46 protein-coding genes (1 of these 46 running past the window's edge) are annotated in these 57,671 nt (G+C 60.4%); 26 read left to right on the forward strand and 20 right to left on the reverse strand.

Features of this window, described 5'->3' with window-relative positions; all coding sequences use genetic code 11:
* The 6 genes from JNK74_11415 to JNK74_11440 all read right to left on the reverse strand — a co-directional run.
* A partial coding sequence (locus tag JNK74_11415; GenBank protein ID MBL7646787.1) for a hypothetical protein occupies nucleotides 1–1,706 on the reverse strand: 1,706 nt, incomplete at its 3' end.
* A gap of 196 nt (nucleotides 1,707–1,902) precedes the next feature.
* Nucleotides 1,903–3,564 (reverse strand): hypothetical protein, encoded by a 1,662-nt coding sequence (locus tag JNK74_11420; GenBank protein ID MBL7646788.1) that lies wholly within the window; start codon nucleotides 3,562–3,564, stop codon nucleotides 1,903–1,905.
* Nucleotides 3,554–5,308, reverse strand: coding sequence for a VWA domain-containing protein (locus JNK74_11425; GenBank protein MBL7646789.1), 1,755 nt, complete (start codon nucleotides 5,306–5,308; stop codon nucleotides 3,554–3,556). The genes JNK74_11420 and JNK74_11425 overlap by 11 nt, the downstream gene beginning before the upstream one ends.
* The gene (locus tag JNK74_11430) at nucleotides 5,308–7,653 is read right to left on the reverse strand and encodes a tetratricopeptide repeat protein (protein MBL7646790.1); all 2,346 of its coding nucleotides are present in this window, start codon (nucleotides 7,651–7,653) and stop codon (nucleotides 5,308–5,310) included. The genes JNK74_11425 and JNK74_11430 overlap by 1 nt, the downstream gene beginning before the upstream one ends.
* Before the next feature lies 1 nt (nucleotide 7,654).
* Nucleotides 7,655–8,107: a biopolymer transporter ExbD gene (locus JNK74_11435; protein MBL7646791.1), complete on the reverse strand. Its 453-nt coding sequence runs from the start codon at nucleotides 8,105–8,107 to the stop codon at nucleotides 7,655–7,657.
* Nucleotides 8,104–8,919: a MotA/TolQ/ExbB proton channel family protein gene (locus JNK74_11440; protein MBL7646792.1), complete on the reverse strand. Its 816-nt coding sequence runs from the start codon at nucleotides 8,917–8,919 to the stop codon at nucleotides 8,104–8,106. Before JNK74_11440 ends, JNK74_11435 begins: the two co-directional genes overlap by 4 nt.
* Nucleotides 8,920–9,462: 543 nt before the next feature.
* Between JNK74_11440 and sufB the strand changes: the two genes are divergently transcribed.
* The 11 genes from sufB to JNK74_11495 all read left to right on the forward strand — a co-directional run bounded on the left by sufB (nucleotide 9,463) and on the right by JNK74_11495 (nucleotide 19,013).
* Entirely contained in the window at nucleotides 9,463–10,959 is a 1,497-nt protein-coding gene (gene sufB, locus JNK74_11445; protein ID MBL7646793.1) for a Fe-S cluster assembly protein SufB, read from the forward strand.
* A 1-nt stretch (nucleotide 10,960) separates the two neighbouring features.
* Entirely contained in the window at nucleotides 10,961–11,722 is a 762-nt protein-coding gene (sufC, locus tag JNK74_11450; GenBank protein ID MBL7646794.1) for a Fe-S cluster assembly ATPase SufC, read from the forward strand.
* Nucleotides 11,723–11,743: 21 nt separating this feature from the next.
* Nucleotides 11,744–13,048 (forward strand): Fe-S cluster assembly protein SufD, encoded by a 1,305-nt coding sequence (gene sufD / locus JNK74_11455; protein ID MBL7646795.1) that lies wholly within the window; start codon nucleotides 11,744–11,746, stop codon nucleotides 13,046–13,048.
* 65 nt (nucleotides 13,049–13,113) lie between these two features.
* Nucleotides 13,114–14,328: a cysteine desulfurase gene (locus JNK74_11460; GenBank protein MBL7646796.1), complete on the forward strand. Its 1,215-nt coding sequence runs from the start codon at nucleotides 13,114–13,116 to the stop codon at nucleotides 14,326–14,328.
* Entirely contained in the window at nucleotides 14,328–14,786 is a 459-nt protein-coding gene (locus JNK74_11465) for an SUF system NifU family Fe-S cluster assembly protein (protein MBL7646797.1), read from the forward strand. Before JNK74_11460 ends, JNK74_11465 begins: the two co-directional genes overlap by 1 nt.
* A 268-nt stretch (nucleotides 14,787–15,054) precedes the next feature.
* Nucleotides 15,055–16,128, forward strand: coding sequence for a quinolinate synthase NadA (gene nadA, locus JNK74_11470; GenBank protein MBL7646798.1), 1,074 nt, complete (start codon nucleotides 15,055–15,057; stop codon nucleotides 16,126–16,128).
* Nucleotides 16,129–16,262: 134 nt separating this feature from the next.
* Nucleotides 16,263–16,484 carry a hypothetical protein gene (locus JNK74_11475; protein ID MBL7646799.1) on the forward strand — a complete coding sequence of 74 codons (222 nt, stop codon included), beginning with the start codon at nucleotides 16,263–16,265 and terminating at the stop codon, nucleotides 16,482–16,484.
* A complete protein-coding gene (locus JNK74_11480) occupies nucleotides 16,484–16,882 on the forward strand; it encodes a type II toxin-antitoxin system VapC family toxin (protein ID MBL7646800.1) in 399 nt (132 codons plus the stop codon). Before JNK74_11475 ends, JNK74_11480 begins: the two co-directional genes overlap by 1 nt.
* Before the next feature lie 98 nt (nucleotides 16,883–16,980).
* Nucleotides 16,981–17,385 (forward strand): type II toxin-antitoxin system ParD family antitoxin, encoded by a 405-nt coding sequence (locus JNK74_11485; protein ID MBL7646801.1) that lies wholly within the window; start codon nucleotides 16,981–16,983, stop codon nucleotides 17,383–17,385.
* A complete protein-coding gene (locus JNK74_11490) occupies nucleotides 17,385–17,783 on the forward strand; it encodes a type II toxin-antitoxin system VapC family toxin (GenBank protein ID MBL7646802.1) in 399 nt (132 codons plus the stop codon). The genes JNK74_11485 and JNK74_11490 overlap by 1 nt, the downstream gene beginning before the upstream one ends.
* Before the next feature lie 291 nt (nucleotides 17,784–18,074).
* Nucleotides 18,075–19,013: a hypothetical protein gene (locus tag JNK74_11495; protein ID MBL7646803.1), complete on the forward strand. Its 939-nt coding sequence runs from the start codon at nucleotides 18,075–18,077 to the stop codon at nucleotides 19,011–19,013.
* A 148-nt stretch (nucleotides 19,014–19,161) separates the two neighbouring features.
* Here JNK74_11495 and JNK74_11500 read toward each other — a convergent pair whose 3' ends face one another.
* The gene (locus tag JNK74_11500; protein MBL7646804.1) at nucleotides 19,162–20,508 is read right to left on the reverse strand and encodes a pectate lyase; all 1,347 of its coding nucleotides are present in this window, start codon (nucleotides 20,506–20,508) and stop codon (nucleotides 19,162–19,164) included.
* Between the two features lie 221 nt (nucleotides 20,509–20,729).
* Here JNK74_11500 and JNK74_11505 point away from each other — a divergent pair, with 221 nt between their 5' ends.
* Nucleotides 20,730–22,889, forward strand: a complete 2,160-nt coding sequence (locus JNK74_11505) for a hypothetical protein (protein MBL7646805.1) — start codon at nucleotides 20,730–20,732, stop codon at nucleotides 22,887–22,889.
* 118 nt (nucleotides 22,890–23,007) lie between these two features.
* Here the strand turns inward: JNK74_11505 and carB are convergent, their stop codons facing one another.
* Together carB and greA are read right to left on the reverse strand one after the other, a co-directional pair.
* Nucleotides 23,008–26,247, reverse strand: a complete 3,240-nt coding sequence (gene carB, locus JNK74_11510; protein MBL7646806.1) for a carbamoyl-phosphate synthase large subunit — start codon at nucleotides 26,245–26,247, stop codon at nucleotides 23,008–23,010.
* Nucleotides 26,248–26,327: 80 nt separating this feature from the next.
* Complete coding sequence (greA, locus tag JNK74_11515) at nucleotides 26,328–26,795, reverse strand: transcription elongation factor GreA (protein ID MBL7646807.1); 468 nt, start codon at nucleotides 26,793–26,795, stop codon at nucleotides 26,328–26,330.
* Nucleotides 26,796–27,116: 321 nt separating this feature from the next.
* Between greA and guaB the strand changes: the two genes are divergently transcribed.
* The 6 genes from guaB (at nucleotide 27,117) to JNK74_11545 (ending at nucleotide 34,575) form a co-directional block, all read left to right on the forward strand.
* Nucleotides 27,117–28,589: an IMP dehydrogenase gene (guaB, locus tag JNK74_11520; GenBank protein MBL7646808.1), complete on the forward strand. Its 1,473-nt coding sequence runs from the start codon at nucleotides 27,117–27,119 to the stop codon at nucleotides 28,587–28,589.
* A 34-nt stretch (nucleotides 28,590–28,623) separates the two neighbouring features.
* Nucleotides 28,624–30,171, forward strand: coding sequence for a glutamine-hydrolyzing GMP synthase (gene guaA / locus JNK74_11525; GenBank protein ID MBL7646809.1), 1,548 nt, complete (start codon nucleotides 28,624–28,626; stop codon nucleotides 30,169–30,171).
* A 99-nt stretch (nucleotides 30,172–30,270) separates the two neighbouring features.
* Nucleotides 30,271–31,536, forward strand: coding sequence for a sulfatase (locus JNK74_11530; protein MBL7646810.1), 1,266 nt, complete (start codon nucleotides 30,271–30,273; stop codon nucleotides 31,534–31,536).
* A gap of 69 nt (nucleotides 31,537–31,605) precedes the next feature.
* Entirely contained in the window at nucleotides 31,606–32,043 is a 438-nt protein-coding gene (locus tag JNK74_11535; protein ID MBL7646811.1) for a group III truncated hemoglobin, read from the forward strand.
* 99 nt (nucleotides 32,044–32,142) lie between these two features.
* Entirely contained in the window at nucleotides 32,143–33,441 is a 1,299-nt protein-coding gene (locus tag JNK74_11540; protein ID MBL7646812.1) for a Gfo/Idh/MocA family oxidoreductase, read from the forward strand.
* Between the two features lie 186 nt (nucleotides 33,442–33,627).
* Nucleotides 33,628–34,575, forward strand: a complete 948-nt coding sequence (locus JNK74_11545) for a tetratricopeptide repeat protein (GenBank protein MBL7646813.1) — start codon at nucleotides 33,628–33,630, stop codon at nucleotides 34,573–34,575.
* Nucleotides 34,576–34,610: 35 nt separating this feature from the next.
* Here JNK74_11545 and JNK74_11550 read toward each other — a convergent pair whose 3' ends face one another.
* Both JNK74_11550 and JNK74_11555 read right to left on the reverse strand, forming a co-directional pair.
* On the reverse strand, nucleotides 34,611–35,003 hold the full coding sequence (locus tag JNK74_11550; GenBank protein ID MBL7646814.1) for a type II toxin-antitoxin system RelE/ParE family toxin: 393 nt from the start codon (nucleotides 35,001–35,003) through the stop codon (nucleotides 34,611–34,613).
* Nucleotides 34,981–35,253 (reverse strand): type II toxin-antitoxin system ParD family antitoxin, encoded by a 273-nt coding sequence (locus tag JNK74_11555; GenBank protein MBL7646815.1) that lies wholly within the window; start codon nucleotides 35,251–35,253, stop codon nucleotides 34,981–34,983. Before JNK74_11555 ends, JNK74_11550 begins: the two co-directional genes overlap by 23 nt.
* 450 nt (nucleotides 35,254–35,703) lie before the next feature.
* Here JNK74_11555 and JNK74_11560 point away from each other — a divergent pair, with 450 nt between their 5' ends.
* A complete protein-coding gene (locus JNK74_11560; protein MBL7646816.1) occupies nucleotides 35,704–37,230 on the forward strand; it encodes a hypothetical protein in 1,527 nt (508 codons plus the stop codon).
* 158 nt (nucleotides 37,231–37,388) lie between these two features.
* Nucleotides 37,389–38,117: a hypothetical protein gene (locus JNK74_11565; GenBank protein ID MBL7646817.1), complete on the forward strand. Its 729-nt coding sequence runs from the start codon at nucleotides 37,389–37,391 to the stop codon at nucleotides 38,115–38,117.
* Between the two features lie 21 nt (nucleotides 38,118–38,138).
* Here the strand turns inward: JNK74_11565 and JNK74_11570 are convergent, their stop codons facing one another.
* From JNK74_11570 to JNK74_11610, 9 genes are all read right to left on the reverse strand, one after another.
* Nucleotides 38,139–38,774 (reverse strand): hypothetical protein, encoded by a 636-nt coding sequence (locus JNK74_11570; GenBank protein ID MBL7646818.1) that lies wholly within the window; start codon nucleotides 38,772–38,774, stop codon nucleotides 38,139–38,141.
* 92 nt (nucleotides 38,775–38,866) lie between these two features.
* Nucleotides 38,867–39,463 carry a 3-isopropylmalate dehydratase small subunit gene (leuD, locus tag JNK74_11575; protein ID MBL7646819.1) on the reverse strand — a complete coding sequence of 199 codons (597 nt, stop codon included), beginning with the start codon at nucleotides 39,461–39,463 and terminating at the stop codon, nucleotides 38,867–38,869.
* A 29-nt stretch (nucleotides 39,464–39,492) separates the two neighbouring features.
* On the reverse strand, nucleotides 39,493–40,899 hold the full coding sequence (leuC, locus tag JNK74_11580) for a 3-isopropylmalate dehydratase large subunit (GenBank protein ID MBL7646820.1): 1,407 nt from the start codon (nucleotides 40,897–40,899) through the stop codon (nucleotides 39,493–39,495).
* 209 nt (nucleotides 40,900–41,108) lie between these two features.
* On the reverse strand, nucleotides 41,109–41,687 hold the full coding sequence (locus JNK74_11585) for a DNA-3-methyladenine glycosylase I (protein ID MBL7646821.1): 579 nt from the start codon (nucleotides 41,685–41,687) through the stop codon (nucleotides 41,109–41,111).
* A gap of 14 nt (nucleotides 41,688–41,701) precedes the next feature.
* On the reverse strand, nucleotides 41,702–42,352 hold the full coding sequence (locus JNK74_11590; GenBank protein MBL7646822.1) for a GGDEF domain-containing protein: 651 nt from the start codon (nucleotides 42,350–42,352) through the stop codon (nucleotides 41,702–41,704).
* Between the two features lie 161 nt (nucleotides 42,353–42,513).
* The gene (locus JNK74_11595) at nucleotides 42,514–42,984 is read right to left on the reverse strand and encodes an ester cyclase (GenBank protein ID MBL7646823.1); all 471 of its coding nucleotides are present in this window, start codon (nucleotides 42,982–42,984) and stop codon (nucleotides 42,514–42,516) included.
* A gap of 148 nt (nucleotides 42,985–43,132) precedes the next feature.
* Entirely contained in the window at nucleotides 43,133–44,071 is a 939-nt protein-coding gene (locus JNK74_11600; GenBank protein MBL7646824.1) for an ABC transporter permease, read from the reverse strand.
* 13 nt (nucleotides 44,072–44,084) lie between these two features.
* Nucleotides 44,085–45,053: a sugar ABC transporter substrate-binding protein gene (locus JNK74_11605; protein MBL7646825.1), complete on the reverse strand. Its 969-nt coding sequence runs from the start codon at nucleotides 45,051–45,053 to the stop codon at nucleotides 44,085–44,087.
* A gap of 103 nt (nucleotides 45,054–45,156) precedes the next feature.
* The gene (locus tag JNK74_11610) at nucleotides 45,157–46,497 is read right to left on the reverse strand and encodes a hypothetical protein (protein MBL7646826.1); all 1,341 of its coding nucleotides are present in this window, start codon (nucleotides 46,495–46,497) and stop codon (nucleotides 45,157–45,159) included.
* A 164-nt stretch (nucleotides 46,498–46,661) separates the two neighbouring features.
* On the opposite strand from JNK74_11610, the gene JNK74_11615 reads away from it, so the two are divergent.
* The 6 genes from JNK74_11615 to JNK74_11640 all read left to right on the forward strand — a co-directional run.
* A complete protein-coding gene (locus JNK74_11615; protein MBL7646827.1) occupies nucleotides 46,662–47,774 on the forward strand; it encodes a hypothetical protein in 1,113 nt (370 codons plus the stop codon).
* A 101-nt stretch (nucleotides 47,775–47,875) separates the two neighbouring features.
* Nucleotides 47,876–49,291 (forward strand): sulfatase, encoded by a 1,416-nt coding sequence (locus JNK74_11620; GenBank protein ID MBL7646828.1) that lies wholly within the window; start codon nucleotides 47,876–47,878, stop codon nucleotides 49,289–49,291.
* A 35-nt stretch (nucleotides 49,292–49,326) separates the two neighbouring features.
* Complete coding sequence (locus JNK74_11625; protein ID MBL7646829.1) at nucleotides 49,327–52,083, forward strand: bifunctional YncE family protein/alkaline phosphatase family protein; 2,757 nt, start codon at nucleotides 49,327–49,329, stop codon at nucleotides 52,081–52,083.
* Nucleotides 52,084–52,443: 360 nt separating this feature from the next.
* Nucleotides 52,444–53,646, forward strand: a complete 1,203-nt coding sequence (locus tag JNK74_11630) for a PD40 domain-containing protein (protein MBL7646830.1) — start codon at nucleotides 52,444–52,446, stop codon at nucleotides 53,644–53,646.
* Nucleotides 53,647–53,885: 239 nt separating this feature from the next.
* Nucleotides 53,886–55,196: a M48 family metallopeptidase gene (locus JNK74_11635; protein ID MBL7646831.1), complete on the forward strand. Its 1,311-nt coding sequence runs from the start codon at nucleotides 53,886–53,888 to the stop codon at nucleotides 55,194–55,196.
* Between the two features lie 337 nt (nucleotides 55,197–55,533).
* Nucleotides 55,534–57,671, forward strand: partial view of an ATP-binding protein gene (locus tag JNK74_11640; protein MBL7646832.1) — the 5' portion only. The gene runs 985 nt beyond the window's last position; the window shows 2,138 of its 3,123 coding nt (coding positions 1–2,138); its start codon is at nucleotides 55,534–55,536; the stop codon falls past the right edge of the window.

Here is a 57,671-nt window from a genome sequence, read left to right on the forward strand (position 1 = left end):
TCGCCTTCGCCTTCGCCTTCGCCTTCGCCTTCGCCTTCGCCCTCGCCTTCGCCTTCGCCTTCGCCTTCGCCTTCACCGCCTGCAACGACGAAGACGGGCACATCGGTCTGCCACACGCGCTCTCTGAAAAAGATCACATCCCGTACATCATCCGAACCATGGGTAACGAACACCCTGATGGAATGGACCGCTTTCTCTCCGCTTTCTTTGGTGCTCGCGGGATAGACTCGGAGGGTATCGGCAGTCTGATCGGGAACGCCGACGTTGTCGATGAACCACTCAAAGCGTATATTGGGCAGATTCAGCGCGCTCACGCGCAGTTCGAGTCCCTCCTCGGTTACAGTCACGGTGCCGGGTGTCGGGCTTGCCGTATCCACGAGATTTACGAGACTCATGATGTCGTCAATATGCGCTTCTTTGCATATGCGGCAGAACTGCTGGCCCAGGCTGCGCATGGCACAGTTGCGCTCCGGCCTGAAAATCCCGCTTGTGAGGTAGCGGGCTCCTTCGAAGGCGCCTACAACACCCTCGTAGGTAAAGGTATCCGGTGTCGGCAGGGGCGTGCTTTCGTCTATCCACTTGTTCCACTTGATGTTATCGAAATCGGAATCAAAATCCACATTTCGCTCGGAGTCGCCCGCCGGATAACCGGGGTACGGTGAGTCATACTCGTCGGCGAGTCCCGGAAAGGTGTGGCCGAATTCGTGGATGCTGACCTCGCTTGCGAACTCGTTCACGGACGCCACGGGGATGGAACCTCCGCCGCCGCCATACTTGGTGGAATTGACAATGAGGAAGACATAATCCCACACGCCGGGCCCTACAAGATCGTCGGCGGCGTCGAAGGCGCGCATCTGCCCGGTGCCATCCGCATAAAGCAGGCGCTCGATACTGCTTGTCCAGAAGGCGGTATTGAAGTAGGTATCCCGCTGGGTTCCGTTCTCACCGTCCTCGTTGTCCGCGCCCTGGTCATTGCTCTCCACGTCGACGCGATAGACGTTGGTAACGTTGAAGTAGACATCCCAGGGAGATGCGGCGGCGAATGCATCCAGGAGGTTGCTGGTATGGACCGCAAAGTCGCCATCGCTCAGGTTCTGAGCGGTATAGCCGTCGCCGAGCACGACCATGACAAATCGATTGGCGTCGTCGCCGGTGTCGCGCACCTTGGTGGCGCTTTGCGGCCCGGCGGTCTTGGTTGTCGCGGGAACCAGCTCCTCGATGGGCATGCTGTCGACACCGACGCTGGCTGCGAGTTTGATAGCTGCCGGCACGCTTTTCCCGCGGGCCGGCGCGGCTTGGCGCATGCGCAGGGCCGCCGGCAAGGTCTTAAAGGCGGGCCCTGGGACGCGGATGACCGCGACGCCCGTTTCGGGGATCATGGGGATGCAGGGCTCGGCATCCTGGGGAACGACGCGCTGCCCGAGGGGAATCTCCACCGGAGCGGTGTGGAGCACTTTCCGATCGGCGTCGAGCCATTCGAGGTCGCAGTCGATGGTCCCGGGCGCGCCCGCGAGGCCGGGGGTGCGCACTTCCTTGGCCATTTCGGGAATCTCAGCGGCCTTGACAACGCGCCAGCCGGCTTCATCATAGGAAAGGGTAATCTGCCAGTATGGGTCGCTCTCCGCGCCCCGCGCGACGCCCGCCCAAAGCAAGAGCGGGAGGAGCAGGGCCCCCGACAACACAATTCTCGCACTCCGTTTCAGCATTTCGTATCCCCTCATGCCCGGTTGTGTCCTGACAGATTTCGGACCGGGGTTTGCCGGCCATTTCCCAATCGATCCACTGCGCGCGAAAGTCGAGTCCCCGGATCAGGGCCCGTGCCGCTTCGAAGAAGTATAGCAGTTCGCATGCGAACCCGAAAGTACTTGTCGGTCTGCCCGGAGGCGAATCGGAATTACCTGCTCAAAGGGGCATGATTTCTCCCGCGCCAGCGCAGGCGCGGTTCTCCACGACCGCCCCATCGCGCTGAACGTTAACGCGCGACACGGTCATTGCGGCCAAATGGGCGTAGTTCTCGCCCGCCATCTCGGCCCCTACGGCGGCGGCGACGTCCCGCGCATCCTCCGCGCGGCAGAGGGCGAGGACGGTGCCGGCGATACCGGCTCCCGTGAGGGATGCGCCAAGTGCGCCATGCCTCAGGGCTGCGTCCACGAGCGTGTCGAGGGCGGCGCTGCTCGCGCCATAGACGCCGGGACACTCCTCGACAGGCAGGACGCGTTCGGCACATTCCAGTAGCCAGGCGTCGTCGGAGCGCTGCTGTATGGCGTTGCCAGCGCGGTCGATGCGGCGATCACCTTCGTGGCCGATGGTCATGAGGCGACCGGCGCGCCCGTAGTCGCCCGACTCCAGGGCGGCGGCAAAATGCCGGGCGCGTTCGCTCTCGGCAATGCCAAAGAGCAGCGGGCCGCGCAGACCGATCTCCCGGGGCTGCATATTGGAGGGCACATCGCCGAAGTAGCGCTGGTATTCACGGTCGAGTTCGGGCAGCACATAGCGGTCACGAAGATCGGCGAGAGAGATGTACTCCGGTATCTTGCGCAGCACGGCGTAGAGCGCGGGGTGGCCGCCGAGGGCCTCGGGGGTGATGTTGGAGAGGCGTCCGCAGGCGGCGACGGTTTCGTCCGGGTATCCGGCTTCGCGCAGGGCCTGCTGGAAGATTTCCATGGCCATGGAGTAGGCGAAGCGATTGAGGGTGTAGGCGACCTTTTCCGCGCCGCTGATGCTGCGCTTTGTAAAACTGTTGATCACGAGAACGCGCAGGGTCTCCGGCAGGGCAATGGTACGGGCGCCGGCGGTTCCGAAGTCCTTCGGGTAAAGGGAGGCGTGGACGATGACGCCGGGCCTACCCAGAATGATGGCGGCCTGATCGCAGGTGCCGCATCGGGACCCGGTGTACCACTCCGCGTCCTGCGCGGCGAGGATGAGGGCGTCGTCGTCGAGTTGGATTTCATTCCATCCGAACCAGGCGTGGAGCAGGGCGATGCACAAGGCGGCGGAGGAACTGAGGGCCGCGCCCTGGGGCAGATTGCTGTCCACGACCATCCGCAGTCCGCCGATATCGCTTTCGGGCGCAGCATGGCGCGCGCGGAGCCAGGCGCCTTCCACGTAGTTGCGCCAGTGACCGGGGACGGCGGCGATCCGCGCGGCCACATCGGCCGATGCGATGAATTCGGGCCAATCGCGACCTTCGGGTCCGGGTAGCGCATCAAGGCCGATATGGAGGGGCGTGAAGGTTTCGCTGGTATTCACCACGTGGGTGAAGCCCTCGGGCGAGGGCGCGGCTACGACAATCACCTCGCGCTGGTGAGTCATGAGGTTGAGCCAGCCGCCGTGGGTGTCCACGTGCATGCCCCGCAGGTTGATGCGACCCGGCGCGCGAAAAATGCGGACGGGTTCATCGCCAAAAGTCTCCAGATAGCGGTTCAGGACCGCACACAGGCGTTGACGTCGCTCTTCGATGAGCGCCGGGTCTCTGTAGATTTCGGTGAGTCGGGGCCGGTCGATCCCATCGGTTGCGCCGAGGGCGGCGAGCCAGGCGGAGGCGCGGGGCGCGTCAGTCGTCATAGCTGGTGCGAACCCCGTAATCGGTGCGCAGTTGCTTCAGTTCACCGAGGAGCGCGGGGCTTTCCCCTTCGCGCGAAATCCGCCCGATGATGTGGTAGGCCTTCTGGAAGGCCCAGTTCCGGGCGATATCCCGTGTTCCCTCTTCGGCCTCGTCGAAATTGGTGCGAAAGATAATCTCTTTCTTCTCCGAGCCCGCCTTGCCCGCGAGTCGCAGGGCGAATGTCCGGCTGGATTCGGGATTGAATCGCCCGTAGAGCGCCACCGCCTGGCCCTGGAAGAAATCGGGCATGGACTGTGGATACACCTTTCCGGTGTCGATGCGCCCAAAATCCGCGCTCAAATCGACCAGGATGGGGTCGCGCAATGTGAGAAAGAACTGGGGCAGTCCTTTCTCGATGTCTTCAATGTCCGATGTGACCTGAGCCGCGCCCTTGTTGCGGTAGGCAAGCAAATCCAGCAGATAGCGGTTGACGGTCTTGCCGCCGCCGAAGGCGTAGACGCCGTTACCCTGGCTGTTGTCCGAGGTCAGACTATTGATGATGGCGCGGCTGTCCTGAAGGCCGGCGGTGGGGCGTCCGTCGCTCACGACGACCACGACGCCGGGGTTGCCTTCGCGCCGCGGCTGCTGGACCATGGGCTGGAGGGCCTTGAAGACGTCGGTCTGTCCGGACGACGCGAGATTGTCGATAAACTTGCCCGCGGCCTGAAGATTCTCCCTGGTGGCGGGCACGGCGGCGGGCTGGAAGTACTGGGGCGCGTCGCGAAACACCACGAGATTAAAGCGGTCCTCGGGTTTGAGTTGCTTGAGTGCGGTGCGGAGCCCCTTCACGGTAATATTGAGTTTGTGCTGGGGAATGCTGCTGGAGGCATCCACCACAAAGGACACATCCTTGGGCAGCACGGGGATCGACTCGCCTTTCCTGGGTGTGATCCGAAGCTCGAAATAGCCTTCCGGATCGCCGGGATTGCGCCAGGTGCGCAATTTCATATCGAGGAGTCCATCGAGGAAGTCGTAGTTCCGTTCCTCTTTGGCCGAAGCCATGGCCTGGCGCACGGGTTCCCGCAGAGGCTCCGCCTCGGGCTCCAGGGTGGGCATGGTGGTGGGCAGTTCGAGCTGCACCGGGGGCTGACTCAGATCGGGTCCGCCACCGGAACTCCCCGCGCCCGACAACGCGGCGGGCCCCTGGGCCAATAGGCTGGGCAGCCCCGAGGGCGGGAGGGTCAATGCGGGCCCCTCCCCCGCATCTTCGGCAGGCTTCAAGTCGGGAAAGGCCTCAACGCCGGGAAGCGCCGTCGTGCCGGGTCGCACGAGGCGGCGGGGCACTTCGAGATCGCGCCGTGCGGCCTCGCGGGTAATTTCGAGGACCTTGGCCTCCAGACGGTGGAGGGAGTCGTCCATGGGCGCGGGCGCGGGCGGGAGGGCGTCGCTGGCGACGCGCCGGGCAAAATCCGGAATCTCCACCTCGGGCTTGTCAAAGGCGGTGTTGTCCGCGGGGATTTCGTCCATTTTGAGCAGATCGCGCACCGAACCGGGGCGGGCACTGAAGGCCTGGCGATCGGCCTGGGTATCGGGCTGGAACAGGGTGGCCGGATCGCGCAGATAGACGTTGAGCCGGGCGAGCATTTTTTCGGGACGGGCGCCGGCCTGGAGCATGCGGATACTCGGCGCCGCGAAGAGAAGGGCGGCGTAGAACGCCGCGGCCATCGCCACGCTGAGGCCGAAAAGCACACGCCGGCTCAGCATCACGCGCTCCCGAGGGCCTTGAGGGCCTCCCCGGCTTTCTGCGTAAAGGCGCTCTCGGGAAAGTCCTCCACGAGTTCCGCATAGGCCTTGCGCGCTTTCTCCGCCTGGCCCGCCTTCTCATAGCACTGGCCCGCGCGCCACAGCGCCTCGGGCGACATCTCCTCGTGCAGAAACAGGATGGCGACGCCCATGAAACTGCGGGCGGCCTTCTCCCAGTCTTCCTGCTTCTCGTGGAGCGCGCCGAGTTGGAATCGTGCGCGCGCCGCGATATCGCCGCTGTTGGAGTTGGCGGCGGCCTCGTACCATTCAAAGGCTTTTTCCAGCTCGCCTTTCGCCTCGTAGATCTTGGCCATGTGCCAGCGCGCCTCGGTGGAGATCGCGGTGGTGGTGGAGCCTTCCGCGACGGCCTGGTATTGTTCCAGCGCCTTCTCCTGATCGCCAGCCTGTTCGCTGCACTCGGCGATCTTCAGCCGCACCTGATCGGCATAGGGATAGGCGGGCACCGCTTTCAACAGCGCTTCGAAGGCCCGGGCGGCCTCTTTCCATTTCTTGTTGTCGAAGAACCACTGGCCGGTCCAGTTGTAGGTCTCTTCATTGAGGCCCGCGCCTTCACGCTCCTCCATGATTTTCAGGAAGAGATCGGCGGCCTCGTCGTAGTCCTTGTGCTCGTAGCGGGCCAGGGCCATGCCGAGGAGGGCCTTGCCCGCGTAGGGTCCTTCGGGTGCGGCGTCGATAAGGGCCTGGTAGAGTTCCACGGCCTTCACGGCTTCTTTCGCCACTTTCAGGGTATGCTCCGCCACGCGAAAAAGGGCCTCTTCACGGTGCGCGGTCTGGGGATACTTCTCGAGGAGGGTGGCGAAGGTGGCGATACCGCCGTCGAAGTCTTTCAGATTGTTTTTGGTAAGCGCGAGGCGATAAAGGGCCTGTTCTTCGACCAGGGGCTGGGGCGTACCTTCGAGGATACGGGCATAGTGGCCGGCGGCCACATCGAAAGCGCCCGATGCGAAGCGGGCGTCGCCCGCGCGAAGCAGGGCCTGGCCCAGCAGCGGGTGCTCAGGAAACTGGGCGGCGAACTGTTCGTAGGTCTGGGCCGCTTCGCCGGACATGGCAAGCTGCTCCAGGCACTCGGCCGACTTGAAGAGGGCTTCGGCGCCAAACTCGCTCTGGGGATATTGCTCGGCCACGAGGCGAAACTCCTGGTGGGCCGCCTCAAGATTGCCCTGGACCACCAGAATGGTGCCCAGCAGAAAGGCGCCCTCGCCGCTGAGGTCGGAATTCTTGTAGTCCTGGAGAAACTGCGTGACCAGCGTCTGGGCGCGGGCGGTGTCCCCCTTCTGAAACTGGATCCAGGCCATCTTGTAGAGGGCGCGGCCCGCGAAGTCGGTGTCGGGGAATTCCTCCCGTATTTTCGTGAAGGCTTCCATGGCGCGGTCGTTCTCGCCCTCGCGCTGGAGGCAGTTGGCGCGCACGTAATCCAGTTCCACCCTGTGCTTCGACTCGGGAAAGCGCTCCAGGTGCTGCTTGATCAGGGTCAGGGCATCGGGACATTTGCCCTCGTGGTAGAGTGCCCAGATGTGGCCCACCTCCGCCCGCTCCCTGAAGGGCGAATCGGGGAAGTCTTTCTGAAGTTGCTCATAGGCCCCGAGGGCGGCGCTGTACCACCCGATTTGATCGTAGGTCTGGGCGGCGCGATAGCGGCTTTCCATGCGCAGGGTTTCATCGGCCTTCGAGCCCGCGACGGCGGAGTAGTGGATGGCGGCGTTCTCGAAGTCCTTCTGGGCCGTGTAGGCATAGGCCAATTGAAACTCGGCGTAGGGCGCCATGACATGCCCGGGAAGGTCCTCGATCAACTGGTTGAACTGGGCGATGGCTTCCGCGACTTTGCCGCCGTCAAAAAACGCTTTGCCTAGAAAATACTGGGCGCGGCCGCGGGGCTCGTCCTGGCCGTCCATGGCGAGGGGTCCGAGGGCCTCAATGGCGCGGGTGTAGTCCTTCATGAAATAGTAGACCTCACCCCGACTGAGGCGGGCCCGTTCCTTGAATGGGGAATCGCCGGGCAGGGCCTGCAGGGCGTCGAAGGCCTCCAAGGCCCGAGCATGGTCGCCGGCGGCGTAGGCCGATTCGCCGAGGCGATACCAGACTTCCGGGGGCGCGGCTTTCCCGTCAAGCGCTTTGAGGTAAGCCTCGTACTCCTCGGCGGCCTCGCTGAAGAAGCCGCGGACGAAAAGTCCATTGGCAAAATCGAGCTTCGACTGGAGGGGATCGTTCGCTTCCTGAGCGTAGCGCGGCGCGCTGCACACCATCAGCCCGCAGAACACCAGGGCGGATACAATCCGGCGGCCCATCTCAGCCCGCTCCGTCCGGCGCACCCGCGGACGAGGGAGGACCCGGCGTTTCGATCGCCGCGAAGGACACGTTCTGTATGTCCGCTTTGCGGCAGCAATCGAGCACTTCGATGGCGCGGCCGAGTACGGCGGACTGGTCGCCCCGGATGATCACGGCGCCACCGGGAAAGAGTTCGGCCACCTGGTGGAGCAACTCCTGAAGTTCCGGGATGGTCTGCTCCTGGTTGTTGACGACGATCGCGCCATCCGCACGGAGATTGATGAAGATTTCCCCGCGATTGCGTTCCGATTGCACGGCCGAGTCGGCGGTGGGCAGGGTGATGTCGACTTCGCTCTCCAGGGCGCCGTAGACCGAAGTGACCATGAAGAAGATCAGAATGAGGAATACGATATCGATCAGGGGCGCGAGCTGAATGGCGTCGGGCTGTTCGGGGACGTTCTGGCCGAATCTCATGACTCGTTCTCCTTTACGATGAGCTCCACGAACTCGCTGGCGTGGGCCTCGACGGCGGAGATGATTTTCAGCACGCGGCCCCGTAGAACAAAGTACACGGCCAGGGACGGGATCGCCACGAGGAGTCCGCCGGCGGTGGTGATCATGGCGAGAGACACGCTATACGCCAAGGTGAGGGACTTCACCTGGGCGTCCTGGAGGGCGATGGCGCCGAAGGCCTGCATCATGCCCCAGACCGTGCCGAGCAGTCCCAGCAGGGGCGTGAGGGAAGCGATGTTGTTGAGATAGGAGATTTTCTGCCAGAGGGCGGTGGCCCCGCGTTCGCCCTCGCTCTCCATGGCCTCCTGGATGACGAAGCGCTCATGGCCGGACATCTTCAGGCCGGCGCGCAGCACGACGGCGAGGTATTCATCCCGCTCCTGGCTCATCTGGTAGGCCCCCCGTAGATCGCCGGCATGGAGCATGCCGTGGGCGCGCTTCACCAGGGTCCTGGGGGCCTCGCGTCCGGGCGTCAAGGTGAGGAGGTAGTACACCGACAGCACGAAGGCTATGAAGCCGAGGCCCATGATCACCCACAGAATGAAGCCCCCCTGCTCGATCATCATCATGAGGGTGAGCTGGCCCGCGGCCTCCGGGGTGGCGGTATCCACCACGGTGACGGCGGCGTTGTCCATGGAGACGGGCTCCAGAGGTGCGGCCTCCACCGGTGCGGGCGCCGTGGGGACGTTTTCAGGTGTGGCGTTTTCCTGGGCCACCGCGCCCGAAACCCACAGGGCCAGCGCGATCAGGAACCAAGCTGAGGCGATTCGCATCGAAAAACTCCATGAAATTCGGGAAAAATGGCCAACACGGCAGCAAGAGGGAGGCACCGCCGCTGGACTCGGGCCATGGGGGTATAATACCCGCGCATCCGTAAAGGTTGCAATGATATAGGGTTGGGGACGGGATGGATGGGCTGCTCATCCGGCGAGTGGCGCGCTTGATTTCCAGGAGTGGCCCGTTCACGTAAAGCCAACGCTCATATCAGGCGCCCGATCTTTCCCTTCGACTGCCGGGCTGTGTTAAAATGATGAAAGCGCCCAAACAGATCCCTGCTGGCGCGCGGGGATGTCTGGGGGCTCAAGTCCTGGTGGGAATAAAACGTAAGTCCGTGCTGTTTCTAGCGTTGTGAGCCTGCGGAGCAACAGGTCGGCGCCCGTGACCGGCACGAAGCCCGCCCTTATCACCGTACCCATTACCACACGTGTGATCGCGCTTCTTTCGTTCATGACTTTGACGGGGGAGCGGAGTGCCCTGCGCACCGCACCAAAACGAGGCCCTGGTGCCCTTCGACTGCACAACAGGAGATTTTTCATATGGCTTCCCCTACCGGAAAGCTTGAAACCGCCGAATACACCGGCACGCGCGTGGAGCAGAGCAACAAACGCGCGGCAGAGGCCGCCCAGCGCGAGTATAAGTACGGCTGGACCTCCGACATTGAATCCGAGACGATCCCCGTCGGCTTGAACGAGGACGTAATCCGTCTTATATCGGCGAAGAAAAATGAGCCCGACTGGATGCTGGAATGGCGCTTGAAGTCCTACCAGGCGTGGCTGCGCTTTGATGAAGAGCCCTCCTGGGCCAAGGTGAAGTACGCCAAGCCCGATTTCCAGGCCATCAGCTACTATTCGGCGCCGAAGGAGAAGAAGAAACTCAACAGCCTTGACGAGGTTGACCCCGAGATTCTGGCGACCTTCGACAAGCTGGGGATCCCCCTGCAGGAACAGAAGCGCCTGAGCGGCGTGGCCGTGGACGCGGTTTTCGACAGTGTGTCCGTCGTAACGACCCATAAAGACATCCTGGCGAAGCGCGGCATCATCTTTTGCAGCATTTCCGAAGCCCTGCGTGATCACCCCGAACTGGTGAAGAAATACATTGGCTCCGTGGTGCCCCAGAGCGACAATTTCTACGCGGCGCTGAACTCCGCTGTCTTCAGCGATGGATCTTTCGTCTATATCCCGAAGAACACCAAGTGCCCGATGGACTTGTCCACTTATTTCCGGATCAACCAGGAAAACACGGGCCAGTTCGAGCGCACGCTCATCATTGCGGACGAAGGCAGCACGGTGAACTACCTCGAAGGCTGCACGGCGCCCCAGCGCGACGAGAATCAGCTTCACGCCGCCGTGGTGGAGATCGTGGCGCTGCCCGGCGCGACCGTCCGTTATTCTACGGTGCAGAACTGGTTCGCCGGCGACGCCGAGGGCAAAGGCGGCATCTACAACTTTGTGACCAAGCGCGGCCGTTGCGAAGACAACGCGCGCATTTCCTGGACCCAGGTGGAGACGGGCTCCGCCATCACCTGGAAATACCCGAGCTGCATCCTGAAGGGCGACAACTCCGTCGGCGAATTCTACTCCGTGGCGCTGACCAACAACTTTCAGCAGGCCGACACGGGCACGAAGATGATTCACCTCGGCAAGAACACGAAGAGCACCATCATCTCCAAAACCATTTCCGCGGGCAAGAGCGACAACAGCTATCGCGGGCTGGTGCAGGTGATGCCGAAGGCGGTCAACAGCCGCAGTTATACCCAGTGCGACTCGCTGCTGATCGGTAATGAGTGCGGCGCCCACACCTTCCCTTACATCAGCGTGCGGAACAAGTCCGCCTCCGTGGAGCACGAAGCTTCCACATCCAAGATCAGTGAAGACCAATTGTTTTATTGTCAATCCCGGGGTATCGGCCCGGAAGACGCCATCTCCATGGTGGTCAATGGATTCTGCAAGGAGGTCTTCGACCACCTGCCGATGGAATTTGCCGTGGAAGCGTCGAACCTGCTGAGCCTGAGCCTCGAAGGGAGTGTTGGATAACATGCTTGAAGTAAAGAATCTGAAAGCGTCTGTTGACGGAAAAGAAATCCTCAAGGGCATCGACATCACCGTTAATCCCGGTGAAGTGCACGCCATCATGGGACCCAACGGCTCGGGCAAGAGCACCTTTGCCCAGATTCTCGCGGGCCATGAAGCCTATGAAGTGGATGAAGAAAGCAGCGTGAACTTCCTGGGCCAGGACCTGCTGGAGATGCCGGCCGAAGAGCGCGCGCGCCTGGGCATGTTCCTCGCCTTTCAGTATCCCGTGGAAATCCCCGGCATCACGAACAGCTATTTCCTGCGCGCGGCCGTGAACGAAATCCGCGTCAGCCGCGGCCTCGAAGAGCTTGACGCGATGGATTTCGCGGCCCTGCTCAAGGAAAAGATGGAGTTGATCAACGTCGACCCCAGCTTCGCGGAACGCTTTGTGAACTTCGGCTTCTCCGGCGGCGAAAAGAAGCGCAACGAGATTCTCCAGCTCGCCATCATGGAGCCGCGCCTGGCGATTCTGGACGAAACGGACTCCGGCCTGGACATCGACGCGCTTCGAATCGTTTCCGAGGGCGTGAACAAGCTGCGCACGCCCACGCGCTCCTTCATCGTGGTCACCCACTACCAGCGCCTGCTCGATCATATCGTTCCCGACTTCGTGCACGTGCTCTATAAGGGCCGCATTGTGAAATCCGGCGGCAAGGAGCTCGCGCTGGATCTGGAAGAAAAGGGCTACGACTGGCTTCGCGAAGAAGAAGAGGCCGCGGTCTAAGCGGGCCCCACGGAGCACACGATGTCTGAAGCCACCCTCACCCCACACGATCAGTACCTCGCCGATCTGACCCGCGAGCCGGTCAATGGACAGCCCGACTGGTTCGGGCTTATCCGCGAGACGGGCCGCGCCGCGTTCGAAGCGAGCGCCTTCCCCCATGTCAAGCTGGAGGAATGGCGGCACACGAATATCGCCGCGATTTCCAACAACCACTTTCCCATCGTCGCCACACCCGGCGCGGTGGACGCCGCGCAATTGGAAGGCCTTTCGCTGGCACAGCACGGCTATCACGAAGTGGTCTTCGTCGATGGCTACTATTCCGAGGCGCTTTCGACCCTCGGGACATTGCCCGACGGCGTGCTGCTCGGCAGCCTCTATGCGAACCTGGGTTCGGACGTGGCCCGCGCGCACCTGAACCAGCACGCGCAGAATCGCAGCGCCTATACCGCGCTCAACACGGCGAACGTGAAGGATGGCGCGCTGGTCTACCTGCCGCGCAAGACCGTGCTGGACGTACCCGTTCACCTGCTCTTCATCAGCACCGCGTCGGTACAGCAGGCGGCGCATCTGCGCAACGTGATCGCGCTGGACGAGAGCAGCGAAGCCACCGTCATCGCGACCTATGCGAGCGTCGGCTCGGCGAGCTACCTCAACAACATCGTTGAGGAAATCGCTCTCGGTCCGAATTCGGGATTGAAGTACTACAAGGCCGTCCAGGAAGGCGCGGCGGGCAATCATCTGTCCACCACCGAATTCCACCAGGACCGCGACAGCCGCCTCTTCTCCCTCGTGGTGAGCCAGGAGGGCAAGATCACCCGGAACCAGCAGTGTATTCGCCTCGCGGGTCCCGGCGCGGAATGCGCATTGCACGGCTTGTATATGAACGACGGCGAGCGCCTCATCGACAACGCGCTCCACATCCACCACGCGGTGCCGAACTGCAACAGCCGCATTGCCTATAAGGGCATTCTGGACGGCAACAGCAAGTCGGTCTTCACCGGCAAAGTGAATGTGGATCAGGTCGCGCAAAAGACGGACTCCGACCAGTTGAGCAACAACCTGCTTCTTTCGGACAGCGCCACCATCGACACGAAGCCCCAGCTCGAAATTTACGCCGATGACGTGAAGTGTACTCATGGTGCGACCGTGGGCGCCCACCCGGACCCGATCATATTCTACTTCCGCAGCCGCGGCATCGACGAAGCCACGGCGCGGGGCATGTTGACCTACGGTTTCGCCGACGAGATCGTGGCCGAGATTGGCCCCGAGGCGTTCCGTGATCGCCTGCAGCACTACATCTTCAAGAAGTACAGCCCCCAACAGTAGGTAGTACCATGACCTCCCCCGCAGCTAGCATCACCACCGACCGCCTCGACGAACTGGCCCGCGCCATAGATATCGAGCGGATCCGCGCCGACTTCCCGATTCTCGGGCTCGTGCAGCGGGGCAGGCCCCTCGTGTATCTGGACAACGCGGCAACCTCGCAGACGCCGCGTTCGGTGGTGGAGTCGATTTCGGACTACTACTACACGAAGAACGCCAATGTGCATCGGGGCGTACACCACCTGAGTCAGGTGGCCACGGACGCCTACGAGCAGGCGCGCAAGAAAATCGCGAAGTTCATCGGCAGCCATGTTTCCTGCGAGATTGTGTTTACCCGCGGCACGACGGAAGCCATCAACATCGTGGCCCAGACCTATGGCCGAAAGCACATCGGCCAGGGCGATGAGATCCTCATCACCCATATGGAGCACCACTCCAACATCGTGCCGTGGCAGATGCTCTGCCAGGAGACGGGCGCGGTGCTCAAAGTCGTTCCGATAAACGATGCGGGCGAGCTGATCATGGAAGAGTTCGACGCGCTGTTGAATGAGCGCACGAAGCTCGTTTCCGTGGTGCACGTTTCCAACGCGCTCGGCACCATCAATCCCATCGAGGAAATCATCGCGAAAGCCCACGCGATTGGCGTCCCGGTGCTCCTCGACGGCGCCCAGAGCACTCCCCATATGGCCATCGACGTTTCGAAACTGGACGTGGACTTCTTCGCCTGCTCCGCCCACAAGATGTATGGCCCCACGGGCATGGGCGTTCTTTACGCCAAGGCGAAGCATCTGGAGTCCATGCCCCCCTGGCAGGGTGGCGGCGACATGATCCTGTCGGTCACCTTCGAGAAAACGACCTACAACCACCTGCCCTACAAGTTCGAAGCGGGGACACCCCACATCGAAGGCGTGATCGCCATGGGTGCGGCGGTGGACTATATCAACGGCATCGGGATCGACAAGATTGCCGAGTATGAGGCCGCGCTGCTCGACTACGGCACCCAGGCTCTGGCGCAGGTGGATGGGGTCCATATCATCGGGACGGCGGCCCGGAAGGCGGGCGTGCTCTCCTTCACCATGGACTGCGCCCACCCCCACGATATCGGACAGATACTGGACGACAACGCGGTCGCCATCCGCGCCGGGCACCATTGCGCGCAACCCGTGATGCAGCGCTATGGCGTGGCCGCCACGGCGCGCGCGTCTTTTGCCGTGTACAATACGCGCGAAGAAATCGACGCCCTCGTGAATGCCCTCAACGAAGTGAAGAAAGTATTTGGCTGATGTCCGAGTCCCGCGCCCTGTATGAGCAGGTGATCCTGGATCACAACAGGAACCCGAGAAACTTCAAGAAGCTGCCCGACGCCGACAAGAGTGTCGAGGGCTTCAACCCCCTGTGCGGTGATCACTTCACGGTGCATATCAAACTCGATGGCGAGGTTATTCAGGAGATTTCCTTCGAGGGTTCCGGCTGCGCCATTTCCAAGTCCTCCGCTTCCGTCATGACCACCGTGCTCAAGGGCAAGACCCGGGCCGAGGCGGAAGAGCTTTTCCACCGCTTCCACACCATGATTACGAGCCGTCCCGACGCCCCGCTGGACGAAGCATCGCTGGGCAAGCTCCAGGTATTCGCCGGCGTGCGGGAGTTTCCCGTGCGCATCAAATGCGCCACCCTGGCGTGGCACGCGGTGCACTCCGCGATCGAGGGCGATGCCGCCCCCGTGACCACCGAGGAAACCTGAGCCGGCACCACCCCGGAATTGCTCCGTGACCACCGAAAAATCGCATTTGCGCACGGGGCGGCGAGGAATAAAAGCGCGCCCTGTTTGTAGTGTAATCAGGCCCTGTGATACCATTCGCAGTTAAATTATCACCCTTACGCCGCCAGGCCCGTTCCCTACCTCCTTGCGGGGGAAGGTGTAACCGCCCGCGCGGCACAATTGAAGCGGAGCCGTGGCCCGAAAGTGGGCCCATCTGGTTGAACGCCCGAGGCGAGGAAATTACGCCACCATGACCAACGCGAACGCCCTTGAATACAGCACATCGCTCGACGAGCTCCGCCAGCAGCTTCATGCAAAGCTGCACATGGTCATGCCCGAATTCGAGATCGACCTCAAGGCCGAAATCGCCCACCAGATCAATCTCCTCAAGAAAGAGATGAACGCGGTTATCCTCGGGCACAATTACATGGAGCCCGCCCTCTATCACTCCGTGCCGGATTTCGTGGGCGATTCCCTCCAGCTTTCGGCCATCTCCGCGAAAACCGATGCCGATATTATCATGTTCTGCGGGGTTTGGTTCATGGGTGAGACCGCCAAAGTGCTGAACCCCGGCAAGACCGTGCTCGTGCCCTCCAACAAGGCCGGCTGCTCCCTGGCCTCCGGCATTAAAGCCAGCGACGTTCGCGCGCTCAAGCTTAAGTACCCCGGCGCGCCCGTCGTGAGCTATGTCAATACTTACGCAGACGTGAAGGCCGAGTCGGACTATTGCTGCACCTCCGGCAACGCCGGCCAGGTGCTCAAGCACCTGCTGGCGCTGGGCCACAAGCGCGTCATCTTCCTGCCCGACGAATACCTCGCGCGCAACTCGGCGGCCGAAGTCGGCATGGCCTATGCCCCGGCGCTCAACGACGCATTGGTCGCCCAGATCGACGCCGATACGCCCGCCGTCCTCGGTTGGGATGTGCGCTGCGAAGTCCACGAGCTCTTCACCATCCAGGATGTGGAAAACATCCGCCGCCAGTTTCCCCAGGCGGTCATCCTCGCCCACCCCGAGTGCAGTCCCGAAGTCATCGCCAAGGCGGATATTGCGGGCAGCACCAAAGTCATGGTGGACTACGTCGAGAAAGTCGACGCCCCCCAATACGCCCTCCTCACCGAGTGCAGCATGGGCGACAACATGGCCGGCCAGTTCCCCCACCGCGAAATGATTCGGAGTTGCAACCTCCGCTGCAAGCACATGAACCAGATCAGCCTCGAAGACACCTTGGAAGCCCTCCAGAAGATCCAGTACAAGGTGGAGCTCGACGACGCCATCATCGAAGCGGCCCGGAAGCCCATCGATCGAATGCTGGAGATTCGGTAGTCGTTAGCGAGTTTCTTTATGAAATCACGCACCCCGGAACACCGTCCGGGGTGCGATTTCTTTTGGTCGCGTTGATATCGCTCGAGATTGTGATACAATTCCAAATATAGCAAATATATTTGGAGATTTGACCTATGCCGCAAGTTCATTGCTACCTGAACGAAACCCTGGCGAAACGCCTTCAGGAAAAGGCGGAGCATCAACATATTTCGGTCTCGAAGTACATTGCGAGCCTGATCGAGAAGGATGTCGGCAACCAATGGCCGGAAGGCTTTTTCGAACTCGCGGGCTCGTGGGAAGGTGAATTTGAGCTTCCCGCGCAGGGCGAGTTTGAAGTTCGAGAAAGCTTTGATTGATGTATCTCCTCGACTCAAACGTGTGTGTTCAGTACCTCAAGAATGCCCATCCCGGCATCGTGTCGCGGATACGGCACGCCGAGCCCGGTGAACTCGTCCTGTGTAGCGTTGTGAAGTCGGAATTGCTCTATGGTGCCCGCCACAGCCGGATGGTGCAGCGGAATCTAACGACATTGCGCGACTTTTTTCAGCCCTTTCAAAGCCTTCCCTTCGATGATCGTTGCGCGGAGGAAGCGGCCCAGATCCGCGCCGATCTGGCTGTCCAAGGCAAGCCCATCGGGCCCCACGACATCCTCATCGCCGCCACGGCCCGGGCGCACGATGCGGTGCTGGTGACGCACAACTTTGGCGAGTTCGCGCGGGTTACGGGGCTGCGCCTGGAAGATTGGGAGGTTTAGCTGGCGAGTATCGGTTGCGTCAGTCGCCCATTTCGCCCCCTTGCATTTGGAGCGAAGATCTGCAATCCTGCTGACAAGTCATCACGGAAGTATATCCCATGACAACGCGAACCATAGACATTCCCGAAGAGTTGGCGCGCTTCATTCACGATAGCGTGGCGGCGGGCCGCTACCCCGACGAAAACGAAGTCGTCCGGGCGGCGTTGCATCTTCTGGAGCGCGAAGAGGAGGAATACCGCGAAAACCTCGTAGAACTGCGGGCGGAAGTCCAGAAGGGGATCGACGCCATTGAAGCGGGCGACTATATTGAGTTGGAAAGCCGGGAGGATAGCCCGGCACTCGGTGACGAAGTTTCGCGCCGGGGTACGGAACAGCTTGATCGGGAGAAGGCCAGCAATCAGTGGCCTGATGGCTATTTCGAAACCGTTTTCGGCGGATGGCAAGGGGACCCACTTGTACGGCCTGAGCAGGGCGAGTTTGAGCAGCGCGAGTCCTTCGATTGATGTTTGTCCTCGATTCAAATGTGTGTATCCGACTCTTGAATCAAACCCATGAGGGAATTGCCGAGCGGTTTCACCGCTACCCGCCAAACGAGATCGCTCTTTGCAGCGTCGTCAAGGCAGAATTGCTCTACGGAGCGAGGCGAAGCCGAAAAGTTGAAGAAAATCTCCGCGTGTTGAGGGTTTTCTTTGCACCGCTCGCCAGCCTCTCCTTCGACGACCGCTGCGCGGACGAAGCGGCCCAGATCCGCGCCGACCTGGCGGCGCAGGGCAAGCCTATCGGGCCACACGATATCCTCATCGCCGCAATGGCCCGCGCGCACGATGCGGTGCTGGTGACGCACAACATGAGCGAGTTTGCGCGGGTTACGGGACTGCGCTTGGACGATTGGGAAAGTTGAGGTGGACACTGGCGGGACCGGGGTTCTCTAAGATTGGAAGATGGCCGTGCCTGGTCGCAGGGACAATTGGGACGGCAGGTAGTGCGCATGTGTAGTCCCTGAAAGTCACGACGACGCAAATGGCCCGCATTCCCCACGGCTCAATTGACCTGCGACGCCAGCCATTGGAATAGTCGTCGTCCCGCGACGGCATCCCTCGGCGATGACATCGTCAACGTCCCAGGGCCTATGCTCGTATATTTAGAGTTAATCGGATTGCAACGCCTCCCTCGAATAACCGGAGCCAACACCATGGCGCGCACGAAGACCTGCCTTGTTCTCCTGGCATTGCTCTTTATTCCCGCTCAGGCAACCCTCGGCATGTCAATCATCAACGACGTAATTCGCGACAAGAACTACGTCGAGTGGCCCCGTCTGGTGGAGGTGCTTAGAGGCCCCGGACAGTTTCGTTCTTATACGGGCGCGGGCAACGAGATCTTTTTTTATCGCGGCACTACGGCACAGCTCAATGAAGTCTTGCAGAAGTTTGCCGCCGTTGATATCCCCGTTCACGACGTCATCCTGCTTCCCGGTCCGGCCAGGACCAAAACTTTCGGCTTCAACGAACTTTCCTTTGGCTGGCGCTTGGATCTCCTTCGCGAAGGTCCCCCCTCCGCCACTGAAAGCGAAGCCACGCGCGGCGTAAAGCCTGTGTATCCGACCCTCACGGTTTACATTGGCGACGGCAAACCCGTCGAACCCATGGAGATCTCCATTTTCCGTGAAGTCGGCGATGGGCTCCTGGACCCGAAAGATAATTTTGGCCAGATTCACCTGGATGAACTCGTCATTCCCGATGGCGTGACCGTCCTGCAGCGGAAGGAAGTCCGAGAACGCTGCTACAGGAACTTGGAAACCGCCCCCTATTATTTCGCTGCTCAAAAGCTCGCTGCGTTTGACTATGACTTCAGCGAAAGCGGTTCGCGCGTGCTCGATGCGATGAGCGACGGGACGCCCATTAGTAGTTCAGCGTACTACCACATCCTGGTGAGCTTCGGGCAGCCAGTTCGACCATTCCTCTTGAAGGAGCTTGAACGTAGAGACCTGGACAACCGCGTGCGCGACGATCTCAAGGAAATCGTCCAAAAGTTAGAGGGTATTCAACCCGACGCCGAATTGACGGAGCGGCGTTCAAAGGTTAGCGACGAGATAGCAGCGTTTGTAGCCAAACACCGGCAGAATCTGGATTAGACATACCGAAAGCACAGCGGCAGCTTTTGCGAGGCAGGATAACGGCACTGGAGACGCGATGCGCTTCCAGGAATGACGCAAAGCAGGGCGATTCACCCGGGGCGAAGGATGCCATGTGGATTCGAGGGACCGAATACGCAGTCAGGTATTACCGCGCGCACAATCCATTCAAATACGCCTCCAGCCGCGTATACCCGCCCTCTCCTACTTCATTCCGATCTTCCGGATTCCCAGGGTCCAAACCATGCGCGCGCTCCCAGGCGTCGGCCATGCCGTCGCGGTCCTTATCTTCCGGCGCTGTTCCGCCCTTCAGCTCCGGCCAGCCACCGACTTCCTTCTGCGAGTTGATCAGCTTTCCTTTTCCATTGCGGAGATCGGCGATGAAGCGCTGGTCCACAGCATCGCGGGCTTGGGACGCCCCGGCGCGGTCGAGAACGATGGCGCAGGCTTCTTCGGCGGATTGTGTTTTTGGGGTGTTTTCACCGAGGTCGTAGGGCTGATCCACACTCCAATCCTCTACCGTGCCCGCGTATTTGTAGCCCGAGTCCGGCTTTAGCCACGATTTCATGTCCACGGCGCTGTAGTTGTCCTTCGTCCAGCCCTTGTTGCCCTCAAACACGTTGCCACCCATCCAGCCTTTTGCCTTGTCCGGCAAGCTGGCTTTCATCGCCACGGGCTGTCGCCCTGGGTCGGTTTCGGGGCCGGGCTTGAAGTAGTTATTGACCAGATTCACCTGGTTGTCGCAAACGTTGGCTGCGCCGCTCCAGTTGAAGATGACGTTATTCCGGAAGTCGATGATCCATTGGGGATCTTTCACCGAACCGCCGATGGTGGGATGTCGGTCGCGGCTGGAAGCAAAAATATTGTGGTGGATTGTGCCATCGCCCAGCGGGCCGCGAAAGGAGGCGCACATGGCATGCCCCCCCTCGGGGTGAATGCTCTCGTGGAGGGCCTCGCTGAAAATGGACCACTGGATCGTGTAGTCCTTGCATCCGCGTGTGTCGCAGTTGCCGTCCACGCCCCAGCTCATGGACATGTGGTCGAGTATGAAATTCTCGCAGCGATCCACGGTCAAAGCATCCGGCGCTTCGTCGCCCTTCTTGTTCTGATCGCCGAGGCGCAGGCGGATGAAGCGAACGATGAAATCGGAAGCGTCGCGCAGGTGAAGGTTGTAGTCGCGAATCGTAATGCCCTCGCCCGGCGCAGTCTGGCCCGCGATGGTCAGCCCCTTCCCTTCAATGCGAAGGATAGACTTCAGCGCGATAGTGCCGGACACCTCGAAGACAATGGTGCGCGGCCCCGAGGCCGTTTCGATGCCTTCGCGCAACGAACCCGGTCCACTGTCGCCAAGCTGGGTGACGTGGTAGACATCGCCCCCGCGCCCGCCCTTCGCAAATCGGCCATAGCCCTCCGCGCCGGGGAAGGCCAGTTGCTGCCCTTCGGCCTGGACCAGGAAGCATGCTGTGACTGCGATCAGCGCCATTTTGCGTATCATGTTGTGTCTCCGGTTCCTTGACCCGATTCCCGGTTGAGGAAATAAATAGAAACGCCGCAGCAGGCGGCAACGCTAGAGCCCATTGCGCGGTTAGACCCGACAGATTACAGTCGGGTGCCATGATTCTGTGGTGGCTATCTCGCGATTATCTCCGGGCGTCCGTTTCGCCGTACAATGGATAATGCTGTTTCGCCGCCACCGAATCAACCAGAGAGGCTGACATGTTTCTGCGCACCACGCTGACTATTGCTGCAATTTGCCTGTTCGTTGCGACCGTCCCACCATCGGCCCGGGCTCAGATGCCCCTGGGCGAACCGGGCCTCTCTGCCGCCTATCACATCGGTGACCACCGAAAAGATGCCACTTCGGTGGTTGAGCATTTCGTCGTGACGTTGGGCCCCACCGACGCATGGAAGGGGGCGGAAGGGCAATGGCTCCAGTTGGAAGCCACAAAGAAGAATGGAGACCGGTTTTCGGTCTGGGCGCTGTGCCAGGGTCCCCCGACCAATTCACAGTACACCGTCTTCCGCTATCTCCTGCAGGAAGGAACGTCTGTTCCGGTCGAGTACCGTCACGCCGTGACTGAATTTGCCGTACTCCCCACGAACGGAGCACGGTCATTTCTCTTTCCGCTTGCCGCGCCCGATGTGGAGGCGGCGTGGCCCCTGCCAGCGGCGGTAACCTACCTGGGCCATCGATATGATCGTTCCGACGTCACGAATGGCCAGTTGCAACTGCCCGCAGAGCCCGTTGTTCGCCACCTCCGGCCCGACGTGCTCACGGGCGTTCCGCACAACACGCGCCAGGTGGATGAGACACGCCGCCACGATGGCTCGGATTACGAGTACGTCCCGCTGACCGAGGACGACTTCAAGACCATGATGGACGCGGGTCTCAACTGCTTCAGCGCGGACGCGGCGCAGGCGGAGTGGTTTGACAACGCCGGGGTATTCTATTGGGGCGGCGGCTCCGAAATGCCCTACCCTGAATGCCTCTACCGCCCGCTCTACATTGGACCAGCATTGTTCCTGGACGAGCCCTCCGTCCATGTGCGCGATTACGTCCTGCGGCCGCGCTTCAAGGAGGACGAGTCCCTGCGCCGGACCGTCACACCCCAGCTCGCCATGGCGGAGCTGGAAAAGCTGTACGCGGAAACCATCGCGAACGGCGCGCCGACACAATTCGTGAAGAGCCTGGCGGGCCGCCCTGATGTCGACCTCGGCACGATGAGTTTTGTCCAGCCGAACATCTACAGTTGGGAGACGATGGTAAGCTCCGCAGCCTACGAGTTGCTCTTTCATCCCGAAACACCCGACGCCATCGTCTTCGAACCACCGGGCCGACTGGGAACGCGCCGTACGCTGCCTGAGATGAACATGAGCTTCGGCTGCCAGATCCCGGTGACCGGCAGCGACCATTTCATCGATATCATCATCGGCTTCGTGCGGGGCGCGGCCCGCGTGAGCGGCAAGCAATGGGGCATCAGCACCTACGGCGGCGTGGACCGGACGGAATCCGCCGCCTTCATTTCCCGCGCCTACGAATGCGGCGCCACGCGGTTTTTCTACTGGGACAGCGCGATGACGGCCTGCGTGCCCTTCACCGAAGTGCTCGACCGCACCCGGCACCTCTCCGCCCTGGCAAAGGACTACCCGGATCGCGATCTGCCCCGTCTGCTCCGCGCCGCCGAGGTGGCCATCCTGCTGCCGCCCGGCTACAGCCTCGGCCATGTCCACATGGGCAAGGGGCCACTGTGGGGCTTGCCCGAACTTAACCTGGAGCGCGTCAATCGCGTAGGCAAGACCTACAGGACGGTCATGGGCAATTCCTTCACGGAAATCGAGCGCTGTATCCGCCAGGGCGTGGCCTTTGATCTGTTGTGGGATCTGCCACAGGTAAAGATCGAGGAGCAGGGTTATCGCGAAATCGTGCGCGTCCTGGAAGACGGCAAAGTCGAAGTCATGACCGGCGGCCAGACAACGATTCAGGATGGACCGCGAATCCCGGACAGGCCCGCTGGAGATGCGCCACAACTGGAAGTCACACTTGCTGCGACGAGCGATGCCGCGCCATGCTCCATCGCGGTGTCGGCGAAGGTACGGGAAGGCAGCGCACCGGTCTATTATGCCCCCCTGCCCGACAATAACGGCGTCCACCAGAAGCTGCAAGTGCTCTGGGAAGTCTACGGTCCGAATAAGGAAGACTATGCATTTCGCGGACCGGAGATCGACTTTGCGCCAGCCGCGATTGAGGGCAGCGGCGAGTTCAAGGCCGAGGCGACTCTGCATTTCACACAGCCGGGCAAGTATCGCCTGCGGGCTGTAACCACCGACCTTGCGGGGCGCTCTACGGTTGTTTGGAGGGAACTCGAGATACGCTGAGTTGAGTGTCCTTATCGATGTTTTCAGGCACCAGAAATAGGTCGGCCTGCGATGGCAAACCAAGTGCCACGCAGGCCGACCTCGTGTTTATTCGGATAGTGCACCCAAGTCGGGAATACTATTTCTTCCCCATCGCGTGATATTCCTGAAGCGAGATGACGGCGAGGTCGCCTTCTTTCAACGCGCGGATGGCCTGCACGGCGGCGCGGGCCGCGGCGAGGGTGGTCATGGTGGGGATATTGTTCTCCAGCGCCGTGCGGCGGATGGCCACTTCGTCGTGCTTGGAGGCCGCGCCCATCGGGGTGTTGATGATCCAGTCCACGCTCTTGTTGATGATCTGGTCCACGATATTTGGACGACCCTCGCCAACCTTAAACACTTCCTCCACTTCGATGCCGTCCTGGCGCAGGATGGCGGCGGTGCCGTCGGTGGCCAGGAACTTGAAGCCGAGGGCGGCGAGGTCTCTCCCAAGGGAACCGACTTTTTTCTTGTCTCGCTCGTTCAAGCTGATGAACACGGTTCCGCTCATGGGCACGGTGCTGCCGGCTGCAATCTGGCTCTTGGCGAAGGCGAGGCCCATGTTCTGGTCGATGCCCATCACCTCGCCGGTGCTGCGCATTTCCGGCCCGAGGAGAATGTCCACACCGGGGAATTTGATGAAGGGCAGCACCACTTCCTTGGCGGAGGTGTAGTTAGGTACCGGATCTTCGGTGAAGCCCAGCTCGGCGAGGGTTTTGCCCGCCATGACTTTGGCGGCTAGTTTCGCCAACGGCACACCAATGGCCTTGCTCACGAAGGGTACCGTGCGGCTCGCGCGCGGGTTCACTTCAAGCAGGAAGATGTCGTTGTCGCGGATGGCGAACTGGATGTTCATCAAACCGATAACGTTGAGCTCCAGCGCCAGGGCGCGGGTCTGCTGACGGACGCGCTCGATCAGCGCGGGATCCAGATCGTAGGGCGGCAAAATGCACGCGCTGTCGCCGCTGTGTACGCCCGCTTCTTCGATGTGCTGCATGATGCCCGCGACCACGACCGTGGTTCCGTCGGAGATGGCGTCCACATCCAGTTCCACCGCACTTTCCAGGAACTTGTCGATGAGGATCGGCGAATCGGGGGAGGCCTCCACCGCGAAGGTCATGTAGCGGCTGAGCGACTCCTGATCGTAGACGATTTCCATGGCGCGACCGCCCAGCACGTAGGAAGGCCGCACGACCACGGGATAGCCTATTTCGCCGGCGATCTCCGCCGCCTCTTCAAAGGACACGGCCGTCTGATTGGCCGGCTGAAGGAGGCCCAGCTTCTCCACCACGTCGCGGAAACGCTTGCGGTCTTCCGCCCGCGCGATGCTGTCGGGGGAGGTGCCGATGATGGGCGCGCCCGCGGCTTCCAGGCGCTCGGCAAGATTGAGCGGTGTCTGGCCGCCGTACTGCACGATAACGCCCTTGGGTTTCACGCGATCAATGATATTCATCACGTCTTCAAAGGTGACCGGTTCGAAGAAGAGGCTGTCCGACGTGTCATAGTCCGTGGAAACCGTCTCGGGATTGCAGTTGACCATGATGGTCTCGTAGCCATCTTCCTTCAAGGCGAAGGCGGCGTGGACGCAGCAATAGTCGAATTCAATACCCTGGCCAATGCGGTTGGGGCCGCCGCCGAGGATGATGATCCGCTCTTTGTCCGTGCCCATAAACTCGTCTTCGTCGCCATAGGAAGAGTAGTAGTAGGGCGTGTACGCTTCAAACTCCGCCGCGCAAGTATCCACCAGCCGATACACGGGCACAATGCCATGTTTCTTGCGCTTGGCGCGCACGGCGTCCGGCGATTTGCTCCAGAGCCGGGCGAGCTGATGATCGGAGAAGCCCATTTCCTTGGCTTTGCGCAGCACCGCCGGGTCGTCCGGATTGGCGGTTTCGATGGCCTTGTACTCGTCGACGATTTCCTTCATCTGCCGGACAAACCAGGGATCGATCCCCGTCGCCTGATAGATCTCCTCCACCGTCGCGTCCAGGCGCAGGGCCTCGGCCACATGGGCCATGCGATCCGGCGTCGGGCGGCGCATCGCGGTCAGCAGGGCCTTTTTCTCTTTTTCGCCGTCGGACTTGCCGGTCAACGATTTGAACGCGCCATCCCCCACGAAGCCGCTGCGGCCGATTTCGAGGCCGCGCAGTCCCTTCTGCAGGGATTCCTTGAACGTGCGGCCGATGGCCATGGTCTCGCCCACGCTCTTCATCTGCACGCTGAGGTTCGGTTCGGAGCCGGGGAATTTCTCGAAGGCCCAGCGCGGGATCTTGGTGACCACATAGTCGATGGTGGGCTCAAACGAGGCCGGTGTCTCGCGCGTGATATCGTTGCGGATCTCATCCAGTGAAAAGCCCACGGCCAGCTTGGCCGCGATCTTGGCGATGGGGAAACCCGTGGCCTTGGAGGCCAGCGCGGAACTGCGTGAAACGCGCGGATTCATTTCGATGACGATCATGCGGCCGGATTTCGGATCCACGGCAAACTGCACGTTGGAGCCGCCCGTATCCACGCCGATCTCTCGAATGATGGCCACGGCCGCATCGCGCATGGCCTGATACTCTTTGTCCGTGAGGGTCTGCGCCGGGGCCACCGTGATGCTGTCGCCCGTGTGCACGCCCATGGGGTCCACATTTTCAATGGAGCAGATGATCACCACGTTGTCGTTGAGGTCGCGCATGACCTCGAGCTCGTATTCTTTCCAGCCGATAATGGACTCTTCAATGAGCACCTCGGTAACCGGGCTCATTTCCAGGCCGTACTTCACCGCCGCCTCGAATTCGTCCTTGTTGAAGGCGAGGCCCGCGCCCGAACCGCCCATGGTGAAGGCGGGTCGAATCACGGCGGCATAGTTCACCTCCGCACCGAAATCACGGGCCTCTTCCAGCGTATGGACCACCTGACTGCGGGGCACGTCGAGGCCAATCTTGATCATGGCTTCTTTGAACTCGCCCCGATCTTCCGCCTTGCGGATGGCCGGGAGCTTCGCGCCGATGAGCTCGCAGTTATACTTTTCGAGAATGCCCCGTTCCGCAAGGCCCACCGCCAGATTCAGCGCCGTCTGACCGCCCACCGTGGGCAACAACGCGTCGGGTCGTTCGCGCTCGATGATTCGCTCCAGGAATTCCACCGTGAGGGGCTCGATGTAAACGCGATCCGCCGTTTCCGGGTCGGTCATGATCGTAGCCGGATTGCTGTTCGCGAGAACGACCGTGTAGCCCTCTTCCCGAAGGGCCTTGCACGCCTGGGTGCCGGAGTAGTCAAACTCGCAGGCCTGCCCGATGACAATCGGTCCGGATCCAATCAGCAATATTTTGTTAATGTCGGTTCTCTTGGGCATGGCACACCTGGACTACGTCGTAAAATTTTCGATCAAAATCAGCGTTGAGCTTGCAATACACCCGGACCGCGCCCGGTATCTCAGTAAGTTATGTCGAGCACCTTCAGCACGAGATCGCCCGCGGGCACCGTGGCCACGGCCTCTTCACCAACCGCCTTCCCCAGAATGGCGCGACCGACGGGGGAGGCGGTCGAGATCCGGCCGTTCGCCATATCCGCCTCCACGGGGCTCACGAGCTGGTAGGAAATCTCTTTTTTGGTCTTCGTGTTCAGCACCCGGACCGTCGCGCCCATATAGGCCCGGCTGGTGTCAATGTCCTGCTCCTCCAGCACTTCGGCGCGGGCGATCTTGTCTTCCACATCCTTGATTTTGGCGTGGAGCATGGCCTGCTCCTCCTTGGCGGAGTGGTATTCGGCGTTTTCCTTCAAGTCCCCCAGCGAACGCGCGTGCTCGATGGCATTGGCCACCGTCATGCGGCGCGTGTTCATCTCCTTCAGTTCCTGTTTCAGCTTTTCCAGACCATCTCTGGAAACGTACAGTTTTTCCATTGTGAATCTATCCGAGGGTTTTGCTTGGCTTCGTGCAAGGCGGCAAACGCGCGGCCCGGGCGCGGGCAGCCAGGGCCCGGGCAACTGCATCCATGTAAACCGGTGAAGTATATCAGAATAGCGTCGGGCCTTTAAACCGGGTGGGGGCCGAACCTCGGCCGGGCGCTCCCGGCGCCACGGCGGTCCCGCCGTGCACCCGAAGTCCCGCGAAACTCCCGAAATTTGAACGGGCAACTCAGAATACCTATAATATTGCACCCGGAGCACCCATTGGCTTCGGGCTGGGGCATGACGGCATGCAACAACCCCCTGGAAGTCACCATGAGCAACCATCCTCGTATATCCAAAGGCCTTTCCTTCGACGATGTTCTCCTGCGGCCGGCCCGCTCCAATGTCCTTCCACGCGACGTCAAGCTTCAGACCCGGCTCACGCGCAAGATTTCGCTCAATATTCCCCTCATGTCCGCCGCGATGGACACCGTCACCGAGGCGCGCCTGGCCATCGCCATCGCCCAGGAAGGCGGAATAGGGATTATCCACAAGAATCTCAGCATAGACGATCACGCCGAGGAAGTGGACAAGGTCAAGCGATCGCAGTCGGGCACCATTACCGATCCCTTCACCCTGAAGCCCGATGACAAGCTCCAGGACGCCGAGAATCTCATGGCGCGCTACCACATCTCCGGCGTGCCCATCACGGACGGTTTCGGCCACCTGGTGGGTATCCTGACCAACCGCGATCTCCGCTTCGAGCAGGATTATTCCCGGCCCATTTCGAGTTCCATGACGCCCAAGGACAAGCTGGTAACCCTGGCGCCCGGCGCAAGCCATGAAGAGGCGATTCAGCTTCTCCACAAGCACCGTATCGAGAAGCTGCCCATCGTGGACGCCGACGGCAAGCTCAAGGGCCTCCTGACCATCAAGGACATCAAGAAGGCCAAGGACTTCCCGAACCGCTGCACCGACGCCGTTGGCCGCCTCCGCGTGGGCGCGGCGCTGGGCGTGGGCCCCGGCGAGAAAGATCGCGCCCAGGCCCTGATCGACGTGGGGGTGGACGTGCTGGTCATCGACAGTGCCCATGGCCATTCCGAAATGGTGTTGAAGACCGTCAGCATGATGAAGAACACCTTTCCCGACACCGATTTCATCGCGGGCAATATCGTTACGGCGGAAGCCGCCCGCGATCTCATCTCCGCGGGCGCCGACGCCGTTAAAGTGGGTGTGGGCCCCGGCTCCATCTGCACCACCCGCGTCGTCGCGGGGGTGGGCGTGCCCCAGCTCACGGCCATCATGGATGTGGCCGATGTCTGTCGCGAAGCGGGCATACCGGTGATTGCCGACGGCGGCATCAAGTACAGTGGCGACATCGCCAAGGCCATCGCCGGCGGTGCCGACACCGCCATGATTGGCGGGCTCTTCGCGGGCACCGAGGAAAGTCCCGGGGAAACGCTGCTTTTCGAGGGCCGCACCTTCAAGGTGGTACGCGGCATGGGTTCGATCAAGGCCATGCAGAAAGGCAGCAAGACCCGCTACATGCAGTTTGACGCCGAGCCCCAGAAGCTTGTGCCCGAGGGCATCGAAGCCCGCGTCCCCTATCGCGGCGCCTTGGCCGACTACGTGCACCAGCTCGTCGGTGGCCTCCGCGCCTCCATGGGTTACTGCGGCTGCGTCGATATCGCCGCCATGCAGACCAACACCACCTTTATCGAAATCACCTCGGCGGGCCTGCGCGAAAGCCACCCCCACGACGTCACGATCACGGAAGACGCCCCCAACTATCAGGTCTCCCGCTGATCGGCGCGCGAATGCGCCGGATAAGGAATTAGCCATGCAGGGAATCGGAAAGCCCATCGTCGTGCTCGACTTTGGCGCGCAGTACAGCAAACTCATCGCGCGGCGCGTCCGCGAGGCCAACGTTTACAGCCTGATCATGCCCTTCAACATGCCGCTGGCCGATATCAAGGCTGCGGATCCCGCCGGCATCATCTTCAGCGGCGGTCCCGCCAGCGTCCACGCCCCCGGCGCGCCCAAGCCCGACCCCGGTGTGTTCGATCTCGGTGTACCCATCCTGGGCATTTGCTATGGCGTGCAGTTACTCGCCGATATGCTCGGCGGCAAAGTGGAGCGGGCCAACGAACGTGAATACGGCATCGCCCACCTGAACCACGACGACGCCACGGGCTTCCTGGCCAATATCAATAACCATACCCAGGTGTGGATGAGCCACGGGGACAAGATCACCCAGTTGCCGGATTCCTTCAAGACGATTGGCCGCACCGAGAATTCACCCTATGCCGCCATCGCCGATGTGGAGAACAAGCGCTACGGCGTCCAGTTCCACCCGGAGGTCGTGCACACGCCCCAGGGCGCCCAGATGCTCTCGAACTTCGTGCACAACATCTGCGGATGCGGCGCAAGCTGGGATATGGGCTCATTCGTCGATCTCGCACTCGAGCAAATCCGCGAGCAGGTCGGCGATCGCAAGGTTCTCTGCGGCCTCAGCGGCGGTGTGGACTCGAGCGTGGCCGCCGCCCTCATTCACAAGGCCATCGGCGACAACCTCACTTGTGTCTTTGTAAACAACGGTCTCCTCCGCAAGGGCGAGGCCGAGATGGTGCAGCACGTTTTCCGCGATAACTTCCACATCAATCTGGTCTACGCGGACGCGTCGGATCGCTTCATCGACGCCCTCGCCGGCATCGAGGATCCCGAGCGCAAACGCAAGATCATCGGCAACCTGTTCGTGGAAGTATTCGAGGAAGAGGCCACGCGGGCGGGGCACATGGACTTCCTCGCCCAGGGGACACTCTACCCCGACGTGATTGAGTCCGTCTCCGCGACCGGTGGCCCCTCCGTCACCATCAAGAGCCACCATAACGTGGGCGGTCTCCCCGAAAAGATGAACATGCAGCTCCTCGAGCCCCTGCGCGAACTCTTTAAGGACGAAGTGCGCGAACTGGGCCGTGAGTTGGGCCTCCCCGAAGAAATTGTCGGTCGACATCCCTTCCCCGGCCCCGGCCTGGGGGTGCGCTGCATCGGCGCCATCACCCGCGAGCGCCTTGCCACACTCCGCGAGGCCGACGCCATCTTTATCGACGAAATCCGCAAGGCGGGGATTTACGACGCCATCTGGCAAGCTCTGGTGTGCCTGCTGCCCGTCCGCAGCGTGGGCGTGCAGGGCGACGAACGCACCTATGAAGAAGTGTGCAGCCTTCGCGCTGTCACCTCGGAAGACGCCATGACCGCCGACTGGTTCCGCTTTCCCCCCGAAGTGCTCCAGCGCGCCAGCAATCGGATCTGCAACGAGGTGAAGCACATCAATCGCGTGCTCTACGATGTGACCTCCAAGCCCCCGGGCACGATCGAGTGGGAATAGTACAAACGTTGACCAGGTAGTCGAAATGGGTCTTTGGGGTCCTGTGAAAAACTGGCGCCATACGACCCATACGACCCATACGACCCATTGGTGTGTGCCATGAACCTCATAGTACTTCCCCTGCTGCTCAGCAGCCTCGCGGCCCCCAATGTGGTCCTGATCACCGTGGACACGCTCCGCGCCGATCACCTCGGTGCCTACGGTTTCGAGCGCAACACAACGCCCAACCTGGATCGTCTCGCGGCGAAGTCCCTCCTCTTTGAAGACATGCTCTGCGAACAGCCCCAGACTGGGCCATCCCTCATCGCCATGCACGCCTCCCGCCTGCCCCGCGTCACGGGCGCGATTCGCAACGGGGTTCCCATGCCCGACGGTACGCCCACGACCGCCATGATCTTCGCCACGGCGGGCTATGAGACGGCCGCGATTGTCAGCAATTGGAATCTCAAGCCCAAGCTGTCCAATCTGCAACAGGGCTTCGCGCACTACGACGCCGATTTCGGCACGGGTCGCTTTGGCAAGGAGCGCCACGAAATGACGGCGGATGTCGTCACCAACCGGGCCTTGGCCTGGCTGGCCGCACGGGATTCCGCCAGGCCGATGTTTTTCTGGGTCCACTACATGGATCCACATGCGCCTTATCTAAGCAAGCGTGGCTTCGCCGATCAGCTCGGCCAAAACGACGGGAAGAAACGCGTCGATCCGCCGGAGGAGCGCTATCAGACCGAAGTGGCCTTTGTAGACCAGCAGATCCAGCGTCTCCTCGATGCCCTGCCAAAGGAGGATACCTACATCGTCTTTACGGCGGACCACGGCGAGGGACTGGGGGAGCACGGAGAATGGGGTCACTCGCGGTATCTCTACCAGACCACGATGCACGTTCCCCTCCTTATTCACGGACCCGGCATCGAGGCGGGTCGCAGCAAGGCCCCCGTTCGCGGTGTCGATATCGCCCCCACCCTCCTCAATTTCGCAGGCATAGCGCCGCCCGCCAGCATGATAGGCGTGGACCTGCGTCGGCATCCGCCCGAAAGCGATACGCCGCGAATTGTTGAAACGTATGGCGGTGAGGTTCCGAGGGACGAAAAGGTACGCGAAACCCTCGCCACGCGCCCGCCCCAACGCCAAAGCATCATCCTGAGCGGCTGGAAGCTCATCGCCAATGGAGATGGCCAAATCGAGCTGTACAACCTCGCGGAGGATCCCGGGGAAGAGCGCAACCTTGCAGCCGACTTCCCCGAAAAGCGCGACGCCCTGCTCCAGCAACTCAACGCCTGGCACGAGCAGACGCCCCGCAACCAGTCCACCGCGAAGGACCTTTCCGAGGCGGATTTGCAGCGGCTGGAAGCCAATGGTTACCTCTGACAACGCCAGGGCTTGCGCAATGGGGGAATAAGATATATAATATATACATCTTAAATGGAGCCGGAATCTATGACCCCATTGCAGGACAGCGCCCAACCCGCCCGCCGCGATATCGAGTCGCCGGAAGACATTATCCATATCGTGGACTCCTTTTACGCGATAGCGATCACCGATTCCATCATTGGCCACTTCTTCACGGAAGTGATCCAGATTAATCTCGAGGAGCACCTGCCCCGGCTCTACCGGTTCTGGTGCGCCATCATCCTGGGAATGCCGAGTTATCGGGAAAACGCCTTCATGCCCCATATCCTGCTGCACCAGAAGAGCCCGATGGAGCCCCACCACTTCGAACGGTGGCTCGCGCTGTTTTCAGGCACGATCGACAGCCGCTTCGAGGGTCCCAGGGCCTCGCTCGCCAAGAAACGGGCCGAGGACATTGCAACGGCCATGGCGGCCAAGCTCGCCCACCTCGACAGCGCCGCCGCCGTCTCCACCCAGTCGAATTAGGGACCGGCCCCGCGCCTTGAAAAGTCCCCGTGGGACCGCTACACTGCCCTTCAGACCACCCACCCCTTTTGACAACCGGGAACCTGTGAGGCCGAACCCATGACCGCGAAGAAAACGATTTCACGCCGCCACTTTCTCAAAGGCGCGGCGGCAGCCACCGCCGCCCCCCTCTTCCTCCCCGCCTGTACCACCACGGGACGGGGACGACCCGGGGCCAATGACAAGATCAATGTCGTCGCCGTGGGCGTGGGCTGGCAGGGCACGAGCAACATGGAAGGCTTTCTGGGCAACAACAATTGCCGCGTGATTGCCGTCTGCGATGTGGACCGGCAGCACCTCCTTGCCGCGCAGAACATGGTGAACACGGCCTACGGCAGCCAGGACTGCAAGGCGTACAAGAATTTTGAAGAGCTCTACGAGCAAGAGGATATAGACGCCGTCAGTATCGCGCTGCCGGATCACTGGCACGCCATCCCCGCCATCGCCGCGGCGAAGAAGGGCTTCGACATCTATGGAGAGAAGCCCCTCTCCCACACCTGGGCCGAAGGCCGCGCCATGGTGGACGCCGTCGAGAAGAACAACTGCATCTGGCAGACCGGAAGCTGGCAGCGCTCCGTGGAGAACTTCCGCCACGCCTGCGAACTCGTGCGCAACGGCTACATCGGCAAGGTGACCCGCGTCGAAGTGGGCCTCTACGACGGTTACACCGATTACGCCAAGACGGGCGACCAGACCGCCTTTGTCCAGCCGCCCGACTACTTCGACTACGACCGCTGGCTCGGGCCGGCGCAGGTCGCGCCCTATTGCCCTGCACGCACCCACAAAAACTGGCGGTGGATCATGGCCTACGGCGGCGGGCGGATCATGGACTGGTGCGGACATCACGTGGACATCGCCCATTGGGGCATGAACTGCGATCACACCGGCCCCATCAGTGTCGAGGGCACGGGCATCATCCCCGACAAGAAGAGCCTGTGGAACGCGCCGACGGAGTACGACTGCACCGCGATCTACGCCAACGGCGTGGAAATGAACATCAGCAGCAAACACCCCGGCGGCACAAAGTGGATCGGTGACAACGGCTGGATCTTCGTCACCCGCGGCGAGACCACCGCCAGCAATCCCGCCCTGGTCGATCAGAAAATCGGCGACAACGAAGTCCACCTCTACGAAAGCCGAAACCACATCGCCAACTTCCTCGACTGCATCCGCACGCGGCAGGAGACCATCACCCCGGCCGAAACCGCCCACCGATCCGCCACCGTCGGCCACCTGTGCAACGTGGCTATCTACAGCGGCCGAAAGATCCAGTGGAACCCGGATACGGAGCGGATCATCGGCGATGCCGATGCGAGCAAAATGCTGTATCCGGAGTATCGGAAGCCCTGGGTGTTGTAGGGGGCATACCTCGAACTAAATTCAGCCTGTCGGCAACGTCCCCGTCGCCGACAGGCAGATTAAAACTAACACGAGTGAGCTATTCGTCGATAAAAATGTTTGTGGGGCATCCTTATGACAGAACGTACTCTGACGACGGAAGTTCAAGTTCTAAGTGCTGGCGGCTCCCGAGCCCCCGGCGCAGCCATGCTGGAGCTTCGCGGCAACGCACTCGTGGTCCACTATGCCCGAAAATATCGACTGGTCACTTGTTGCTTTTCCATGACGGGGGCCACCCGGGAGCTTCGCCCTTCTTACCACTTTCAGATGTTGTGGTACGGACTCACTGCGGCGCTATTCACTCTCGTCTCCTTCGGCCCTCTGTCCGCCCGTTTCGGGTTGGACATCGGTTCCCCCGCACTACTTTTTCTGATCGAGTTCTCCACGGTTGCCACTGGACTATGGTGCCTGGTTCACTGCTTCCCAACCTCAGCCATTGAGTTCCGATTCAACACCGAAGACGGCGTCTTCAGCTTGACTATCAAAGACGACCGAGCACAGAACCCTTCACTGGCGTCCATAACTGAACACTTCCGTCCTTTCGAACTACAATACCACCAGTACGAATTTGGCTCCTCGGTTCACTTTTTTTCAGAACGTGGCTATTCCGTGCCATTCTCGCAACAATTTGATCAGGTGCTCGGCTACTTGTTGATGCTTCTCAGCCCCTTGGTTCCTGTTATGCAGGGATTATTCATCCAACACCGTGCCCCAAAACTCGCCATCTTCTGTTTTTGTTTCGCCCCGGTTTTCGCGATCGGCATGTTCAATCTCATCCGAAGGCCCCGAGTTGATTCAAAGCCTCAACCATGTCCAAATGAGCTCCGCACCAATCGGAAAGCACTGAGACTACTCGCCCATGGAGATACCGTCACCGCAATCAACACCCTTGTTGCCTTTCTTCATGAAAGCTCTGATGCCACTCACGCGCGCAAGCTCCTGGCGCAGATCTATGTCATCCATGCAGATAACGACGACGCCCTGGCCCTGTTTCAGCCACTCCCCGACTCAGCTCCCGACACGATGGCGGAATTCGTCGAAAAGCTCGAGTGCTTCAAATCGATGACCAAGGCGGAGATGTCTACAATCAATTGAACTTCACTGCTTGCTTCAACTCACCGGATATCCCCTTATTCCGCCTCATCGTGCCCGAAGGCCTCCGGCCCATCACGATGCTCCGGTGGGATATGCCGTTCCATGACCATGGAGTCATGCAACACTCGGCTGACGCCAATGCCATGCTCCATGAGCTCCACGTATATGACAACGTGCGGGGAACTCTTCACGCCGGAACCGCTACGGTTCCGACTTAACTCTACCCGGTAGCTGCGAAAGCCGTCACCCAAGTCAGGGCGTGCCTTGCTGTAAGGACGGTTCGGATCCTCTTCAATATCCGCGAAGGCCTGCCCAAGAAGCACTTCGTATCGTTCCGCCTGACGCGCGCCGAAGAACGCCACGGTATACTGGCGGATATCGGCCAGATCCTCCAGCGCCGCGTCACTAAACCTGAGGCGCTTGGACATCGAGCGCCGCCCCAACCGCTCTGGCCGCTACGCGGCGCTTTACCTCGTCGAAGACTAAACTCATCTCCTCGGGCCGATTAATCTCCACATATCGCCCGGCCTCCAGATCATCCATCCCCTTCTTCACCTCCGCCCGGAGACGTTCCAGTGCAAGGCGCTCTTCCTCCTCCCGCTGCTCCAAGAGACGCAACCCAGCCTCGACGACCTCGTTCGCGTCTTTATAGCGTCCTTCCGACACACATCGGCGCACGAACTCGGAATCGTGCTCAGATAATTCTAGTTGTTGCGTTGCCACGGCTGCTCGCTCCTATAGTTCTTACCCCGCGTATTTCAGCATCCCACAGTGGTTCGACGTCTGTCAATAGCTTCCAGCAAACTGAACCAACATTGCCCGCCAACGTGGGTTGGGCTTCCAGCCTGACCTGGAATCTACTGCGAACGAGAGCGCCTTTCGCCTATCTTTTTTGCCCAGGGTCGCAAGTAGCAGGTAGCTCAAATGGTACGCGGCAATGGTGAGGTCAGGCTGGAAGCCCAACCCACGTTGACGCGCCCCTTAGTTTCCTGTCAACTCCACGTCGCATCAGATTGGCGGTCATTGTCAGCCGCCGCAACGTCCCAATCCCCATTCGCTTTTTCCACCTCATAAACGTTAGAGTCGTGGCATGATTTTGTCACCCCAACGCCCATGCGAGACTCGACCATGAAATTCACCCGATTCCACTTTCTCTCTTCCCTGGCGGGATTCGCCTTTTCCCCCCTGCTGCCCCGGGTGGCCGCGGGCGCGGCCCCAGGCAAGAGCGAGGCCCCGAACTTGATAGAGACCGAGAACGCCCTGCCCGGTGCGACGGACTGGCAGCTCACGCGCGTGCGCGCGGATGACGGCGGCTTCCGTTCGCCCTGGATTGAAGGGTATTGCTCCAAGCAGAGCCTGGAAGCAGGCGACACCCTCGACATCATGGTCTCCACCAATCCCCCCCAGCCTTTCAAACTTGAGATCTTCCGCACGGGCTACTACGGCGGTCGGGGCGCACGGCTTGTTAAGGAATTGGGGCCCTTTGAGGGCGTCTTGCAGCCGGACCCCGTAAAGGGCGAAAAGAATCTCCACGAGTGCCAGTGGACCAGCACCACGCAATTGACCATTCCCCAGGACTGGCTCAGCGGCGTCTACCTGGGCCGCCTCACCACCTTGCCCGGCAGCGATGACCTGCCCTACTGGCAGAGTTATGTCGTCTTCATCGTGCGGGACAATCGCCCTGCGGATATTCTCTTTCAGGTTTCCGACAACACCTGGCAGGCTTACAACCGCTGGCCGAGCAACTACTCCATCTACACCCACCCCAAGGGGGGACAGGGTCCCTGGGCCGACGTGAGCTTTGACCGGCCCTACGGCCGCGAATCCCAGTTCAACGCCATCGTGAACGATCCCCTGACGATGGGTTCGGGCGAGTACCTTCCCTTTGAGTTTCCCCTGGCCTACTGGCTGGAACAGCAGGGTTACGACGTTGCCTATTGCTCGAACAGCGACATGCTCACGCCCGATCGGGGTCTGAAGTGCAAGTCCTTCCTCAGCGTGGGCCACGACGAATACTGGGACATCCGCCAGTTCAACAGCGTGGTGAAGATGCGCGATGAGGGCGTGAATCTCCTCTTTCTCTCGGGCAATGCCGTCTGCTGGGTAACACCCTTTCGCGACAGCGGCGACGGACGACCCAACCGCATCATCTTCCGCGGGGGGCCCTATGGCGGGGAAAACTATTACGCCACCGGACGCCAGCGCGACCACGGCCCCTTCCCCGAGCACGGTCCCGACGAGGGCCTGCTTATGGGCGCCCGCAATGTGGAGCCGGTCAACGGCGGCGGCGACTGGATCATCGAAAAGCCGGAACACTGGATTTTTGAAGGCACCGGCGTGAAGAAGGGCGACCGCATCCCCGGCCTCATCGGGTGGGAATACCACGGCATGCCCGCCGACATTCCCGGATTGGAAGTCGTCGCGGGTGGCACGGCTTTTGTCAGCGGCGAAACGCCCCAGCAGTGGGCCGCCACCATCTACCCCGGCCCCCGAGACAACTACGTGTTCAACGCCTCCACGATCTTCTGGTCGCAGGCCCTCAGCTCGCCCCCCGGACACACCCTGCCCTGGTCGCACTGGAGCAGGCCCCATGGCCCGGACGAGCGCGTGCAGCGGATCATGGAAAATCTGTTGAAGCGTGCAATCAAAGGCTGATAGCGGCGTAACCCGATTGAGTTCATTCCGGGTGCCACCTTCAAGCAGAGGAGCGAAGCGGGGGCGCTTGTGGGTGAAGCGGCCCCGATTTGAAGTGAAAAATCCGCATTGTCGATGCCGATCATAGGGTTGATTCGTCCGAATCATCAACCAAGGAATTGCCCCTGAGCCTGCCCATACTCATACTTCTACTCACCGACACCGCCCTTGCGATAGTCGGTGAAGTACTCCGGCGGCGTCTTGAGGGCCGCATGCGCCGGGGTTTTGCCACGGGCCTTCTCGTGGTTGGCCTCGCCCTGTTGATTCATGTCCTCGGCGCGGCGCCCCTCGCCATCTCCGCGCGCGGGGACCTCATGGCCACGAGCAGTTTCCTCAACATCAACTTTGTGCTCGGTTTTATCCCCGCCATCATCTATGCGCGCTTTTTTCTTGAAGCGGCGTCCACAGGCGGCGTGGAGGCCATCTTCGGCCTGGACACGGGCGCCTCCGTCGACACCGACTTCAGCAAGGCCAAGGCGCTGGAGCGCGGCGGCGACGTGGATGGCGCGATTACCCAATACCGTCGCTATTTCAACGAAGCGCCAACGATCCCCCATGCCCTCTTTGAAATCGGCCGGCTCCAGACCAGGGAGCAGCGCTACTACGACGCCGCCGACACCTACCGCGAGATCAGCGGGAAATTCGGCAAGGACGACGCCGTCTGGGCCCGCGCGTCCTTTCATCTGGCCGAGTTACTCGAAGTGAATCTGGGTGATCAGAAGGCGGGCCACAACCTCCTGCGCCAGATCCTCAAGCGCGCCCCGAAAACGCGCCACGCCCAGTTCGCCCGCGAACGCCTGCTGCCGAAGGAAGAACAGCCGGATCATTTCTACCGCCACGGGAAATAGCTGTCTCGCGCGGGCCCTGAATCAAAGACGGGGATAGATGTTTTCCCTCGTCGGCGGGTCCCCTTCCCACATCTCAAATAGCGAGCGAACACGCTCGGAAAGTTCAGGTCCCGTGATGTGACCACCGACCTCACGGGCGAGTGGAAAGTCGACAACCGCGATGATACGCAATGCGCCATAAAGCTGGCTCTGGCCCCGACGGTTACGGCGACCGCCGGACAGAGGCGAAAGACAAGCCGATAGAAAAGCCTGGAACACTCGGGCAAAGATTGCTCGTGGCGCGGCCACAACGGCCCCCATCATCAACTCCAACGCATCGGCGCGGCGTACGGGACTGGGCTCTGTCGCGATGATACTCAGAAGACGTTCGACTTCGGCGGCGGTGTGCTCGGCTTGTCCAGACTCCACCAGTGCGCGAAGCGGCCACGCGGAGACGGAGACAATCCGGTTGGGCTCCTCATGGGAAAGCGCAACATTAAATGCCTCACGCAGCGCTGAATCTTTCTCGCTCTGGTCTTCCGTGCTTTTCGCCAGGTATGCGAGCGCTTGACACCGGTACCATGGCGTTTCTATTGTCCGCGCCAAATCCATTGCCGCGGCCCAGTCCCGCTTCCTAAGGACTTCAACTTCGCTTCGCTTCTGTACGTCGCTGTTCACTCGGGCGTACTCCTTCGCGAACGAGGATACAAAAAAAGCGAGGCCCTGTGCCAAAGCCGACACAGGACCTCGCTACTGAATTACCAGAAAAATTATGCGATTCCGCGCTTCTTCTCATAGGCGCTGATGGCCTCATCGTGCAACAGCGTGAGGCCGATCTGGTCCCAGCCGTTGAGCAAGCGCTCCTTCAGAAAGGCGTTCAACTCAAAGCTCAGTTTCTCGCCATTGGGCTTCGTGATGGTCTGGCTCGGCAGATCGATTTCGAGGCTGTAGCCATCCAGCGCGCGGACTTCGGGGAAGAGGCCATCGACCACGTCCGTCGGGAGCACGATGGGCAACATGCCATTGTTGAAGCAGTTGTTGTAGAAGATGTCGGCGAAGGACGGCGCGATGATACAACGGATGCCGTAGTTGTCGAGGGCCCAGGGTGCGTGTTCGCGCGAGGAGCCGCAGCCGAAGTTGTCCTTGGTCAGGAGGATGCTCGCCCCGGTGTAGCGCGGTGCGTTCATCTCAAACTCGGGATTCGGCGTGGTGCCGTCCGCAAGATAGCGCCAGTCGTAGAACAACATGCTCTCGTAGCCGCTGCGCTCGATGCGCTTGAGGAACTGCTTGGGAATGATCTGGTCGGTATCCACGTTGAGCGCTTCCAAGGGCGCCACGACACCTTTCAAGGTAACGAATTTCTGCATGATTCAAACTCCAGCGGACTGGTCCGCGCTCAGTTAAACTTCCATTCGCGAATGTCGACAAAGTGCCCTTCAATCGCCGCCGCAACCGCCATCGCCGGACTGACCAGGTGGGTACGTCCGCCCTTGCCCTGTCGGCCTTCGAAATTCCGGTTGGACGTGGACGCGCAGCGATCGCCCGGCTGCAATATGTCGTCGTTCATCGCGAGGCACATCGAGCAGCCCGGCTCGCGCCACTCAAAGCCCGCTTCCTTGAAGATCTTGTCAAGCCCTTCCGCTTCGGCGGCCTTCTTCACTTCATAGGAGCCCGGCACCACGAGGGCCTGGTCGATGCTGGGGTTGACCTTATAACCCTTTACCACAGTCGCAGCGGCGCGGAGATCTTCCAAACGTCCGTTCGTGCAGGAGCCGAGGAACATCTTGTTGATTTTGATCTGGGTCAGGGGCACGCCCTCGCCGAGGTCCATGTATTTGAGCGCGCTCGCAGCGGCGAGGCGTTCATTGCCTTCCAGCTCCGAAAGCACCGGGGTCTTCGCGCTCACGCCACTAACCATGCCGGGCGAGGTACCCCAGGTAACCTGCGGCTCGATATCCGCCGCGTTGAGCTCGACCACCACGTCGTAGGTGCAGCCTTCATCGGAAGCCCAGCTCCGCCACTCCGTCACCATGTCGTCCCAGTTGCGGTCCGTCGGGATGTAGGGACGGCCCTTGAGGTAAGCCACCGTCTTCTCGTCGGGCGAGATCAGGCCCGCGCGCGCGCCGGCCTCGATACTCATGTTGCACACCGTCATGCGGCCTTCCATGCTCAACGCGCGGATGGCGTCGCCGGTGTATTCGATGACGTAGCCCGTGCCGCCCGCCGTGCCGATCTTGCCGATGACCGCGAGGGTGATGTCTTTCGCCGTCACACCCACCGGAAGCACTCCGCTGACACGCACTTCCATGGTCTTCGACTTCTTCTGCAACAAGGTCTGCGTGGCAAGGACATGCTCCACTTCTGAAGTGCCGATGCCGTGGGCCAACGCGCCGAAGGCGCCGTGGGTCGAGGTGTGGGAGTCGCCGCACACAATGGTCATGCCCGGCTGGGTGAGACCCTGCTCCGGCCCGATGACGTGGACGATGCCGTTGCGGCGATCATGCATGTCGAAGCACACGATGCCCGTCTCCGCACAGTTCGCCTTTAAGGTTTCCACCTGCTGCTTGGAGAGCGGATCCGCAATCGGGATCGAGCGATCCGTTGTGGGGATGTTGTGGTCCATCGTGGCAAAAGTCAGCCCGGGCCGGCGCACGGTGCGCCCGTTCAAGCGCAGGCCCTCGAAGGCCTGGGGGGAAGTGACCTCGTGCACGTAGTGCCGGTCGATGTACAAGATGGTGTCCTGGCCTTCCGGCTCCGCCACCACGTGGGCATCCCAAATTTTTTCGTAGATATTCCTGGCCATTGTTTTCTTACCTCGCGTCGCTTGTGTTTTGTGGTCGCCCGCGGCGACTTAGTGATTTATGGGTCTTATGGGTCTTATGGGTCTTATGGGTCTTATGGGTCTTATGGGTCTTATGGGTCTTATGGATCGTATGGATCGTATGGGTCGTATGGGTCGTCCCGTTTGTCCCATAGGACCCATTTTTCACTGAAGCACGCGCTCCCTGGTGGCTAGCGCTTTGGTCCGGTCAATTCTCGATAACGAAAGCAATCCTTCGTGTGGTCATTTACCATCCCCACCGCCTGCATGAAGGCGTAGCAGATCGTCGTGCCAATGAAGCGAAAACCGCGTCGCTTCAGGTCCTTGCTCATGGCATCGGACACCGGCGAACTCGCGGGCAGGTCCTTCAGGGAATTCCACTGGTTCACAATGGGCTTACCCTGCACAAATTGCCAGATGTACTTGTCAAAGCTGCCAAATTCCTTCTGGACTTTCAGGAATGCCCGGGCGTTGGTCACCGTGGAGGAAATTTTCAACTTGTTCCGCACGATTTCCGCGTTGCCGCGCAGCACCTGCTCCTCCTTCTCCGTAAACTTCGCAATCTTCGCCACGTCCCAGTCGGCAAAAGCCTTTCGATAGCCCTCCCGTTTCTTCAGGATCGTGCTCCAGCTCAAACCCGCCTGCGCGCCTTCCAGCGTGAGAAATTCAAACAGTACCCGGTCGTCGTGCACCGGAACGCCCCACTCCGTGTCGTGGTAGAGAACGTCCAGCTCGCCCTTGGCCCATCCGCAGCGTGTTTTCTCAGCCATCGTCTCTTCCTTGTCTATGCGTTATATTTCCGCAGCAAATCGTTCAGCGCTTCGCGCAGCAACAGCGCCTCGCCGATCTTCTCCCGCTCCGCCAGCCGACGCAGGCCGAGCAACTGGCCCTGCATGTAATGGCTCGTCTTCGTCACCATCTTCTCCTCCCGCGCCAGACAGATCCGATCGCGACCGCCCACTTTTGCGCGGTAGAGCGCCTCGTTGGCCTTGTGCACCACGTCCTGCGCCTTCACGCCATCATCCGAATAGGCCGCCAGGCCCATACTGATGCTCACCGGCACCACCTGACCCGAGGCAAGGGTCCTCTCGCCCGCATAGCCACTGCGAAAGGCTTCCATGCGCAAAAAGGCCTGCTCCTTCTCCACCCCAGGCAGCATCACCGCCAGCGCGTCGCCGCCAAAACGATAAAGTGCCTCTTCGCCCGCCAGACAAGCCGTGAGCGCCGCCACCAGATCACAGAGTACACCATCGCCGGTTTCCCGGCCATGGACCTCGTTGATGGCGCCAAAGAGATCAATATCCACCACGGCCAGCGAAATCACGGCGGGCTGTTTTGATTTTCTGCCGATCCGCGCCGCGAAATCCGCCTCGAAGACGGAGCGCCCCGGCAGGCCGGTAAGGGCATCGCGGGCGGCGGCGGCATTTGAAGGCATCGGAAGCTCCTATACATCGATCTCAATACATAGGATTTCCTATGTATGTTATCATATGTATACCACGAACCCAGTCCAGATGCAAGCGCAAAATGGAAAAGGCCGTGAAACAGTGCTTAAGGGCACGTTTCACAGCCTCAAAATACGAATACTACTAGTAATCAATCCGTGCCCGTACGGGCCAGCCGATCCAGCTTCAAACAGCGCGCGAGCGTCAACATGTCGGAAAGCTGCCAGATTTCGACGATCTTTCCATCCTGGACACGACAGAAGGCCACGCCGCTGACCGAGAACTCCTCCGACGGCAAGTCGAACAGCTCGCGCAGGCGACGCGCCTCGCTGTTTCCGCAATCCCCCCCGCGTACCGTCCACCGCGCCGCCACGCGTTCGCCCTCTTCAATGATCTCATCCACCTGAAACACCATATCCGGAAAGGTGGACTTATAGATCAGACTCTGGTCTCGAAGTGACGCGCAATCGAGTCGCTTTGCGAGTCCATAGGCATTTTCCCCCGCGTCAGGCCCGGCGGCCAGACAATCCGGCGCGTACAACTCCCGGAATACCTCTTCCCCCTGACCAACCAGATACTCTTCTATTGCCCGTTGAATGACCTGCTTGTTTTGACCGCGCATGATGGTGCCTCCCATTTGGTTGCATGCGTCTCCCCGGATGCGCCCACCAGGCCAAACTGCCGCCCGTAACTTCCCTCACGCAATCCGTGCTCTTCCAAAAGTATACTTCTTTTGACTTCCGGGCACAACCGGGAAAAAGACGAAGCTGTCAACCCTTCGCGGTCTTCATCCGGCTCCGGTAGTAATCCAGAATCACGGCCAGTACGATCACCACGCCCGTCACCATGCGCTTGACGGGATCTTCCACTGCAATCTGGGTCAGTCCGCTCTCAAGCACCGCGATGATCGCCACGCCGAAGAAACTGCACACCGCCGAGCCGCGGCCTCCGAGGAGGCTCGTTCCGCCGATCACCGCGGCGGCGATCGCCTGGAGCTCATAACCCGTGCCCATGTTGGGATCCGCGCTGGAGAGGCGTGCACACAGGATTACCGAAGCCAACGCCGCCAGGAAGCCGCTCGCCCCAAACACGAGGACCTTCATCTTGTTTGTGTTCAATCCCGACAGGCGCGCCACCTCTTCATTCGCGCCGAGGGCGAACAGGCCGCGTCCCCACACCGTATGGGAGAGAAAGACCTGGGCGCCAACCAGCACGCCGAGCGCCATGAAGAGCATGAAGGAAAGCCCAAAGACATTGAAATCGAGCAGACCGTCGACCTGCTGTCCGATATAGAGCGTCTGCTGGTCGGTGAGCTGATAGGCCGCGCCCCGCGCCAGCTCCATCATGCCCAGGGTCACGATGAACGACGGCAGGCGCCAGCGTACCGACACCAATCCATTGACAAGGCCGCAGGCCGTGCCGGCCGCGAGTGTGAGGGGCACGGCCACGAAGAGCGGAAGCCCCCAGTTCACCAGCGCCACCCCCAGCACCGCGCCAGACAGCGCGAGCACGGCGCCGACCGACAAATCGATGCCGCCGATGATCAAGACAAAGGTCATGCCGATGGCGATGAGCAGGGCCTCGGGGATCTGATTCGCCAGCACGATGAAATTGCCTGACGAAAGGAAATGCTCCGACTTCACGCCAAAAATGGCGATCAGCACACCCAGCACCGCCGCCAGGCCCAGATAGTTCAGGAAATGTCGCAAGGATAGCCGCCCCTCAAGGAACCGTGGTAATCAGATCAACGGGCGTCTCGCGATCAGCCGGCGCCGCTTTGGTCGCAATCATCTCCAGGGCATACTCGATACCAAAGACGGCAAGTTTGTCCCCGTGTTGATCGGCGGTCGCAAGCAACGCACCTTCCTTGATGAGGTCCTGCGCCGCGGAAATGTTGTCAAAGCCCACCACCTTGACGGCCTCCAGCTTGCCCGCCGAGCGCAGCGCGGACACGGCGCCCAGCGCCATGCTGTCGTTTGCACAGAGGATCGCCTTGAGATCCGGATGCTCCGTCACCATCGCCGAGACCACTTGATTCGCCTGGGCCATCTCCCAGTTCGCCGTCTGGCTGGTGGCGATGACCATGCCCGCCGCATTCATGGCGTCTTCAAAACCGAGTTTCCGCTGGATCGCATTGAACGCCGACGGCACGCCCTCGATGATGGCCACTTTGTCACCCGACAGCAGCTTGCCCGCAAGATACTCGCCGACTTTTTTCGCACCCGCGCGGTTGTCCGGCCCGACGAACGGCACTGCCATGCCCTTGTCTTTCAGCACATCCGCGTCGAGTTTGTTGTCAATGTTTACGACCACAATCCCAGCATCCTGGGCCCGCTTGCACGCCGCCACCAGCGCCTTGGAATCCGCCGGGGCCACCACGATGGCATCCACACCCCGCGCCACCATCTGTTCCACCAGTTGCACCTGGCGGTTCACGTCGAGCTCGTCTTTGATGCCCTCGGTGATCAGATCATACTTCGCGGCATTCTCCGTCTGGTGGGCCTTGGCGCCGTCTTCCATGGTCTTGAAGAACTCGTTCGCCAGCGACTTCATCACCAGTGCGATAACGGGCTTGTCAGGGGCGGCACCCCCCCCGGGCGCCGCCGCTTCCGGCGTACCTTCACCACTGCCACCACACCCGGCTACAAAAAACGCCGACAAAATCAGCGCAAGACTCAAATAGCTCTTCATCGTGCTCTCTCCTTCGTATCAACGGCAGCATGCCGATGGAACTGACATGGTAGCGGGAATCGGGGGGCGCTATCAATGGAAGAGCAGCCCGCGCTTGAGACGACTACTTCAGATCCACCTGCGTATAGGAAAGCACCTCGCCGGACTTCGCATGACCAAAAATGTCGATGGTATTCGACGGCAAGGTCCCGCCGCGAACGCCCGCGAGGAAGAATGACCCGAAGGGCGTGCCCAGCGGGATCTTGACCCTCGACTCCGGCGCGGGTGTCGGATAGATGGGCATCAGGTAATTACCCGTGTCGCCACCGGCGATGTAGGCCACGGCATACAACCGGCCATCCGCCGCTTCGTGAAAGCGCGCATGGCCGCCGTCCAATGTGTCCGAGCCCTGCACGAGCGTATGGCGCGCCACTATGGCGCCATCCTTCACGATCGCCAGCTTCAGCGAGTTGTAAAGTGTCTTATCCGGGAAGAACTTGTCCCGCATCAAAGCACTGGACACTTCCCGTTCGCTATAGAGGATGTAGGCGCTGCCGTCCGGCGCGATCCAGAGATCGTGGTTGCTGATGTGACCCGCCGTGGCGTCCACATTGGCAATTTCAAGGGGCGTGGAAAAGGGCGCGCTCGTCAGGTCCGGCGACGTCGTGTAATAGAGGATTCGAAAGACATAGTCCCACTTCTGTTTCGTTTGCTCGAACTTGTAGTTGCGCCACTCCTCCACCGGCTCCACAATATCCCCGATGGCCATCACATGCCCAGCGGTGCCCTTGACCGCCACTTGTGGATAACACGAGCGAATGGGGAACGTAATCCCGCCATTCGCCAGGGTCTTTCCCGCAGTGTCCATCAGTGCCCAGTGTTCTATGCTCGTGTTCGCGTCGATATTCAGCAGGAGCAGCCGGTTGCCGGGGCCGTCCACGCCGTACCCGCGATACGAGTGATCGGTGAAATAAGGCTTCTCGATGTCCCACACCGGCAGGACCTTGGCCGGCGCGGCCGCCAGATCGTCCAGCGAAAAGTGAAGCAGGTGCGGCTCGCAATCGAGATACTGAGCCCCGGCCGGGTGCAGCGAATCATTCACCGAAATAAAGAGACCCCGATCCGCCGTGATCCCGATGGGACAGGGCTCGCGCTGGCGATACCCCTGCGCTTCCGCAAATACCTTCCACGCGCCGTTGTCACGCTCCAGCAGTTTCCAGCGCGTGTTGCACAGGAGCGGGACGCCTTCGCCGGTCTCCATCTGGCTCACAATGACGCGCGCGCCATCGCGCACGATGGAAGTGCATCCGAAACTCCACAAAGGCCCGGAGCCGTTACCCGGCGAGACGAGGGTGTAGACATCTTCCTCCGCAACAACCGTGGGCGTCGGTAGAGTGGTCTGGGCGTGGGCGGCGGCGCAGAAGAACGCGCACGCGAAGAATCGGGCGAGTGAGGTGGTGGTCATGGTGTACTTCCGGAGGGTAGGTTGTTTGTTGCCTTCATGGTATGCCGGAATATTCGAAAATTCAAGGAAAGCAACGGACCCATTGGGCCGCACGTCATTTGCGCCCGCAGGTCGCACCGGAGCATACTTCTCCCTCGGGATCTGAACGCAAAAGGTCGCGAATAATGCTCATCAAGTCAACGCTCCTCTTCCTGCTGGTGGTCCATGGTCTTATTCATCTCCTTGGATTCGCCAAGGCCCTCAATCCCGCCGCCCTGTCCGCCATCACCCGTTCCATATCGCCCTTTGAGGGCGCGCTTTGGCTGGCTTGCGCATTGCTCCTGCTTGCCACGGCCCTGCTCCACGGACGCTTCGAAGCGTGGTGGATCGTGGGACTCGCGGGCATCCTCCTCTCGCAAGGGCTGCTCTTTCGCCACTGGAATGACGCGCGCTTCGGCACCGTACTCAATGCGATACTACTTCTGGCCGTCGCCCTGGGATATGCGCGATGGGCCTTCGAGCGGGAAGTTCGGCTTTCGGTAGCGTCGATACAGACCAGCGCGGCCTCCCCCGGAAGCATCGTCGATGAGGCCCGTCTGGCGCCCCTGCCGACACCCGTTCAGCGGTGGCTCCGCCGGGCGTCGGTCCTCGAAAAGCCCATTGTCGCGAACGCCCATCTGCGCCAGGAGGGCCGGATGCGCACCGCCCCCGATGGCGCCTGGATGCCCGTGCGGGCAGAGCAGTGGATCGCCGTCTCGTCGCCGGCCTTTGTCTGGTCCGCCCGGATGTACCCCGTGCCCGGACTCCACATCGCGGGGCGCGACACGCTGCGCGAGGGCCGGGGCCGCATGCTGATCAAGGTTCTCTCCAGTTACACCATCGCCGACGCGGCGGGCCCGGAAATCGATCAGGGCGCCCTTGTGCGCTTCCTGGCCGAAATTGTCTGGATGCCCTCCGCGGCCCTAACCGACGCGATTCGCTGGTCGCCCATCGATGAAAATCGAGCAACCGCCACCCTGGTCCAGGGCGATACCTCCGTTTCCGCCACCTTCGAGTTCAGCCCGGAGGGCGATCCTCGCTTCATCCGCGCCAACCGCTACTTCACCCGGGAGCAGGGAGCCACGCTGGAGAAGTGGCGGATTGGCATCGATCAAGATAGCTTCCAACTGATTGACGGTCTGCGCATTCCGATGAAATCCACCGTAACCTGGGAACTGGCGGAGGGGGATTTCGAATGGTTTCAGGTGGAGATTAACGACCTCGCATTCGACCCCGCCGGTATCGCTGCGGAATCTTGACTCCCGCCGGCCACCCGCCTAAGCTATGAAGCTCGGAATTGATCGCGGCAGCCCACCTGTGCAGCGTAAACCCGGCGCCTCACTCTGAAAGACCTGTTTTGATGAACCGCAACCTCACCTTGCTACTGTTCATTGCCGCCCTGGCGGTCTCCCGCGCGCAAGCGGCGCCGAATGTGTTGTTCATCATCTCCGATGACCTCACCGCCGAGGCCCTCTCGTGCTATGGCAATGTTCAGTCTCGTACCCCGGGGATCGACCGTCTCGCCAGCCAGGGTATTCGCTTTACGCGCGCCTACACCCAGTATCCCCTGTGCGGGCCTTCTCGGGCGTCCCTGATGTCCGGCATGTACCCCGCCGCAATCGGGGTCATGGACAATCAGGAAGCGGACAATTTCTCCACAAACCTTGGCGCCCGCCCGTCCCTGGCGCAGCACTTCAAGGACAGCGGTTATTACACAGCCCGTGCCAGCAAGATCTACCACATGAGAATACCAGGCGATATCACCGCGGGCGTCGACGGTCCCGATCACCTCGCGTCGTGGAGCGAACGCTTCAACTTCCCCGCGCCCGAATGGCACAGCAGCGGCACGAAGGAACACCTGAGCAATGAACAGCTCAATCTCGACCCTTCGCAACACTACGCCGGCGGCTTCGGCGGCGCGTTCTATGTCGTAAAAACAGACACCGACGGTGCCGAGCAACCCGATGTGCAGGCCGCCCGCAAAGCCATTGAAATCATGACCGCCCATCGTGACAGGCCCTTCTTCCTCGCTGTGGGCCTTGTGCGTCCCCACGTTCCCCTGGTCGCTCCGGCGGCCTGGCATGACCGCTACCCCGCGGCTGCCATGACCTTGCCGCCGCAGGTCGCCGATGACGAGGCCGACATGCCGAAGCACGCCCGCACGAAAACCAGCGCTTCGACCGGCCTCGATTCTGCGGAGAAAAAACAGAAAGTCCTGAGCGCCTACTACGCTTCCGTGGCCTTTATGGATGCCCAGGTGGGCCGGCTGCTCGACGCGCTGGACGAGCTGGGCCTGCGCGACAACACTATCGTGGTCTTTACGAGCGATCACGGCTACCACCTGGGCGAGCACGAACAATGGCAGAAGATGAGCCTCCACGAGGAATCGGCCCGCATCCCCTTGATCATTTCAGCACCGGGCAAAGCCCCCGCCACCTCCCGGAGCCTCGCCCAGATGATCGATCTTTACCCGACCCTCTCGGAGCTCGCCGGTCTGTCTGTTCCGGCCCACGCGCAGGGCAAGAGCCTCGCCGGCCTGTTGGACAATCCCGCCGTTGAAGTTCACGATGCCGTGTACTCCTGCGTCAGGGAAGACCACCTTCTCACCACGAGCCGCTGGTCCTACGCGCGTTATCGCGATGGCGGTGAAGAGTTGTATGATCACGATAAAGATCCCCGGCAGTTTTTCAATCTCGCCGCTGAACCCGCCTATGCCAGTGTTCTGGGCGAAATGAGGCTGAAGCTTGATGCGAAGCTCGCGGAAATTGGAAGCTGACCCAACTCAATACCCATGAAAGCGACGTCCAGAACATGAAACCATTCCCCCGCACGCTGCTCACCCTGACCCTCGCCGCCGCCTTTGCGGGCTGCGCCACCTCCGACAAGCTATCGATCATGTCCACTCCCGCGGGCGAGCGCTACGTGGAGCGAGACGTCAACGGCGAAACCATCCTTCCCAACGGGCGCCTCATCACCCCGGCGGGGCAGATGCATCAGGTACGCCCCCACCCCTACGGCCTCGCCATGAGCCCCGATGGGCGCTGGGTCGTCTCGGTCAGCAGCGACGGCCCCCAGCTTTCCATCCTCGATCTCACCGATCCCGCCTCCCCGAAAATCTCTTACATACCCGAGGAGATCAAGAAGGACGGCGGCGTACTGGATGCCGCCTTCATGGGGGTCGCCATTTCTCCCGACAGCAAGACCGTATACGTGGCTGGCGGACGGGAGTGGAAGGTCTATGCTTTCGCGCTTGAGAATCGCGAGAAACTCTTTGAGATCAACTGCGCCCACACCTCCGAGGGCACGGAGTTCCCCCTCGGCTATCTGGGCGACCTCCGCCTCAGCGCCGACGGCAAGTTCCTCTATGGCGTGGATCAGTTGTTCTTCCGCATGCTGGTGATTGACGTGGAAAAACGCGCCGTAGTCCACTCCGTGCAGGTGGGGCGGTATCCCTTCGGCATCGCGCTATCTCCGGACGGAACAAAAGCCTTTGTGGCCAATGTGGGCATGTTTGAGTTTTCCTACATGCGCGATAAGGACGGTAATCTCGCCAAGCTCGATTTCCCGCCCTATGGCGTGCCGTCTGAAGAAGCGGAAAAAGGCGTCACCATCGATGGCGTCATCGCGCCCCCGCTGGGCGATCCGAACGACATTCGCGCCATGTCCGTCTGGACCGCGGACATCACCAATCCCGTCGCCGCGACGATTGTGAACCGCCACAAGACGGGCCACCTTGTGGGGGAGGAATTGGAGGACTTCCCGGCCGTGGGCGGCAGCAGCCCGAACAGCATGGCCGCAACGAAGGACCACGTCTACATTTCCAACGGCAGCAACGACAGTATCAGCGTCATCAACCTGAAAACCGGCGAACGTGAGCCGGATATCGACCTCATTCTGGACCAGCGGGTGTCCAATTTTCGCGGTATGATCCCCTTCGGCGTGGCCCTTTCGCCCGATCAAAAAACGCTCTATGTGGCCGAGGCCGGCATCAACGCCATCGGCGTCGTGCGTCTCGCTGATCGCAAGGTTTTGGGACACCTGCCCACCGCCTGGTTCCCCAGCAAGCTCGCCGTGTCTCCCGACGGAAAGACCCTGTACGTCGCCTGCGCCAAGGGCATCGGCTCCGGCCCGAGCGGCGGCAAGAACCACAATCCCAACGACCCCACCGGTATTGGCGCGCTGATGCGCGGCTATATCAACATCATGCCGATACCCGAAGGCCGGGAGGCCCTCGTCGCATCGACGAAGCAGGTCCTCGACAACAACGTGCGCTTTACCCCGCCCGTCGCGGCGCGACCGGTAAATCACCCCGTTCCCGAACCCGCCGGCGCCTGGCCCAGCCCTATCAAGCATGTGATTTACGTGGCGAAGGAAAACCGCACCTATGACGAAGTCTTTGGCGCCCTTCCCGGGGGCCGCGGTGATGCGGAACTGGCCCGCCTCGGCAAAGCGGGCGATGTGGTAAATAAAGACGGCACGCGCACTGTGAAGGATGTGGTCCTCATGCCAAACCACATCGCCCTCGCGCGCCGCTTTGCGATCAACGACAACTTCTACTGCGATTCGGATCACAGCACCGACGGCCACCGCTGGCTCGTGGGCACCTACCCGAACGAATTCATGGAATCGAAAATCGGCGAATCCTCCAAAGGCGAGGGGCCGGGCGACTTCGCCTTTATCGGCTCCTCCGGCGCCATCTATCCCGAGGATTACAACGAGGGCGGCGCGATTTGGGAACATCTCGAACGCAACGGGATGAGCTTCTATAACTTCGGCCTGGGCTTCGAGTTCAAGCCGGGTGACGAGGAGCAGGAATACAAGTACACGGGCATCAAGCTCCCCATCAATTATCCCATGCCCCAGTCACTGTTCGAACGCACCTCGCGAAAGTTTGCCACCTACAACACGAACATCCCTGACCAGTTCCGTATGGACATGTTCATCGAAGAGTTCAACGAGAAGTGGGCCTCCGGCAAGGAGCCCCTTCCCCGCTTCCTCAGCGTCATGCTGCCCAACGACCACGGCTCCGGCGAACGACCCGACGACGGCTACCCCTTCTGGGGCTCCTACATGAGCGACAACGACCTGGCGCTCGGTCGCCTCGTAGAACTCATCAGCCACAGCCCCTGGTGGAAGGAAACGGTCATCCTGGTCACCGAAGACGACGCCCAGGGTTACGTTGACTCCGTGGACGCTCACCGCTCCATCGCCATGGTCATCAGCCCCTACGCGAAGCGGGACTACATCTCCCACACCCACACGAGCCAGGCGAGCATGATTAAAACCTTCTTTGCCATCCTCGGCCTGCCGCCGCTCAACCAATACGACGCCTTCACATCCGACCTGGGCGACGCGTTTACACTTGAACCCGAAAACGCCGCGCCCTATAACGCCGTGCCCGTCAATGCGGAAGTCTTCGATCCCGTCAAGGCCTTCGACCCCTTCGACCGCGAATTCAATTGGAAGGCCATTAACGATTTCGTGGCCATGGACGATCCGGAATTCCTGGAGAGCGACGAGTATGGTCATTCGAGTGAAAAGGCACACACGCCGCGCGAGCAGGAGTAATCGAATCGTTCGGGTATGGCCCATATCGGTCCCGTAGCACGTTGGTCATCGAGTGCCGAGGAATTTTAACCACGAATGGACACGAATCCACACAAATAAGAAAGACAAATTCAACGCACGATTTCGCTCTTTGTAAGCATTGTAGCAACCTAAATATTGGTTCCTGACCCGGCAATCACGAGTCGCGGTATGTAGTATGGCGACAAGCTGCACTAAGCTTCCCTCTTATTCGTGTGAATTCGTGTCCATTCGTGGTTGGTTCGTTCAGACATCGTGAAGCCAGATTACTGCTCAACGCGAATTTTTCGGATGGCTGCGTCGTGCAGGGGCATGAAACCGTCAACGTGGAGATTGGTCTCAATGGATACCACCTTTCAATCGCATCGATTCCTTCTTCACTGCACCTTGGTGGTGGCGGCCATCTTGTTCCCACTTCACCGGGCCAGCGCGGAGCCAAACGAATACCTCATCGGTTACTACGGCGTGGGCGCTTCGGGTAGTAAGGTCGCCCATGTGATCGGGTTGATCCGGCCCGACGGCACGGACGAGCAGTTTCCGGCTTTTGATAAGCCCAACCAGCACAGTTGGGTCTTTGGACCGCAGTTCTCCAACGGGCGCCGCATCTTCCTCGGCAGCTCGGAAGAATTGGATGTCGCCAAAGTGCGCGCCGGCAAGGCCATGACGCGGGATTGGATTTACGATCTCCACACGAGCACCCTCGAAGCCGCCTGCGAAAAAGACCGTCAGGCGGATCAGCTCCGGCCTTACGCCCTTATTGCGGATGATACACGCCTTATCGAGACCGCGTATATCGGTAGCGAGGAACGTATCTTTATCAAGGATCTGGATGGTGCCAATGCGGTCGAACTCACCCACGAAAACGGCGGCTTTCACTACGCGCTGGAACTCAGCCACGACAAGTCGCGCATCGCCTGCCACGTCACCGGCGGCAAACCCGATTTCTACAATCCAGGGATGTACTCCATCAATGTGTTCGACCTCGAATCCGGAAAGCGCACTTTCGTTGCGGGCCAGCCGGAGCATCTGATGTTCGGGCCCCACTGGTCGCCCGACGATACCCGACTCGTTTACCTCGATTGCCTCGCCGCGCAGGACCCTGCCCACTTCCGCGCCGCCCTTGCGGTGGGAAAGGCGGACGGCTCGGAGCATCGCGCGATCACCCCCGGCCAGACCCACTGGTTCGGCACCCCCTACGGATCCAACATGTCCGAATGGTCGCCCGACGGCCAGACCGTGACCTATACCCGCCTCTCGGAGAATGCGACGAGAGACATGAGCGCGGGCGGCTCCCAACTCTGCCTGCTGAATCCGGACACCGGCGCGATTACGGAATTGACACCCGCCGAAGAAGGGACGTGGGACTACCGGGCCGCCTGGGCGCCCGACGGTAGCGTCATCGCCTTCGCGCGCGTCAAGAACGGCGGCGTCCGCGAACTCTGGCTCATGAACCCCGACGGATCCAATCCCCGGCGCCTCACCGATGGCTACGAACACCGGGGCGCGGATCACTTCCGTTGGTTGAAGGTGGCGCGCAGGGACTGACGCGGGCCAACAATCAAGTGCACCGTGTACTGAGTGCATGCTGTTGACCGAAAAAGGGATTTTAACCACAAAGAACACAAAGACCTCAAAGGAGAACTATTTGCTGTTCCTATGCGTTCTTTGCGCTCTTTGTGGTTAAATCTTTTTTATTTACTATTCGCGTAAATTTGCGTCCATTCGCGGTTCAACTCTATTCTGGTCCGTATATTTTTGACACGTTTACACACGGGAGCGCTGGAATGTCGCAGAAGATTACCGCCATCGGGATACTCGTCACCCTGCTGTGCCTCAGCACCTTCGCCATGGCGCAGGAGGTCCCAACGCCTCCAACCCCCGAGGCCCTGGCCACCGCAGCCGCCCCATCCCACGAGCCCGTCCCCGTGCCTCAGGCCGACGAACTCACCATGCAGCGTTATCGCTCCGGCAATATCGTCTGGGCGGTCAACCAACTCCTTGGCCTCGGCATCCCCCTGCTCTTCCTCGCCACGGGCTGGTCCGCGCGCCTTCGGGACAAATCCGCCCAGTGGGGCAAGCGCTGGTATTTCACCCTCGCGATCTACTTCACGCTCCTCAGCCTCGCCATGGGACTGCTCCAGCTTCCCTGGTCCTTCTACGTGGAGTTCGTCCGCGAACACGCCTACGGTCTCTCCAACCAGACTTTCGGCAAGTGGCTGAAAGACACCGCCATCACCACCCTTCTGGGTATCGTCGTAGGCGTGGCCATCATATGGGTACCCTACTTGCTCCTGAATAAAAGTCCCCGCCGCTGGTGGCTCTATACCGGCCTCCTCGTGCTGCCCCTGCTCATCCTCCAGGTCTTTATCACGCCCATCTGGATCGAGCCCCTCTTTAATAAATTCGACACCATGAAAGATAAAGCGCTGGAAGAAAAAATTCTCGCACTCGCCGCCCGCGCCGGCATCGATGGCGCCCGCGTCTTCGAAGTGGAAAAGAGCGAAGACACCAAGGCTGTCAACGCCTACGTCAACGGCTTCATGGACACCAAGCGCATCGTCCTCTGGGACACGGCCATCGAGAAGCTCAAAGAAGACGAGCTTCTCTTCGTCATGGGCCACGAAATGGGCCACTTCGTCATGAACCACGTCGCCCGCTTCATCGTCCTCGGCTTCGTCCTGACCTTCATCTCCTTCTACCTCGTCCACCGCCTATCCGGTGCCCTCATCCGCCGCTACGGCGCGCGCTGGGGCTTCACCGAACTTTCCGACTTCGCCTCCCTCCCCCTCATCCTCTTTATGATGAGCGCCATGTCCCTCGTCATCACGCCCGCCATCTTCGGCATCACCCGCTACCACGAACACGAAGCCGACCGCTTCGGCCTCGAGCTCACCCATCTCAACCACGCCGCCGCCACCGGCTTCGTCACCCTGCAGCAGGAAAACCTCGCCAACCCCAATCCCGGCTGGTTCTTCACCCTCTGGCGCGGCAGCCACCCCAGCATCGCCCAGCGCATCGAGTTCTTCAATACCTATCGGCCCTGGGAAACGGGCGAGCCATTGAAGTACGGGGAGTTGTTTGAGGAGGGGAAGTAGTTGGGACACGCGCACAGAATACACCGATTTCCCGGACGTGCCACAGGAATCTGTTCTACGATTTTTTTTTGCAAATCTGCCGAACCAAAATGCGAATTGAGATCCAATTGCGGGGCGTCTGAAGCTGGTCCATGCGCGAGCCTGATGAGAAGATGGTCTCGCTTTAATGGTCGGATGGAATCAGCAATACGACGCTTGTGTAACATCAACCACATAGATAAGCCAGAGGCAATCTGGAGTGCCTCCGAGAGTAGTATCGAGGCGATAATTGTTATAGTATTGCTTCGAGTTCTCCATCTCTGGGGGCCTTGTATACTTTAGATAACGAGGGAATAATATGAGTGCGGTGTTGAATCTGAATTCGTTGGAAGACGCTAGGCTTTGGAAAAAGCTACAAGACGGTTTTGTCAATACAAACCAAAATGATATCGCCGCCGAACTTTCAGGAATTGTCAAGGCTGCATGTACGACTGCTGCAGACCGGATAAAGAGATTTCCGTACTACCATCCCGAGTTCACTGTGCACGATGAGCGCCATCTCCTCCGAGTGACAGAACTCATGGCTATGATTCTTGGCGATGGCATCGATCACCTCAATGCGGTTGAGATTGCTCTGCTTATACTTTCTGCATATTTCCACGATCAAGGAATGGTTCCCGAGTCAGATGAATGGGAGAAACTGAAGGAATCGCCAGAGTTTTTGCTCTCCCTAGAGCGATGGAACCAAGACCATCCAAATGTCAGTGATATTCGGCGACAATTAGAAGATCCGCGATTCACTGATCAGGAGAAGGACGCGCTATCCGAGAAACTGCAGCAACATTTGGATGCTCATCGCACCAGTTTCCTACGGATGACGCACGGTGAACGAGCGGAGCAACTTGTCATTCGCCTGTATGGGGCGGCTTCAAGGCTTTCTGTTGCCGGAGTTGAACTTGCCCCATACTTAGGCCGACTATGCGCCTCCCATGCGTGGCCAGCCGCGAGATTGACGGACGAAAACGGGTTTCGCCCGGATCAATCGATCGGCAGCTTTAGCGTGAATCTTCGATTCCTTGCAGTGGTGTTACGCGTCGCGGACATACTGGACTTTGATCGGGACCGCACACCGGAACCACTACTGCGCACGATTAACTTTTCCAGTGCGGTTAGCTTCATTGAGTGGTCCAAACACAGATCCGTCGAGGGGTGGTCGATTTCAAGTGAGCGAATTCGATTTACTCTGGCATGTGAACATCCGGTGTATCAAAAGGCCGCGTACGAATTCATGGACGCCATCGATCACGAACTTCGCGAAGCCCATCGAATCATCGACGAGTTCCCCCGAGGGAGGACGCCTGCGCATTACGTATTGAGTCTCCCGCGCCAGGTGGAACGCGACCGAATAGAACCTAAAAACAATCAGTATCGGTATGCCGATCTTGAGTTCAGTTTGTCACGAGACGAGATCGTTAAATTGCTGATGACCGACAAACTATACAGCAACAATTCTCTTTTTGTCCGTGAACTCATGCAGAACAGCCTCGACGCATTGCGACACAGGGTCGCTATTTACGGAAAAGGCCAGCCAGATTGGGAAGGGGGGGAAATATCAATCAAGCATTTTGTTGACTCAGATGGGAATCAGGTCGTTCAGTGCGTCGACAATGGAATCGGAATGGATGAACTATTGATTCGGAATTTTCTAACCAATGTTGGAAGAAGTTACTACCGCTCTCCTGAGTTTGCTCAGCAACGTGTTGCATTTAGAGAGAAAGGTGTTGATTTCGAGCCTTGTTCGCAATTCGGTATCGGGTTTATGTCGTGCTTCATGTTTGGCGATCAGATTCTAATAAAGACGCGAAAGGACTATGGTCCTGGTCTCGGATACGGTGAGCCTCTAGAGATTGAGATTAGTGGCCTAGGTGGACTGCTAGTAATAAGGAATGGAAAGGTTGACCAGCTTGTCGGTACGACGGTCGAGATTACCGGCCCGCGAAAGCCCGTATTCCTAGACAGTTGGGCGGACGACGTGAGGCTCTGTTCTGTCGTGAATGGCTATGCACTTGCCACGGAGTATCGAATCGTTGCAGAAACGTCAATCGCGGAAATCGCAGAGAAAATTGAGGTTCCGATGCAGCCGGCTTTTAGACGAACGCTTGTCGAGGTAGCCGGGATTGAGAAAAGGCAGGTAATAGAATTCTGTCTGTCGGAAGAAGACTCCAGACTTGGTGGAAAAATAAGAATTGGGCTATTGGTTGATGATCGTGGCGTTCCCTGTATAAAGAACAGCGAAGCTCACTGGGAGATGCGAAAGACTAGACCAGACCGTGGTCTTCACCTGGTGAAGGGGGCTACAAGCACAAGGTTTCATGGCCCATTCAATGAGTCCGCGATTTGTATGGACGGTATCCTAATCTGCGGTGACCCCGGGCGCGAAGACGATGGTGATGATCTTGTGGGGCGCCTTGGTTCCAGGGCTAATCCAATTGGGCT

This window comes from Candidatus Hydrogenedentota bacterium, from assembly GCA_016791475.1.
GTDB lineage: Bacteria > Hydrogenedentota > Hydrogenedentia > Hydrogenedentales > JAEUWI01 > JAEUWI01.

What these genes read in the sequence shown, in the direction of transcription:
- JNK74_11420 (MBL7646788.1), bottom strand. Translation starts at nt 3,564, where the DNA reads ATGACGACTGACGCGCCCCGCGCCTCCGCCTGGCTCGCCGCCCTCGGC.
- JNK74_11425 (MBL7646789.1), bottom strand. Translation starts at nt 5,308, where the DNA reads ATGCTGAGCCGGCGTGTGCTTTTCGGCCTCAGCGTGGCGATGGCCGCG.
- JNK74_11430 (MBL7646790.1), bottom strand. Translation starts at nt 7,653, where the DNA reads ATGGGCCGCCGGATTGTATCCGCCCTGGTGTTCTGCGGGCTGATGGTG.
- JNK74_11435 (MBL7646791.1), bottom strand. Translation starts at nt 8,107, where the DNA reads ATGAGATTCGGCCAGAACGTCCCCGAACAGCCCGACGCCATTCAGCTC.
- JNK74_11440 (MBL7646792.1), bottom strand. Translation starts at nt 8,919, where the DNA reads ATGCGAATCGCCTCAGCTTGGTTCCTGATCGCGCTGGCCCTGTGGGTT.
- sufB (MBL7646793.1), top strand. Translation starts at nt 9,463, where the DNA reads ATGGCTTCCCCTACCGGAAAGCTTGAAACCGCCGAATACACCGGCACG.
- sufC (MBL7646794.1), top strand. Translation starts at nt 10,961, where the DNA reads ATGCTTGAAGTAAAGAATCTGAAAGCGTCTGTTGACGGAAAAGAAATC.
- sufD (MBL7646795.1), top strand. Translation starts at nt 11,744, where the DNA reads ATGTCTGAAGCCACCCTCACCCCACACGATCAGTACCTCGCCGATCTG.
- JNK74_11465 (MBL7646797.1), top strand. Translation starts at nt 14,328, where the DNA reads ATGTCCGAGTCCCGCGCCCTGTATGAGCAGGTGATCCTGGATCACAAC.
- nadA (MBL7646798.1), top strand. Translation starts at nt 15,055, where the DNA reads ATGACCAACGCGAACGCCCTTGAATACAGCACATCGCTCGACGAGCTC.
- JNK74_11475 (MBL7646799.1), top strand. Translation starts at nt 16,263, where the DNA reads ATGCCGCAAGTTCATTGCTACCTGAACGAAACCCTGGCGAAACGCCTT.
- JNK74_11480 (MBL7646800.1), top strand. Translation starts at nt 16,484, where the DNA reads ATGTATCTCCTCGACTCAAACGTGTGTGTTCAGTACCTCAAGAATGCC.
- JNK74_11485 (MBL7646801.1), top strand. Translation starts at nt 16,981, where the DNA reads ATGACAACGCGAACCATAGACATTCCCGAAGAGTTGGCGCGCTTCATT.
- JNK74_11490 (MBL7646802.1), top strand. Translation starts at nt 17,385, where the DNA reads ATGTTTGTCCTCGATTCAAATGTGTGTATCCGACTCTTGAATCAAACC.
- JNK74_11495 (MBL7646803.1), top strand. Translation starts at nt 18,075, where the DNA reads ATGGCGCGCACGAAGACCTGCCTTGTTCTCCTGGCATTGCTCTTTATT.
- JNK74_11500 (MBL7646804.1), bottom strand. Translation starts at nt 20,508, where the DNA reads ATGATACGCAAAATGGCGCTGATCGCAGTCACAGCATGCTTCCTGGTC.
- JNK74_11505 (MBL7646805.1), top strand. Translation starts at nt 20,730, where the DNA reads ATGTTTCTGCGCACCACGCTGACTATTGCTGCAATTTGCCTGTTCGTT.
- carB (MBL7646806.1), bottom strand. Translation starts at nt 26,247, where the DNA reads ATGCCCAAGAGAACCGACATTAACAAAATATTGCTGATTGGATCCGGA.
- greA (MBL7646807.1), bottom strand. Translation starts at nt 26,795, where the DNA reads ATGGAAAAACTGTACGTTTCCAGAGATGGTCTGGAAAAGCTGAAACAG.
- guaB (MBL7646808.1), top strand. Translation starts at nt 27,117, where the DNA reads ATGAGCAACCATCCTCGTATATCCAAAGGCCTTTCCTTCGACGATGTT.
- guaA (MBL7646809.1), top strand. Translation starts at nt 28,624, where the DNA reads ATGCAGGGAATCGGAAAGCCCATCGTCGTGCTCGACTTTGGCGCGCAG.
- JNK74_11530 (MBL7646810.1), top strand. Translation starts at nt 30,271, where the DNA reads ATGAACCTCATAGTACTTCCCCTGCTGCTCAGCAGCCTCGCGGCCCCC.
- JNK74_11535 (MBL7646811.1), top strand. Translation starts at nt 31,606, where the DNA reads ATGACCCCATTGCAGGACAGCGCCCAACCCGCCCGCCGCGATATCGAG.
- JNK74_11540 (MBL7646812.1), top strand. Translation starts at nt 32,143, where the DNA reads ATGACCGCGAAGAAAACGATTTCACGCCGCCACTTTCTCAAAGGCGCG.
- JNK74_11545 (MBL7646813.1), top strand. Translation starts at nt 33,628, where the DNA reads ATGCTGGAGCTTCGCGGCAACGCACTCGTGGTCCACTATGCCCGAAAA.
- JNK74_11550 (MBL7646814.1), bottom strand. Translation starts at nt 35,003, where the DNA reads ATGTCCAAGCGCCTCAGGTTTAGTGACGCGGCGCTGGAGGATCTGGCC.
- JNK74_11560 (MBL7646816.1), top strand. Translation starts at nt 35,704, where the DNA reads ATGAAATTCACCCGATTCCACTTTCTCTCTTCCCTGGCGGGATTCGCC.
- leuD (MBL7646819.1), bottom strand. Translation starts at nt 39,463, where the DNA reads ATGCAGAAATTCGTTACCTTGAAAGGTGTCGTGGCGCCCTTGGAAGCG.
- leuC (MBL7646820.1), bottom strand. Translation starts at nt 40,899, where the DNA reads ATGGCCAGGAATATCTACGAAAAAATTTGGGATGCCCACGTGGTGGCG.
- JNK74_11585 (MBL7646821.1), bottom strand. Translation starts at nt 41,687, where the DNA reads ATGGCTGAGAAAACACGCTGCGGATGGGCCAAGGGCGAGCTGGACGTT.
- JNK74_11590 (MBL7646822.1), bottom strand. Translation starts at nt 42,352, where the DNA reads ATGCCTTCAAATGCCGCCGCCGCCCGCGATGCCCTTACCGGCCTGCCG.
- JNK74_11595 (MBL7646823.1), bottom strand. Translation starts at nt 42,984, where the DNA reads ATGCGCGGTCAAAACAAGCAGGTCATTCAACGGGCAATAGAAGAGTAT.
- JNK74_11605 (MBL7646825.1), bottom strand. Translation starts at nt 45,053, where the DNA reads ATGAAGAGCTATTTGAGTCTTGCGCTGATTTTGTCGGCGTTTTTTGTA.
- JNK74_11610 (MBL7646826.1), bottom strand. Translation starts at nt 46,497, where the DNA reads ATGACCACCACCTCACTCGCCCGATTCTTCGCGTGCGCGTTCTTCTGC.
- JNK74_11615 (MBL7646827.1), top strand. Translation starts at nt 46,662, where the DNA reads ATGCTCATCAAGTCAACGCTCCTCTTCCTGCTGGTGGTCCATGGTCTT.
- JNK74_11620 (MBL7646828.1), top strand. Translation starts at nt 47,876, where the DNA reads ATGAACCGCAACCTCACCTTGCTACTGTTCATTGCCGCCCTGGCGGTC.
- JNK74_11625 (MBL7646829.1), top strand. Translation starts at nt 49,327, where the DNA reads ATGAAACCATTCCCCCGCACGCTGCTCACCCTGACCCTCGCCGCCGCC.
- JNK74_11630 (MBL7646830.1), top strand. Translation starts at nt 52,444, where the DNA reads ATGGATACCACCTTTCAATCGCATCGATTCCTTCTTCACTGCACCTTG.
- JNK74_11635 (MBL7646831.1), top strand. Translation starts at nt 53,886, where the DNA reads ATGTCGCAGAAGATTACCGCCATCGGGATACTCGTCACCCTGCTGTGC.